This window comes from Pedobacter sp. (assembly GCF_039594775.1).
GTDB lineage: Bacteria > Bacteroidota > Bacteroidia > Sphingobacteriales > Sphingobacteriaceae > Pedobacter.
In genome coordinates this window covers 1-57,671 of record NZ_JBCNMT010000007.1, presented here as the reverse complement: position 1 = coordinate 57,671, position 57,671 = coordinate 1, and the positions used below count along the sequence as shown (strand labels likewise).

Below are 57,671 nucleotides of genomic sequence, written 5' to 3'. Positions count from 1 at the left end.
TTCTTCTACTTTTTGCTTTTGTTCATCAGTCAACACTTCCATCATTTGCACTTTGCTTTTGTCGATAAGTTTACGTTGTTCCAGCTTTTTATCGCGGTCCGAAAGTGAAACATCTTCATTAACTTTTTTACGCTCATCCATCACTGCCTTCCTGATTTCCGTAATCTTCTTGATTTGCTCGGCACTGCAACCAATTTCTTTTAGGCTTTGGGCGTTAAACGGGAATGAACTGTATTTACGAGGCGTATCTTGTGCTTGCAAGCCTATATTGAGCAATAGTATGCAAGCGATGCTTAAAATGAGTTTCTTCATCATGGTTTAAGGAGTAATATTTAGGGTAATTTCTTTTTTGATTTGTTTGGAGCCTTCGGTATTGGCATTAGCGGCTATAAAAGTTGCTTTATAAGTTCCTGGTTGCTGATAGATATGCGTATAGTTTTGCACACTTTGACTACCGATACTCTTAATTGGTTTAGACTTGTCAGGTAAATAAGTGATAAATCCATCAAAAAGAATGGGATACGTAATGATCCAACCTTCGGTATCAACAGAAGTATTGGTAGCATTGCCCATAAATTCCAAGTAAGCGCTGGTGATACGTACCCTATTGGTTTCGTAATTGCTGCTAGTGACTACGTTCCAACCAGCACTTCCGCTAAGGGCTTTTTCTTCCGAAGAAATGGCTGAAGCTATGAGGAACGAAAAATTGGTTACTCGCCAACGGGCACCTAATAAATTTCCTGCATTTTGCTTTGCTTTGGTTTTGTATCGGAACCCGATGTAAACAGCTTTTCCTTTGGCTAATGCATCATTTACACTTACTATTCCCGAGTTAACTTCGGTATTAGCCGTAGCTAAAGTTAATCGGCTATTTAAAGGTACCCAAGTTGCGGCTTGTACATTTTCCAGCGTGTAAATGCCATTAAAATCAGAAGAGGCCAATACTTCAAATTGATTTGACTGTCCAGCGGCAAGCACGCGGGTGGTAAATGATAATGCACTGGTAGCTGGCATTACTCTACCTTGCACGTAATTATAATCGTTACCTACTTCTCCAGAATAAAAGCTTACAATATCAGGATCTCCACTTAAGTTGAATTGCACTCTTTCGCCCACTTTGTAAGTGGCGGCAGAGGCCTTTACATCAAAAACTGGCTCACTAATTGTTTTTTCTTTATCGCAAGAGGCCAAACATAAGCCTAATAAAACTGCGTATAGTTTCGTATTTTTCATCATCCTAAATTTTACCATCCATAGTTTTGAACCAACAATCTGTTTAAGGACATTTCATATGCAGGAATAGGAAACACCACATCTCTGGCCGAAGCACTTTTGAAAGTTTTAGCACCATGTTTGAGGTTGTCAGGAACGATGTCCTTTCCAAAATCAGCTTCTACCGTCTTCATTTTATTTACCAATAATCCCCATCGAACTAAATCACCTTTTCGGACAGATTCGAAAGCTAACTCACGACTTCTTTCATCTTGCAAGGCGCTTAAAAAACTAGCTTTTCCCATTCCTGAAAAATCAATGGTCGCATCGGGGGTATTGATATCTTTTCCATAACCTCTTCTTCGTACTTGGTTAACGGCGTTGTAGGCGGCTATGGTTGGTATTCCATTTACTTCTGTTTCGGCTTCTGCATACATGAGCAACACATCGCTGTACCTCAACAGCGGATAGTTTTGTGGGGTAGAAATGATTGACTTAGGAGAAACTACTTCATATTCGCGACGCCATTTACCAGCGTTACGTTGGTAAATTTGTGTAGCACTATAATTAATTTTTGTAGGTGGCGTGCCACTGTATCTGAAAGGGCCGATGGTCCAATCGCGACGTAAATCGGCGTCTTCATATCTTCGGTATAAGGTAGCTGTGGTATTAATATACCCTAACACCCTACCTACTACAGGATCATCGGTAGAATTAGCGATTCCCAATACACTGCCTACCCTGCCCGATTCGGTATAGGCCTCGGCATCGTTGCCCCAAAACTCCACTTCCCAAATGCTTTCTTTAATATCGTACTTATCTTGGGCATAGTTGATGAAAATCTGTTGGTACGATGGGTTTAAAGCATGTTCTCCTGATGTGATTATTTTTAAAGACCATTTTCTGGCTTCTTCATATTTGGTTTGGTCTCTTAAAGGATAACCTGCCCAGTACAGGTATACTTTGGCCAATATTCCCCATACGGCCGATTTATTGATTTTACCTCCAAAACCTACTTCAGTAGCACTTTTCACTAATGGCTCGGCGGCTAACATGTCTTTTTCTATTTGCTCGTAAACTTGTTTGGATGGTGTACGGGCAATTTGTGTATTGCCAATAGATTTGGTTGCCATGGTAATTAAAGGTACATCGCCAAAGTTGGCCACTAAAAGGAAATAATAATAACCTCTTAGGAAAAGTACTTGTCCTTTGATTTCATTTCTTTTGGCTTCATCCATTTGCGGACGATGAATATTTTCCAATAAAAAATTGGCCCTATTAATGCCGTCGTACAAAGAGGCCCAAAAGTTTTGAACAGTTAAGTCGGCGGCTTCCACATCATAAGTGATGGGTCCTGTTACCAAGGTAGAACTACGTTGAAAGCCTTCATCTGCATCTAGGCCCATGCGACCATGCATATAATTACCATAAAGTGCCGAACTGCCCAGTACATCGTAAACACCTATAAGTGCTTTGTTCAGCTGTACTTCTGTTTCGAAGTATTCTTCGGGCAGTATCGAATCCTTAGGTTTAACATCCAGAAATTTGGAACAGGAGCTGACCAATACTATTGTTAACAGTGTTATAATGATTTGATATTTTCTTTTCATAAAACCTCCTAAAATGATGCCTGTAAACCAAATACAATTGTTTTGGGTAGTGGGTACGCCGAGTAATCGAACCCTGGAGTAAGTATGGTATTGCGTACCGAAACCTCGGGATCCATCCCCGAATATTTGGTCCACGTAGCCAGATTTTGTCCTGATGCGGTGACCTGCAACTTACTTAGTCCAATTTTTGCCGACCATTTAGCTGGTATGAGATAGGCAAGAGCTACTGTTTTTAACCGTAGGTATGAACCGTCTTCGATGGTTCGCGAAGAGTAAGCTCCTAGTGGTCCTGAACCACCCGCCCTAAACATGGTATTACTTGGGTTGGTTGGCGTCCATCTGTTTTGGTAAGCCGCAAATTGGTTTACATTGTTGCGGTTAATTTCATTGCCTTCAAATACTACCCTATTAGCATTAAAGATGTTATTACCGTAGCTCCATTGCAACAGCGTACTTAGGGTAAATGATTTGTATTGAAAAACGTTAGCAAAACCACCTGTATGCTTCGGCAAGGTTCTACCAATGACCACCATATCTTGGTCGTTGATGACCATGTCGCCATTCATATCCTTATATTTAACATCACCTGGCTGAATGCTTTCTCTATCAGTGCCGTTGTCTGTAATTCCTGATTTTAGTTTGTAGCTCCCATCTGCCATTTGATTAAAATCGGCATATTGATATACACCATCAAAAGCATAACCGTAGAACTGCGAAACTGGCTGGCCTACCTTGGTGAGATATAAAGGAGTAGCGTTAAAGGTGCTGGTCCACGATACGCGACTTAAGAAAACCTCCTGGTTGTCGGCCAATTCCAACACCTTATTTTTATTGAAGGAGATGTTGAAATTACTGGACCACGAAAAGTTCGCATTTTTGATATTAATGGTAGATAAGGTAAACTCCCAGCCTTTGTTTTGTACCTTTCCAATGTTCCTGTACACTTTTGAATAGCCAGTAGTGGTAGGAATATCGGCATTGAGCAACAGGTCTTTGGTGTCTTTATTATAATAGTCTACGGTTAGGTTAATCCTATCTTTTAGTAGTGAGATGTCGGCTCCTAAATCTAATTGTGCGGTGGTTTCCCAAGTTAATGCTGGGTTTCCCAAATTACTCAACCAACTGCCCAACTGCGGGGTTTGATTTTGGAAAGAATAGGCATTTGCCATAGGATAGCCAATGGTTGACAGATAAGAGAAATCGCCCACACGATTATTCCCCGAAAGACCATAGCTCACTCTGAACTTGGCATTACTAATAGCTTTGATATTCTTAATGAATTTTTCGCGACTTGCCAACCATGCCAAACTTGCTGCCGGGAAATAGCCCCAACGGTTCTCCGGTCTAAATTTAGAGGAACCATCAGCACGCATGCTAAATTCTACCGTGTATTTGGATTTATAGTTATAGTTAACCCTTCCCAATGCCGAAAGCAAAGTGTTTCTGGATTCCATAGCTCCTACCTGATAAGGTGTACCCAATGCCAAACTTGGCATACCTAAACTTTCATCGGCAATGCGACGAGTGGCAAAACCGTAGGAAGAGGTCTTTACTTCTTGCATGGTGAAGCCTATAACCGAATTGATTCGATGCACTTTGTTAAACTGCTTGGTATAGCTCAGCGTATTTTCGTTGGTCCAGCTAAATCTCGAAGGAAAATCAATAGCTCCATTAATTCCCCTGGCCGTATTACCATAAATATTGATATTACCTCTGGAAGTTTTGCTATTATAAAATTCTTCAACCCGCGAATTTCTATTGTTAATGCCTCCAGAAATCTTAAAATCTAATCCTTCTATGATATTGAAATTGACGAAAGCATTGGCATTAAGGTTTTGTATTTTATTGCTATTATATTCATTGTTAGCCGACATCACTGGGTTTATTCTCGAATCGGTAGAGAGCTGGATGGTTGGATCCAGTAGGTCGTCTTCTAAATTTTCGTCAACATTTCCGGTAACCGGCCTATAGCCCCAAGTACCAAATAGTAAATAACTGGTTGCTTGCGCTCCGTTGCTATCAGCATTGGATGCGGCTACTCGTTGCCCGTAAGCTTCTTGACTACTATAATCGGCCCGCAGCCTAAAAGTAACTCGCTTAGAAAAACTTTGGTCTAGGGCCAAACGACCTTGATAACGTTTAAATCCTGTATTGATGATCATTCCCTGCTGATCCAGAATGGCTGCCGAAATCATGTATTTAGACTGTCTGGTACCGCCGGTTACACTAATATTGTGCTGCTGGTAGGCGCCTGTTCTAAATACCGCTTCTTGCCAGTCAATTCCTTTGATATCCTTATAACTATCTAAGGTGCGACCATTAATGAGGTAAGTGCTGTTTGCTCGGGTTGGGTTAAATTCCAACTGGTATTTTACAAACTCGTAAGGGTTCATCAAATCCATGCGTTTGTCTGTATGTTGCAAACCATAGTTAAGCTGATAGCTAAACGAAGGTTTACCTTCTTGCCCCCTTTTGGTTTCAATTACGATTACCCCATTAGCTCCTCTAGCTCCATAAACTGCAGTAGAAGCTGCATCTTTTAAAATGGTAATGGAGGCTATATCATCTGGGTTAAGGGAACTTAAAGATGGATCTTCTACCGGAAAACCATCAATGACATATAAAGGGGCATTGCTCTGGGTAAGCGAATTCCCTCCTCTGATCACTACGTTCATTTCGTCACCGGGTTGACCATCGTTCGCAGATATTTGTAGTCCCGCTATTCGCCCTTGCAGGGCTTGTTCGAAAGAGGTTACAGGTGCCTTTTTCATTTCTTCAATATCTACTTTGGCTACCGAGCCCGCTATTTCATCCTTTTTAGCGGTACCGTAACCAATAATGATGACGTCTTCCAACTGGGTGGCTATTGATTTTAGGGCGATGGTATTTCCACTGATTTTTCTTACGGCAATGCGCTGACGTTGATAGCCCATGTGGGAAATCACCAAAGTATCTGCTTCTGAAAGTATGATAGTGAAAATACCTTCTTCATTGGTTAAGGCCGTTTTCTTTTTATCCAAAACGGAGCCGACTACTACTCCTCCCAAAGGCTCATTTCTATCGGCATCTATGACCTTAAGGGTAATTGCTTTAGGTACTTGCTGGGCTTTCACAGGTGTAAAAAGACAGCTCAACAACAGAAACAAAAGACCTATTGATGTTAATTTTTGCTGCATATCATTAATGATAAATGTAATTTTTAGGCACAAAACCTCTAATTCATTTTTAAAAGACAAAAAACAAACTGACGCTTTTCTCTACTTGATTAACTTGGCCGTTTGGCTGATATTGGCCGATTTGAGGCTGACCAGATATAATTTACCTTTAGTCAGTGTGACATTGTCTATCTCTAATTGGTTGGTTCCTTTGTTTAATAGCAGTTGTCGTTCAACAATTTTGTTTCCGCTGATATCTATAATAGAAACATTGGCCTTTTCGCTTAAGTTAGCCTCCACACGAATGGAAATACCTGCTGCGCTAGGTGCTACGCTAAACAATGAAGAGGTTAAACTAATTTTTACAGGAATAGCATCATAAAGCTTGCTAACTCCGTCTTCATCGTACTGTTTTAGAGCATAATAACTTGTTCCATTTACAGGTTGTTTATCCACAAAGCTATAGGTCTGCTTAATTTGTGTAGTGCCATGTCCTTCTTTTCTTCCAATCACATCAAAACTACTTCCATCTGCCGAACGTAGGATTTCGAAGTGCGAATTGCGCTGTTCTGATGCCGTTTGCCAATTTAACTGTACAGCGTTGGCTTGTGGTTTGGCGGTAAAAGAAGTTAACTCCACAGGAAGTGTAGATAATAAGGAGCCTTCGACTGCGAGAACATTTGCCGTCACACCCGATGTATTTCTACCTATGCCTATATCTGAGGCCGCAGAGCTACCAGCTCCCCAAGCTAACAGGCGTAAGGTTACGGTTGTAGTAGCAGGTAAATTTTGCAAGTTGGTGATAGCAGATAAATCAATGTCTGGTTGAAGCTGACCAACGTTATCGGTACTGGTAAAGGACACATCAGATGTACCAATTTCAAAAAAATCAGTACCATTGATGCTATAGCTCCATCGGTATGTATTTGGTGAATTTCCGGCTGTTGTTGACCCTCTTAATTTAAAGGCTATTTTACTTAAAGATAATTTATATCCTGTAGCTGCCTTAAGATTAACCAAGAAATAATCCTTCTTTGCTAATCCGTCTGCTTTGGTATTACCGGTAGTAGATTTTGCTTTTGCTCTAATAAAATAGCCATATGAGATATCAACGTAACTAGTGTTGTCGCCCCTAGACAGTGAATAGGTTTCTAAATTTGAATGGTTTGTTGTTGCATTAATACTCGATGATTTATCTTGGTTCGAGTTAAAGTCCCAACCTGCGATAACTTGTGCTTTTAAGGTATTGACCGTTAGCAGAGCCAATACCATTAAGGTAATGTAAATTCTTTTCATATAGTTTGTTTTATATTGGTTTATTTAATTCTAAAATGATGAAAAAGCTTTATACTGTTTAACATCAGAACATTTTTATTTTACAAATTTTGTTTGCCAGATTTCTCCCGATTGTGTTTTAACTTTCAATATATACATACCTCTATTTAAATGAACCGGAACTAAAATTTCATTAATACCGCTATTGAAGTTAGTTTGACCTTGATAAAGTGCGTTGCCAGAAACATTATAAACCGAAACATTTGCTTGGTCTGCCCTATCAGTAGTCAATAAGGCTCTAACCGTTGCCTGATCTTCTTGTTGCACCACTGTTAAAGAGGCTTTGGAGAAATTAAATTGTAGGTACTGTACCTCTCCTACTTCTTTAGAATCACCATTGATATCTGTTTGTATAAGTTTATAGTAGTTTTCTCCTAATGGCCTGTAGTCCGTTAACACATATTCTTTAGCTGTGTTGGTAGTACCACTTCCATTGATTTTACCAATGCTTACGAATTTTTGATCATGACCTGCCCTTAACACGTTAAAGTGACTATTGCTGTTTTCGGAAGAGGTAGACCAATTTAAACGTACCGAATTGATTTGTTTAGTTACTTTGAACGAGGTTAAAGTTATGGGCAGCGTTGTGCTTACATTACCTCTGATATATAAACTGCTAAAATCTGTTGTATTATGGGTAAATCGGCCAAAACCAAAAGCGGCTGCCGCAGAAGCATTGCCCCATATATAAATTTTCAAGGTAATGCTTTTTTCAGATGGTATATTCTTCAAAGCGTTAACGCCCTGTAGATCCAAATACATATCCACACCATCAGCCCCAGCAGCAGGTGCAGGAAAAGTTCCACTGGCACCTATATTTACTTCCGGTTCCCCGTCGATACTATATTTCCATTGATATGTTGTAGGTCCCGCAGCTGTCCTTCTCACTCTATAAAGCAAAGAAGATAAGGTCTTATAATATCCAGAATTAGAATTTAATGTTATTTGATAGTATTCATTTGCGGCTTCCGCATCTGCTAAACTGGTTGAAGTTGCCGCCAGGGTAGAAGCAAATGCTCTTTGGTATGCTGCTGCTGTTAACCCTGCTCCTCTCGATAGTGTATAGGAACTTAGGTTTGCATCGTGGTTGGTAGCAGAAACCGGATCAGCAATTGGATTAGTAGTTGATGCCCCTAAAGTAGCCCATTGCCATGAAACTATTTGTTTATCTGTAGACAATGTTAACGGTAATGTAGTTGAAAAACCTCTCAGCATTAAAGAAATAGATCCTTGCGTAGATGAAGACTTACCAATAGCAGAAGTATTATTACCTGTTGTGCCTAGCCCTCCCCATCCGTATAACCTGAATATTACTTCCGTATTTGCTGGTATTCCTTGTAAAGCACTTACAGAACTTAATTCTAAAGTAGATTGTGGTATACCGGTATCATTTGAGGAATCGTAAGCTGGAAAATTTCCATCCGCAGTACCCAAAAGAATGAAATCGGCATCCTCTGGCCTTTTATAGGCCCAGCGATATTTTGTGGCCCCTAATGAATGTGATCTTAGCTTCACATCTATTCCCTCTAACGATAAATATGCCGTGGTACTTTTAACCTTGAATTCTACATAAGCATTATTAGCTTTTGCATTTTCGTAACTATTGGCACTTTCTACAAATCGAATAGAGAAACCGTATGAATATCCTCCACCGGCTCCTGCGCCAGCTCCCCTAGTTAAAACGGAGGCGTCGACATCAGGATTGTTATATGTTGAATTGTAGGAAGCTGCAGTAGAAGTGTTGTTAAAAAAATCCCAAGCAAGTATTTGTCCGCGGGCAAAAACTGTGTTAAAAATTAAACATGCAATGAGTAAAAGTTTCTTCATACGCTTTATATTTAGTTAGTTTGGTTATTTATTTCTTGCTGACGGTACCTTCGAGCATTAATGCGTTACTGCCCTTTGCATCTGATTTCCCAAAACCAAAAGCTATGGCCTTTCCCTGGTTGGTTAAACCACCCCAAGCGTATAGGCGTAGGGTAATGGTTTTATTTACATTTTGAAGTTCTTTGATTTTAGAGAGGTCGATGGGTGCTTGGGCAGCTCCATTATTATGGATCGATATGACGTCGGCACTTTCTCCTATTTTGATAAAGTTCTTACCGTCGAGGCTATAGGTCCACTGGTAAATATATGCGGATTGCTCCTGTCTTCTTAAGGTTGCCTTTAAACTGCTTAAAGAAGCTTGATATCCTTTTTTAGGTTTCACCTCAAACTGGAAATAGGATTCTGATTTTTGGGCTTCGTCAAAGTTTTCATCAACTCCAAAATTACCACTAAAGCCTCTGCTGTTACCTTGTTTGGGGAGCACGCCTTTGCCCCTGGTAAGCAATGAAGTTTCTAAAAACTCATGGGTAGTGGTTGAATTAATACTAGGCTCAACTCCTTTTGTGGGCGCTGGCAAAGCAAATTGCCATGCTAAAATCTGCGCTTGCGCAATGTTTCCAAACAGCCATAAAATGGTCAGCAAAAAAAACTTCCTAGCAAAAAAATACTTGCAGCATATTGCCACCAAAGACGGTTTCCTTTTCATACAGTATCGCGGGAGTTATATTCAGTTATTTAAAGTTACTGCACTGCGACACTGTTATTTTGCCTATTATTCGCTAATGTTTATAGGATATTGTCATTTACAATCTGTTTGTTTTTTATTAGTCATTTCGAGAAGTTAAAATGCTTCAACTATGTAAGCCGTTTATTCTATTTTCCCATTCCAGTTTTGGTCATTGGCTTCCTTCAACTCATAAGCACTTACGGTATTGAGCACGGCGGTTCCACCTTCCGCAAATGCACTAATCCTATCATTTTCTTTGTTAGCATAAAAAACCCTAACTTCTGCTATTTTTCCATTACCAGCAAATACCTCTATAACCCCCTTATCAATAAAAATGTGGAATTTAATTTTTCCATTAATCGGTTGTAAGGGAATTGTTTCTGCTTTCGTTCCGGGCAATAACAGTTGGCCATTTTGGTATTTAATTTCAAAGCCATGATTACCCTGGTTGTCGCAGCGTAGTTTTAATCCAAATGCCTTGGCGTTACCTATTTCAAATTCAGCTTCAAGTTCTAATACATCTCCATTGATTGATTCTAAAATCTTATCGACTGAATTCAAGGTCAAATTGTTCAATTGTCTTTTATTTTTTCTTAACGATTGTAGTGCTGGTAAAGGATTCAGTAACGGATTTCCATCTTTGTCCAAGGTCAATACCCGAGGCAATGCTAAACAATCTTTCCAACCCTTACCATTTTTAAATCCTTTTACCAGTCCGAACAAAATTTGATTCCCCTTTGGATCCGTTAAGCCCTGAGTGGCATAAAGCTGATTATTCCCATTCAATAAGCCTGTTTTTTCTATTTGGAAGACTGCTTTATTTGCATCAAAAGTCCCTATCGCATATTCAACTGGGTTTTGGGGCGAAACGATGAGCATCCACTTATTTCCAAAGCGATAAAAATTGGGACATTCTGGTTCTCCTTTGGTTTTATATATTACATTTCGAAATACCCAATCATCCAATTTTTTGTTGGTGGCCTCGTACACACTCACACCTTGATCGGTAGTCAACAATACAAAGGTTCTTCCTTCGGTCTCAAATAAAAACGGATCACGCCACATCTTTCCCGGATTTTCACCTCCTTTGGGATAAAAACTAATCATAGGTTTGGGCGAATAATTTTTCCATTGTAAAAAATTATTATCTATAGCCTCTCTTGCCCATTGCTGTCTTGCTTCGCCTGGTGCTGGCACTCCGGTATAAAACAATAATGTTTTTCCATTTGCCATTTTAAAAGCATCGCCTGAGTAGCATTGCAATTCTCCCAATTCCCAGTTTGGCCACAACGCAATAGGTAATTGTTCCCAGGTAACCATGTCTTTACTACGGGCATGTCCCCATAACATATATCCTCCACCAGTAAAATCAGCTAATGGATTATGTTGATAAAATAAGTGGTAGTAACCATTGGCATAAAATGTGCCGTTGGGATCATTCATTCGTTGAGAAGGTGGTCTGAAATGATAAACTGGCCGATTCTCGTCTTTAGCTGCCTTTGTTAAATTATCGGTAATATGTTTGATTGCAAAAGCTTTGGCATTTTCAACTTCCGATGAAATCGTCCCTGTAGTTGGTATCTTCGCTTCATCTGTTTGGATAATATTGGTTACACGTACAGTTTTTTCTGGCTTTGAGTTCGCATCTACAATTTGAAGATGTACTTTTTGGTTTTGATAAGCTGATACATCCCATGTAACCGTGTTTCTTACCTCTTTTCCTTTACCACTTTGGGACCTAATAATTTTTCCATCCAGCCATAGATTTAATGAAGCTCTAAAAGGGTCGTTATCGGCTTCAATATCAAATTGAAGATATTTCTTTTGAATGGTAAATTCATTTGACCTGCCGCTGTAAGAAGGCTTATCACTATTCAATAACAACATAAATTGCTTTCCCAGAGCTTTTTCATCTAAAGGTGAAATTTCGGAAAAACCTGAATTGAATGCTGAAAATACTAGCAACGAAATCCCTAAAATGAAATATAATTTTCTCATTTTACTTGTTGTGTTAGGTTGATATGTAAAATATTAAGATAACTAAGGCCACAGCCAATAAAGCTGATATACCTTAATGGTTAAAACTAAAATGTTCTAAAATGGCAAAGCCTACCAACTCAAATCTTTCCTATCGTAGAACATAAATACGCCCGTTTCTATACCCACCACTAAGTTCATAGGATTGCTACCTGGGCCAATAGCGGCCACACAACCTCCTATTTCATGCCCGCCCAAAGAAATGTTCTGGCCTTTAAACTTCAGTACTTTCGGAAATTCGTAGTTAGGTTTCACATCGGTACCTACATTTTTTAGGAAAAGAATAGTTGATCCGCGTTTTGGTTTCATATTAACAGGAAGTCCAGTTAAGGTATCGGGAATGGATTGTTTGCCATAAGTACCCACCAAAAGATCCTTTACGCCATCACCATCCCAATCTATAATTTCAAATTTCGCACGACCTACGGTACCACCACCCAACTTATTTCCTCTGATATTTTTGTCGCCCATTTTCAGTTTGCCACCATCTTCCAAATTGTATTTGTCCAGCTGCCAATAGAGATGAAATTCATCCTCCTTATCTAGAGTGATATAAGCCATTCTTCCTCCTAATTTCGCCGCACCAGGGCGAGTACGCCAAGTACCATACATATCCATTCCATCGAGGTAAAGCGTATGTTCACGATCCAATTTTGGATTGGTTTTGGTACCAATATTAAGATATACCATAAACTTACCACGGCTATCGCCCGTTAAAATATCCAATAAACCATCACCGTCCCAGTCAATTACATTTGGCGAGGTATATCCCCATCGCGCTTCACCTGGCCCTTGAATATCTTCGCGATAGCCTGGTTGCACATGAATCACTTTGCCGTCGGCCACTAAGGGTTCTGGATCGCCATAAACAGGATGTTGGTTACTGCCAGTATTTTTATAGAAGAATAAAAAACCCATGGAATTACCCGCAATAATGTCCAGTTTACCATCGCCATCCCAATCAGCCACTGATGGCTGCACCAGGGAACCTCCATATATCTTAGGATTTTGTTGTAGTACATGTACAGGCTCGCTCATGACCAAATTACCATTCTTGTCTATTTTCTTGGTGTTTTTATAATAATATACCCCACCTTCGCCAACAGTAATCAAACCTTGGTTTTGTTCATTGTCAAAAAAATAAGCTGGCGATGAATGTACCCCCGGATTACGCAACAAAATACCCTGCTGATCAACAGCATATTTACGTTTAGACAATGTCCCTGCGTTTTCATCAAGCTTGTAAACTAAGATATTGCCCAATCGGGTCCCCGAAAGAATATAGCTATCTTTTGCATTGTTAAACTTCACAAAACCATCAATGGTAAATATTGCCTGGTCAAGTTCAGTTAATTGTTTGATGTTGACTGTTGAAGTTTCCAAACCATCGGCTATGCCACCAAATATGCCCATTTTACGAAGCTCATACGGCCAAAAACCCTCCGCATTATAGGTAATCATTTTTGGAAAATCCTTACCATTGCTAAACACGCCATCCTGTCCAACAGAGAACAAAAACTGCAGTTTGCCATCCTTCAGCGGTACAATGCCAAAATTAGAAAAGCCTCTTGGTTGCCCTTTAATGTTAATGCGCTTTAGTTCAGAGAAGCTGTAATTATCCTTGTTAAATTCAGCGTAACGCAAAGTTTGGCCAAATGCCCAAACACCGTAAATCTTTCCATTTTGATCTTGTACAATCAATCCTCGATTATCGCCCTTATCTTCAAAAGGTACCATAATTTTAACGGGTTCGGCAAAAATAGGTGTACCCTCTGGCGACAGTGTTTTATAAACATACAGATAGGTTCCCCTACCATGTCCATCTGTTCCCTGTAGAAACAAGTCTTTTGGTTCCTTGCTTTTTACCGCGGCAAAGCCCATATTATGACCATTATAAAATGGCAGTGAAAGTCGGCCGTAACCACTTGGATTACCATTTTTAATAGGTTGACCGCTCGTTAAAGCCGGTGCTGCCAACTGTGCCTTTGCAAAATTTAGGGAAAAGCACAAAGCTATTCCCAATGCCAATTTTATTTTCATGATGATTGTTTTCAAAAAAAAGCTCCTACTTCACTTAGCAGGAGCCCAAACCAAAAATAATAATCCATTACAGACCATTTTCGTTTTACGCCAACACGCTGTCGATATTTACTCGCTCCTTTAAGCTGGCGTAGTCCTCAAAAAGTTGGTCAATTTTAGCTTTTACTTCTGCATTGAACTCTCCTATGCCGGTTCTGCGTGTAAAAGTTGAAATTTGTAAACCTCTTTTTTGAAGATAATATTTTGCAACCGTTGGATATACATCGTGCATCACATCCATTTGGTCAATAAAAAACTGTTGTACCAGGGCTACTTCATTTTGTAGGTTACTGCTATTATAATGATTACATAACCATACCAGCAGCTCTGGAAAATAATTTCCCTGTATACAAGATAGCCCTGCAGAACCTGCTTTTAGAGACGCTACCGCATGTACCATATAGGCATCGTAAAGTCCAAAATTTGCAGCGTTTTTGGTAAGCGCAAGCTTCTCTTCGATTTGTTTAATGTCTAAACAGGTATCTTTATGATAGGTTACCCTACCCGTGGCCACCAAATTTCCCAATTGTTTTGGGGTAATAACTCTTTTATAAGGTACTGGACATTCGTAAAAACCCAATGGTATACTTTCGGTTTGCTGTAATAGGCTATGTACATTGGCTTCAAACACTTCATCGCTATCTTTTTCTTCGGCAAGTAATCCAGTAATACCAATCACTGCATCTATCTGGGTATCGTAAATACGCTTCACAAAATCAGCCTGCTTTGCAATTTCTCCACCAAAAGTTCCCGTAGCTACTACCGGCACTTTTCCATCGGCCAATTTCACTATATGTTTTACGGTAGCAATGCGTTCCTCTTCCGAAAGTTCAAACATCTCGCTAGATAGGCAATTGGCAAATAGTCCAGCCGCACCAGCTTCGAGATAAAGTTCTGTCAACTTGGTCAACCCATCAAAATCTACTGCACCATTGTCCTTAAAGGGCGTAAGCATTACTGGGATAAATCCTTTTTTCGTGTTCATGTTATCTTCTTAAAGTCTTCTTAATTCTAAATCAATTAAATGCTATGCTTCTAAAGCTGTCTGTTTGTTGCCTTTTAGCTTGGTGATGATGATTCCAGCTAAGAAAATGGTAAGGGTACCCACCACAATGATCATGTTCTTATGGAATGGGCTTCTTAAAAATTCGTACTGTTCAGGGATAAAATTGGAGAACGTCATCCAAAGAATTACAGCAATACCAATTAAAGTAGCGGTAAAAGCTTCAGTGTTTTTGGCTTTCCTACTGATCATTCCTAGCAAGAACAGCCCCAGCATTCCCCCTGCAAATATGCCCGAAAGCTCCCACCAAATGTCCAGTAAGCTCTTTACCCCAATCATGGCCAAGCCTGTGCCCATACCCATTAAACCAAATATTACCGTAGTGATATGCAAAGTGCTCAAGTTTTGCTTGTCTGTTAAATTTGGTTTGAAGTACCTTTTAAAGATGTCGACCGTAAACACAGTTGCCGAAGCATTCATGCCCGAACTGATGGTACTCATGGCTGCCGACAGGATGGCCGAAACAATTAAGCCCACCAAGCCTACCGGAATTTTGTTCACCATAAAGTGTGGCATTACTTTATCCCCATAATCTGCTGGTTTTAAGGAAGCAGCCATTTCGCTAATTTGAGCTGATGTAGCCGAAGAGGGTAAACGTTCAGCCGCTACTTGGCTTTTGATAATTTCTGTAAACTCTGGGTGCACTTGATAATAAGCGTACAAACAAACGCCTATGATAAAGAACAGTAATGAAGCAGGTACATACAACCAAACACATAACCAAACCGATTTGGTAGCTTCTTTTTCTGTACTGGCCGTATGATAGCGCTGCACATAGTTTTGGTCCATACCAAAGTTATTCAGGTTGATGAAGAATCCGTAGAATAGCACTACCCAAAAGGTGGATTCGGTGAGGTTTGGCGAAAAGCTTCCCAAACTAAACTTATGATCGGTAGTGCCAATATCAATGATCTTAGAAATCCCACCTGGCATATCGGCCACAATAAGATAAATGATCAATAAAGCTCCCAAAGTTTTGATGATTCCTTGCACTACTTCTGTCCAAATTACCGCTTCCATGCCGCCCATTACGGTATAAATGATGATGCTAATTCCCATGACGACCATTACCGTTGACATACTGTAGCCTGTTAAGGCCTGTAGGCTTAAGGCAATACCGAAAAAAATAGAGCCCATACGTGCCAATTGCGTTAACAAAAAGCAGATCACGGCATAAGTTCTGGCCCAAGGTCCAAATCTGTGTTCTAGATGCGAGTAAGCTGATATCCCTCCTACACTGCGATAAAATGGCACAAAGTATTTTGAGGCTACCCAAGCTGCAAATGGCATAGAAATACTGAATACAAAAGCATTCCAATTACCGCCAAAAGCTTTTCCTGGAACTCCCAAAAAAGTATTGCTACTTAAAAAGGTTGCATAAATAGACAAGCCAATTGCCCATCCTGGTATTTTGCCCGAAGCCTTGGTAAATTGCTCGGCACTTTTATTTTTTCGTGCAAAATACACACCTACCAATACCATTGCCAGTAAATACAGCAGGATGATAGATATATCTAAAATGGGAAGGTTTTTCATGAATGTTTTTATATTTGGTTAGGTTTATAAATGTGCCCGATAACCTATCAAGCGAAAGCAAACTTAAACGATTTCATACTAGCTTATTTATAAAATCTTCACAAGCTTATATACGATATTGCCATCATATTTGATAAATCTTGGTATTTAGCCAAAAAGCACGCTATCATCTTAAAATTTTTCTCCTTTAAATGACTTCTATCGTCGCAATTAGGCAACTATAAAAAATTTCAAAATAAATACTACTAAAATAGTAGACTTTATTATATTTGCATCAATGTTCATACAATTTATATTTGGTTGAAAAAACGGCAGCTTGGATGAGTTGCCGTTTTTCTTTATAAAAAAAGCCATCCTCTTAGGGACAGCTTTCATTTTACAACCTACGTTGATATTGAAATAAGGTGTTTAAAGCACTAATGCTTCCATTAACTGATTTAGGGTAACTTCTGGATCAACACAAAAGCCTGGATGCACTTTTGAGCATTGTACTACTGTGCTTCTAGTGGCTGTTAACCATCTGAAACGACTGGCCAAATCTAACATCCCAATAGGTCCAGCAGTTTTACCTCCTTGGCCAATGTTTACAATAGCTTTTAAATTATCCTCGATAACGCTTGCTTCCAATTCGCAGTTTAATGCCTTTAGCCTGTCGGCCTCTACATGAAATGCGGCTTTTAGATATTTGAATTTGGCACAGTAAAGAATAATTCCAACATTGATAAACTCTTCGCGTTCTACCCTAGGCACAACTCGAATAACGGCATACTCAAATAAGTGTCTGTCTTGCATTTTCGGCTTCGTTTACAAAAACTGAAGAATTTTCAATTCGGGTATTTAAAAAGTAGGCATAAGCGTTGCGTTGGGCCTTGGCGCTCTCAAATAAGCGTTCATCCAACCATTCGTCTGGAATTAAAGCCAAAATATCAGCAATCAACTGCGGGGTTAATATCGCTTTCAGTTCCGCATCAACAGCGGCAACTTCACTAGCTTGCGGCAATAGTACATGGTCCTTTACCAATACAAATGGACGTTTGGCCTGTTCTTTCCAGTTTTGCCACGAATGATGAAAATACAGTGATGCACCATGATCAATCAACCAAAGTTCTTTATGCCAATACAACATGTTGGTGTTACGAGCAGTTCTGTCCATATTGGTCAACAAGCAATCCATCCATACTATTTTAGACGCCAAAATTGGATCTATTTTAGTGATGGTAGGATCATAGGTAATCGCACCCGATAAATAGTGTAATGCCAAATTTAAACCTACACTTGCTTTTAAAAGGTCCTGTATTTCTTCATCAGGCTCGGTGCGTCCAAAGGCTTCATCTAAATTAGCGAAAACCAATTCTGGCATTTTTAAGCCTAGGGCTCGTGCAATTTCACCACCTATAATTTCGGAGACTAGCGCTTTATGCCCTTGTCCGGCCCCCCTAAATTTGAGTACATATAAAAAACCGTCATCTGCCTCGGCTATTGCCGGCATAGATCCGCCCTCTCTTAGTGGGGTTACGTAACGGGTCACGTTTACCGTTCTAAGTTCTAAATTTTTGCTTGTTGCTGTATTTGTCATACTAGTTCAAAGGTATTTAAAGATTGCGTAACCGAAAAATTTTAATAGCATCAACAGTTTGTATACACAATCGTAATCTACACGAAGAAGATAGAATGGCTATTTACCTTTGCGTTTCTTTGCGAAAACTTATTAAACCTTCGCGGTAAGATTAAACACCAATAAAAATAATTACCGCAAAGAAAAAAGAGTGACGCTAAGAATGCAAAGAGCTAAACACAAAAAACTCTTATAAAAAGCTAAATTTTGCCGAAATTGCAGTTTAACCAATACTCGACAATGAACAATTCAGCTCGTTTACTTTATAGCATTTTACTCGTCATTAGCTTTGCATTATTGGCTTTTTTTGTAGGTCAACATCCCATTAACAGCTTTGATTTGGCTATTTCAAGATGGGTTCAGCAATCCCATCAACCTATTTTAGATCAGGTGATGATCATGATCAGCGCTTTTGGAAACGTAGCCATTGCTTTTTGCTGTATGGCCATTACGGCTATCTTGTTTTTCGTGTTCAAGTTTAAGCGAGAAGCATGGTTTACCATTGCCATTTCGTTTACGGGCCTGTTTACCTTTGTACTGAAACGCCTATTCAGCCGTCCGCGACCTACCGAAGAATATGTAACAATTATAGAAAATTACCGAAACAACAGCTTTCCTAGCGGACACACACTTTCCTATGTAGTTTTCTTTGGCTTTATGATTTTGTTGATGCGCAGGTTAACCACTGTTCCAAACTATATACGGCGCAGTGTAAGCATCTTTTCCTACCTGATGTTTATTGCCGGCCCCTTATCAAGAATTTACTTGGGAGCGCATTGGTTTACAGATATTTTGGGTGGTTTTTTGATAGGCGCTTTATACCTTTTGCACCTGTATTATTACTATAAAAAGTCCTGAAAAAAGAAATGGAGATAGAACCGAAGTCCTACCCCCATCATCTAAATTAACGCTCTCGAGGACAAATATACGGTAGGATTCCAATAAACCAAAAAAACATTCACTTTTTTTTAAAAAAAATCTTCAACGCCTTTATTCACCCCCTCCTTCCAACAAGCATAAAAAAGTATTTAGAACCATAAAAACAATCATAATTCATCATAAAAAGCATTACAAAAAGTAAAAAATACCATATTAAAAACATAAAACACCATTGTAAGCCCAATAGAATTATCTAATTTTGTTACATGAAATCTAACATTCCTGTTTACGATATACAAAATTTCTCGGCGTATAAAAACGACGGAATTTTGGTAAGCAGGTTTGGACATTACGCCAGGCAACATCAACATCTACACCATGCCCACCGACATAGTTTTTTTCATTTGGTTTTTTTCACCAAAGGCAGCGGCAAACAACAGATAGATTTTAAAACATTTGATGTTAGCCCAAACATGATTTATTTCATGGTTCCGGGGCAGGTACATAGTTGGGATTTTGAGAGTGAACCTGATGGTTATTTGATCAATTTCTCAACCTCTTATTTTAGTTCTTTGCTGCTCAAACAAGAATATTTGGACAAATTCAATTTCTTTAGCGGAAGACCCGAAGAACAGGTTTTGTTTTTGGACAATGCCACTAGCGAAAAGATTACTCTAATTTTTGAGGACATCTTAAAGGAAGGAGAAACGGCAAAAACGATTAATGATGATTTGGTAAGGGTTTTGCTACTTCGGGTTTTTATTGAAGTAGCTCGCACTACCTTCTCAGCTAATCATCAAGAGCTTAATCCCTACAACCATACCATCCTTAAAAATTTCCAACAGCTTATTGAACAAAATTTCACCAAATTGCGTTTGCCCAAACAATATGCTGAACTGCTTTATATTACACCTAATCACCTCAATGCCCTCTGCAATGATTTTCTAGCTACTTCGGCCGGAAAATTAATTAGGGACAGGATTTTATTAGAAGCTAAACGACTGTTGATCAACCTGGATTTGAGGGTATCTGAAATTGCAGAGAAGCTTAATTTCGAAGACCAGTCTTATTTCGTAAAATTCTTTAAAAAATATGAGGGCACTACGCCCGATAAATTTAGAAAACAATATATAACGATATCATAATGGAACACATCAAAAATCATCCTTATTATATTTCTCAATGGCATGCCTTTAGCAATGCCAAATGCCCTAGATGTAGGGTTGGCAATACTTTTACTGGAAGCACCTATGGCTTTAAAATCCAGAAAATGAATGAACATTGCCCTCATTGTGGCTTAAAATTTGAACGTGAGCCTGGTTATTTTTATGTGGCCATGTTTGTAAGCTATGCCATGAACGTAGCAGAAATGGTTACCGCAGGAGTGGCAGCTTATATTTTTGGTTTGGCATTAGAGTATGAAAACCTTTGGTACTTTATTGCAGTATTGTTTGTTACCACCTTGCTGTTTTCACCTTTTAACTATCGTTACTCGAGAATGGTATTGTTATACTGGTTATCTCCAGGCTTACATTACGAACCAGATCGTAGTGCTCCTAAGGAAATAGAAAATCGATAAATAAAAAGGGGAGTTCCACCTGTGCGGAACTCCCTTTTTTAATGACCACTATCAAACGGTCTGGTTATATTTTTGATGGTTGTTGTGTCTGTGTTAAGAAAGTTTCGTGTTTGAGGCACTTTTCTTTTCATCTCTTGCTTGTTTAGCAGCCTTTTCCCTACGCTGATTTACGTAATCTTTTGCTGCTGTTGAAGCATAGTTTCTATCGGTTGATGCTTTAACTGAACGATTGCTATCGTTAGTAGTTCGGTGTAAAAAAGAGTTCTCGGCCATTTCATTAAAGATTTTAGTGTACCAATACCGAGTAAACAACTGAACTACAGAATTGTTTTGTATTTTTTTTTATTTTTTTATAATTAGACTTACGAAGTTTTAAAAACTTCGTAAGTCTTTAAATTCTTAATTCTCTTCATTTCTTAATGTTTCAAAAACTAAACAAAACAAAAAAGGTTGCCTCCAAAAAAGACAACCTTTAAACTAATATGTAAAAAAAATTAATCGGCCAATGCCCTAAACATGGTAGCGCCAACGGTTAAATTGGTACGGCTATCAATTAATATCGCCGAGCCATTTGCTTTGCTGTCGCTATAAAAATCGAAAGGTAAATGATCTGCAGTTTTAAGCACTACCCTTCCAATATCATTTAATTTAAACTCATCTGCTGCATGTTTTTCCAAAGTATTAATATCCACTTTGTACACTACATCAGCTATTTTAACCTTGGTTACTTTGCTGTTGTGCTGCAATAAATAAGTAATCGAAGTATCCAAAGCCTTGGTATCCATCCAACATAAATCGGCTTCAATCAGCTTACTTTCTTGGGGCAGAGCTGACGAGTTCACAATTGTATCGCCTCGGCTAATATCTACATCAGTAGCCAAATGTATCGTCACCGATTGACCAGAAGAAGCTTCCGCCAATTCCTTATCAAAAAATTCGATTTTACTGATGGTAGAACTCGCACCAGATGGCAATACCGTAATCTTGTCGTTCACCTTAAAAGTACCACTTACTACACGACCAGCATAACCTCTGTAATCATGCAACTCATCTGTTTGCGGCCTAATTACCCATTGCACCGGCAATCTTGCTTTCTCCGATTTTTCCTGTACATCAGTATCTACTTGCTCCAAGAAATGCAATAAACTATCGCCACTGTACCAAGCCATACGCTCAGATTGATGTACAATATTATCACCTTTTAGCGCACTCACTGGAATATAAGCAACCTCCTGCAACTTCAGTTCCTCTGCCAAAGATTTATATTTCTGGGTAATGGCATCAAACACGGTTTCGCTGTAATCAACCATGTCCATTTTGTTCACGGCCACTACCACATGCTTAATTCCCAGCAACGACACCAAATAAGAATGCCGAATAGTTTGCTCTACTACACCGTTTCTAGCGTCCACCAAAATAATGGCCAAGTTTGCCGTAGAAGCGCCCGTTACCATGTTTCTAGTGTATTGGATATGTCCAGGCGTATCAGCTATAATAAATTTCCGTTGGTCGGTTTGAAAGTATTTGTAGGCCACATCAATGGTAATTCCCTGCTCACGCTCTGCCCTTAAACCATCCGTTAAAATGGCCAAATCTACCGTACCATCGTCGTTCTTTCTGTTGGCATTTTGGATAGCCTCTAGTTGGTCGGCCAAAATAGAATCGGTATCGTATAACAAACGTCCAATCAAAGTGCTCTTGCCGTCATCAACACTGCCCGCTGTAAAAAATTTTAGTATGTTCATTCTTTTAGTATTTAGATATCAGTAGTTAGTATTTAGATAATTTCATGGTGGACAATCAAATCCAATTACTCAGCCCTCAACTACTAAAAATCCTAGTGTGTTTATTATTGGTATTCAGCTATTAAATAGTCGACAAGTATGTCTAACTACTCTGTACTAACTACTAAATACTTATTAAAAATATCCTCCCTTTTTCCTGTCTTCCATGGCTGCTTCCGAAACCTTATCGTCCATACGGGCACCGCGTTCCGAAATTTTCGATTGGCTGATTTCCGCAATAATATCGTCAATCTGATCAGCCTCCGAAGCAATAGCTGCCGTACAAGAAATATCTCCAACAGTACGGAAACGTACTTTTTTACGCTCTACTACATCCTCCTCATCCATATTTACAAATGGTGAAGCCGCCATCAATTGTCCATTACGTGTAATTACATCACGGTCATGGGCAAAATAAATGCTTGGCAATTCAATATTTTCCCTGCGGATATAGTTCCAAACATCAAGTTCTGTCCAGTTACTAATAGGGAATACACGCACATTTTCGCCTTTATGGATTTTTCCGTTATAAATGTTCCACAACTCTGGACGCTGACGTTTAGGGTCCCACTGTCCAAACTCATCCCTTACCGAAAAAATACGCTCTTTAGCTCTGGCTTTTTCCTCATCTCTACGAGCACCGCCAATACAAGCATCAAACTGGTGCTTTTCAATCGTATCCAACAAGGTAACCGTCTGCAAAGCATTTCTACTAGCATTTTTACCCTTCTGCTCCACCACTTTTCCCTCGTCAATAGACTGCTGTACCGAGCCTACAATTAAACGTTCGCCCAAACGAGCCACCATTCTGTCGCGGTAATCAATCGTCTCCTCAAAGTTGTGTCCCGTATCAATATGCACCAAAGGAAAAGGAAATTTTCCTGGCCTAAAAGCTTTCTCTGCCAAACGAACCAAAGTAATGGAATCCTTACCTCCCGAAAATAGCAATGCAGGCTTTTCAAATTGCCCCGCTACTTCTCTCAAGATATGGATTGCCTCCGCCTCCAGCTCGTCCAAATAATCAAAATTATATTTACTCATTTTTTTGGTTGTGTCTTTTTTATTATTCGAAAAGCAGGTTGAATTGCCCTTCGCTTACTGTAGCCCCGCTATCCGTTTCAAGTTTGGCTTTCGGCAAGCTCAGCCTGGCAAACTTTCCACTACTATCGGGTTTATTTTTGTTGGGTTTGTGCTGGTATTTAACCCCTCTCTGCCTGCCGGCATCTCTCCCCTAAAAGGGAGAGAAAAATGCTTTGGAACGGAAGCAAAACTTTTCAACTTTACAACCTTCCAACTTTTCAACCATCACTAATTCCTGACCACTAGTACCTAATTCCTAACTAGCATGCAAACCGCATTCCTTCTTGCTTTGGTCTTCCCACCACCAACGGCCAGCCCTAAAATCCTCTCCTTCCCTAACGGCTCGGGTACAAGGAGCACAGCCAATGCTCGGGAAACCCTTATCATGCAAAGTATTGTACACAATGTTATGCTCTTTCACGTAAGCTTTCACGTCTTCCAGTGTCCAATCAAAAATCGGGTGAAACTTCAGCAACTGATTTCCCTCATCCCACTCAACATCCTCCATTCCCTCTCGGTTGACACTTTGGTCGGCTCTAATGCCTGTGATCCACAGCTCATTTCCAGCCAAGGCTCTTTTCAAAGGTTCAATTTTCCTAATATAACAACATTCTTTTCTGTTTTCTACAGATTCGTAAAAGCTATTAGGGCCTTTTGCTGCCACCATATCCTGTAACAAATCACTCTTCGGAAAATAGGCATGAATAGGCTGCTGATAAATTTCAAGCGTTCTGTTCCACACGTAATACGTTTCTGGAAAAAGCCTCCCTGTTTCCAAAGTGAATACCTTAATCGGAATTTTATTGGAAAATATCAGGTTTGTAATTACTTGGTCTTCCCAACCAAAGCTGGTAGAAAACACAATTTTATCTTTATATTTTTGGGACAGATATTCGAGTTTAGCAACAACATCCAAGCCCTCCAATTCTTTCTTCAATGTTCTAATCATCACTTACTTAATAATAAAAAAATGGTTCTTAAACTGGTAATGATGACGATAATGCCCACCATAATCATGATGGTTTTGGCATTTAAACGTTTGGTAAGTAATGCCCCAAATGGTGCCGCTATACAACCACCCAAAATTAAGCCCAAAATAATTTGCCAATGGGTTAAACCAATCATCATGATAAAGGTTAACGAACTGGCCAATGTCACAAAAAATTCGGTAAGGTTTACAGAACCAATGGTATAACGAGGGTGTCCACCTCTAGCAATTAAGGTTGAAGTTACAATGGGTCCCCAACCACCGCCACCTATCGAGTCCAAAAATGCACCAATAAAAGCCAAAGGACCAATTTTTTTCAACGGTTTGGTTTTCTTATGCTTGGCGATAGCTTTCAATAAAATCTTGATTCCCAAAAATAAGGTATAGGCAGATACAATAGGTTTGATAATATGGCCATAATTTTCTAAAGATGATAGAATATAGGCTCCTGCAATAGCGCCAATAATACCGGGCAACAATAGTTTCTTAAATAATTTGGTACGTACGTTACCGAAACGCAGGTGCATTAAACCAGAAACGCCACTGGTAAAAATCTCCGAGGCATGCACACTAGCGCTTGCCGCTGCAGGTGTTACCCCAAAAGAAAGCAGGAAAGTAGTAGCGCTTACGCCATAGGCCATTCCTAATGCCCCATCAACCAATTGCGCTAAAAAGCCACCTAAAATAAAATAAAGAATGGTACTATCCACTTGATCGGCCAAACCAACAGCCACGTCTCCCAATTTCGCAAATGGAATAAAGGACAAGAAGATATGTCCAACTACCATCAGCGCAATCACCGACAGCGACCAAATGATGATTTTTTTGGTATTGAATTTATTTTCCTTTTCTAAAAAAGTGGCTGTAATACCGTTCAACACTTTTACTTTGTGTTTAATGTCTCCATTAAGGTTATGCCTAATTTGATTAAGCTGCCCAATAGAATGGTCTATCTCCTGCGGAATAGCATTGTCCAATACTTCTTTCAACCTTTTGGCCATGGTTGGCGATTTACCATTGGTAGAAATAGCAATCTTCAAATCGCCTTTTTTTACAATGGAACCTAGGTAAAAGTCACATAGTTCGGGTTTATCTGCTACATTAATGAGCAAACCTTTTTCATGGGCCAAACTTCTTAGCTCAGTATTGAAAGTATTATCGTTGGTAGCGGCAAACACAATATCTACGTCCTCCAAATCATCAGCAGTAAAAGCCTTTTGCTTAATTTTTACGTTTGGCTTTTTCGCCGCAATTTCGAAAACAGCCGCATTAATCTCTTGCGCAATCACGGTCACCTTCGCTTCTTCACTATTGTTCACAATGGCGTTTAGCTTTTCCAGGCCCACCTCACCAGCACCAACCAATAAAGTACGCAGCTCATTCAGCTTAATAAATACCGGAAAAAGCTGATTACCGTTTTCGTTAGGCAATACTTCTGCTACTGTTTTTTGACTAGGAGATGGCTGCATATTGTTTGATTACATTTTTAAAGGACAGGTGTAAGGATACAACCTCTCCGAAAATCAACAAGGCAGGAGCCTCAATTTTCTCTTCATTAACTCTAGCTACAATATTTTGCACCGTACTGATAACCAGCTTTTCATTTTCGGCAGAACCATTTTGCACCACCGCAGCAGGCAATTGACTTTTTCCTGCGGCTTTAAAAATCTCAGCAATTTTTGGTAGTTGCTTCAAGCCCATTAAAATCACTACCGTAGCGTTGGATTGCGCTGCCTGATAAATATCTTCAGAAATTTGTCCACTGGTAGTAGTCCCTGTAATTACCCAAAAGCTTTCGCTCAAACCACGGTGAGTTACGGGTATTTGCTGCAATCCTGGTACGCCAATTGAACTAGAAATACCTGGAATAACTGATACGGGAATGCTATAAGAAGCTGCAAAATCTAGCTCTTCGTAACCACGGCCAAATACAAAAGGGTCACCACCTTTTAACCTCACAACGTGACCGTAGTTCAGTGCATAATCAATCATTAACCTGTTAATAGCGTCTTGCGAGTGAGAGTGTTCTCCCGAGCGTTTACCTACATATACCTTAATGGCGTCTTTCGGTGCATGCTCCAACAATGCTTCGTTGGTCAAGGCATCATATAATACTACATCAGCAGCCTGTAATGCTTTTACTCCCTTCAAAGTTAACAAATCTGGGTCGCCAGGACCGGCCCCTAATAAGGTTATCTTAGATTCTATATGTTTGTTCATTTTTTACAATTTTGAATGATTGAATTTTGAATTAGTGAATGGGCATTTAGAAAATTCCATCAGTTTAATTAGCTAATTCTGCGGTTCTCTTTGTTTTAATATCATTTAAAAACTGCGCAGCTTGTTCATGGTAAATCCTTGCAAATTCTTCTGAAGGCTCATTTTTGTTGATTTGTAAAACTAAATCCGAAAAGCTTTGTCCGAAATTGAACTCTCCAGTTTCTACATAATGATTATCAAATTCTCTAATTACCCCTGCTTGGGTGCTGCTATTTACGCTCTTATCAAGTAGTAGTGATTTTGCTGCACTCACCATCGAAGCATAAGTATGATAAATGGCATCGGCGTAAGCACCATTGTTTAATGAAGCAGTGGCCCAACCAAATTTCTCATCAGCCTCCAATAATAAAGTGGCTACCAGATCAATCACTACGCCAGCACATTCACCTACTCCAATTGCGGTAACAAAAGTTTCTTCATGTCCCCAATCCACAAACTCTTCTGTTTTTAGCGCTGTTAAATCTGCCAAAGGTTTCAATAGCTGATAGAAATAATCCTTTCCTTGTCTATCGTAATATTGATGGAAAGTTTCTCCTTCCTGGTTATTTTCTTTAAAATCGTTAAGCAAATAGTTCAACACACTTGTAGCACGTTTAGAAGGTACTTTAATCACGCGTTCTGCGACTCTACCATAGCCGTTTCCTACCGTACCACCACCCAGCATGACTTGCACGGCAGGTACCACTTTACCTTCGGCTTTTAAAGAACTTCCGTGGAAACCAATTTCGGCCAAACCATGCTGACCGCAAGAGTTCATACATCCACTGATTTTGATATTAATGTTCTTTTCGTAAATCAGCTCAGGGAAATCGTGGTAAATCACGTCTTCCAAAACTTCCGCTAAGGTCATGCTATTTGAAATGCCCAAATTACAGGTATCTGTTCCTGGACAAGTAGTAATATCGGCCAAGCTATCAAAACCTAGTGCTGTAAAACCAATTTGGTTTAACGCTACATATAGTGATGGCAAAGCCTCTTTTCTCACAAATTTCAGTAACAAGCCTTGGTTTTGCGTAATTCTAATTTCGTCAGCTACAAAAGGCTTAACAGCTTCTACAAAAGCCCTAGCTTTATCTGTTTTAATATCGCCGATGGTTACTTTAACGTATACACCATAAAAACCTTGTTGCTTTTGTTCAATCACGTTGGTAGCCAACCAGTGCTGGTAATGTTGCTCATTTTCAATCGCCACTGCTGCATAATCCTGTTGGGCTTGTGGTTCAGGTTGAGGAACCGCCGTAACATCTACCTTAAACGTTTTTACTTTATTGGCAATTTTCTCTTCCTCTACTAAACGTAATACCTCTTCCAAACCAAGTTTTTGAACTAAATATTTCAAACGGGCTTTGTTGCGGTTGTTACGTTCGCCATATCTGTCGAACACACGTAACACGGCTTCTGTATAAGGAATCAATTGGTCTTCATGTAAAAATTCATGAACTGGACTAGCTAAAAATGGCTGCGCACCCAAACCTCCTGCAAACATGACTTTAAAGCCACGCTCTCCTTTTTCATTGATTTTAGGGATAAAACCTAAATCGTGGATATAACTATAGGCAGTATCTTTATCGCTCGAAGAGAAAGAAATTTTAATCTTCCTACCCATTTCCTGGCAAATTGGATTACGCAGAAAATAGGAGAATACCGCATGAGCATATGGAGAAACATCGAAAGGTTCGTCTGGGTCAATTCCCGAATTGGGCGATGAAGTAACATTACGAACCGTATTTCCACAAGCTTCGCGCAAGGTAATGTCGTCCTGTTCTAGTTTAGCCCAAAGCTCTGGAGTTCTGTCTAAACTTACATAATGTATTTGGATATCCTGACGGGTAGTTAGATGTAAATTACCACTGCCATATTCATCGGCAATATCCGCAATGCGCAACAGTTGCTTAAAAGTTACCTTACCAAAGGGCAATTTGATACGTACCATTTGTACTCCCGGCTGGCGCTGACCGTAAACACCTCGAGCCAAACGAAGGCTTCTAAATTTTTCTTCGTGTATGGTACCATCACGGAAGGCTCTAATCTTACGTTCAAGATCAATAATATCCTGCTCTATGATTGGATTTTCAAGTTCTGTTCTAAAACTTTGCATTGGTTGTTTGTTGTGCTTTTATTCAAAAAATGCCTCTCTTGTAGGAGAAGCATCTATGTTTATATCTTTAAAATCATATATATAGTTCTCCCTTACCTTGCTCTATCGCAATAGTTCATGATTAATTTTGGCATGGAACAACATATAAATATCGATTTCATCTGGCAAATATATAAAGTATATAGAAATAGTAGTAATTATTTTTAAAGTTTTTTCAAATTCATAGAAATAGATGACAGTTTCTAAGGAATGATTATTGGATGGAAAAATGAGGAAAATCTATTGAAAAGAGTGGGCCTTATTATAAAATCTGCGGGGAAATCAGCGTAATCCGTGGTAAAGAAATAATAAAAAAAACCTCCCGCGGATTTTCGCAGACATACATAATCTACTAAACCTCTGATTTAAGAAGATAAGGACATCGTGTTCTAATAAAAATCTGCGAGGAAATCAGAGTAATCTGCGGGAAACATAAAGCAACCTTAAAAGATTTCTCCGCTACGGTCGAAATGACGTAATAGGAACGGTATTGGTTAAGAAACTAAACACCTAACAAACCAACCAACGAAACAACTATTACAATCTGCGGGAAAACAATTAACCAGTTAAACAAATAACCGATTAACCAAAATACAACAATTAGATTTCTAGCTTAAGCTTGTCTTCCCTACCGATAATGTCTGCGATGCTCGTTTCACCAAGGATTTTAAGGGTTGCATCTCTTACATCAATGAAAGCACTTCTAATGCCACAAGTTACCTCATCGGTACATTCATCGCATTTGTGATAAAAGTTCAAGCTGGCGCAAGGCAACATGGCCACTGGACCATCGGTTAAACGTAAGATTTGCACCAAGTAAATATCTTCTGGATTTTTATTGAGACTATAGCCACCACCAGCTCCTTTTTTACTGTAAAGAAAGCCCGCATTGCGCAAGTCCAACAAAATCTGCTCTAAAAATTTCTTTGGGATGTGCTCCTCCTCTGCAATTTTTGAAATTTGCATGGGAGGTTGGTTCATATTTTTACCTAGCGCAACGAGCGCTTTAATGGCATACTTAGTCTTTTTAGAAAGCATAGACAAATGTAGTAATTTTTTGCTTAGCTAGTAATTTGGTTAGTTTGTTGTTTGGCCGCTTAGGAATGGTGTGCTCCCCTACTTTTCGTAATTCTCTGGTATCCTTCCCTTTTTTGCGGCCTCAATATAGAGTTTTATTTGATTAATGCTTGCACCTAAATGTTGTTTAATTTCATGCTCCCAAAAACGCATCACCACATAGCCTAAAGATTGAAGCGCATAGTTTACAAATCTATCTCGCTGCATATTACGCTCTATTTTAGGCACCCAAAATTGTAGGTTAGTTTTAGGTTTTCGCTGCTGCCACTGATAGCCATGCCAAAAATCACCATCGATAAAAATGGCCAACTGATACTTCTCTATCACCAAATCCGGTCGACCCGGCAAATCCTTACGATGAATACGATAACGAATGTTCTCCTTCCAAAGTGCTTTCCTGAGCATTAATTCGGGCTTGCTATTGCTCCCTTTAATTTTGGCCATAGTTTTACTACGCTGCTTGGTGGTATAAAAACCAGCACTTTCCTCAAAGCGTGGCACTTTGATCGCATCCTCTTCAACGATATAAAACTTATGCTTTTTTTTCATGCAAGTACAAAAATAAGGTTTAATCAATTACCAGTTATCAAGCTAACACGACTGCTGAACTTCTATTTCATGCAACCCATCGCATTTCTGTATTGGAGTTGAGCTAGTCTGCGCATATTTACAACATATTCATCACTACTTTTTGTTTTGTTATTGTATTTTTACCTGTGTTCAAATGGCCTTAACGTTAAAGAAATTCTTCGAAAACAAACTTGTTAAACACAATATTAAATATACTGTTATAGGTATTATTGTGGGCGTATGCATTAGCCTTTTGATTGCGATGGTTAGCAAAAATGGCATATTTATCAGGCAAACTTTCTTTAATATTCTCTTTAGTGTATTTATTAGTCTAGCCATTTCAAACATCTTTTCTACCTTTCAAAAATATAGTCAAAAATTTACCCGGCGCTTTTGGCAGCTTATTCTACTTTATTATACCTGTAACCTATTAGGCATGTTGATAGGTATCGAAGTATGTTATCTGATCATTTCCATATTCTATAATTTTTCCTATGAACCTTTTAGTCATGTTCAAGATTACAAATCTATTTCGTTAATTGTTTTTATTGTAGGTACTATTATGTTGCTTTACCATTTACAGCAACGTAATGCGGAAAATGCACTAAAGGCGAAGGATGCAGACCTCATTAGGAGTAATCAGCTTAAAGCCCAAGCAGAATTGCAAGCCCTGCAGTCTAAAATCAATCCTCATTTTTTATATAATGCACTAAACGCCATTACCAGTTTAATTCATGAAGACCCCGACAAAGCAGAAGACATGACCATTAAACTTTCTAAGCTGTTTAGGTACAGTATTAACTCCCAACAACAGAATTATTGTACGTTAAAAGAGGAAATAGATATTTTGAACACTTATCTGTCCATTGAAAAGGTAAGGTTTGGGAGCAGAATTAATTTTAATATTGAAATTGATGAAAGTATTGCTTCTATAGACTTTCCCAGGTTTTTATTACAGCCATTAGTGGAAAATGCTCTGAAGCACGGCTTAAAAGACACCTTTGAAAATGGCTTACTTGAGGTTAAGGTAGCTCCCAAAAACAGTAAGCTACAAATCTTAGTGACAGATAACGGCATCCCCTTCCCTGATGAACTGGTTGCTGGATATGGGCTGCAAAGCACATTCGATAAATTAGCTTTGCTCTATCCCAACGAACATGAAATCGAATTAATTAACCAACCTCAAAAACAAATCAAAATCTCCATCCCTTTAAGCGCATGAATTGGAAAACCATTATTATTGAAGATGAACAACTGGCCAGACAAAGACTGAAAAGGCTGCTAGGCAATTATCAAGAAGTTGAAATTATTGCCGAGGCCGAAAATGGATCAGAAGGGCTTGAATTGATTAATCAACATGAACCTGACTTAATATTTTTGGATATAGAGATGCCGGTTTTGAATGGTTTTGAAATGTTGGCAAAACTTGGTGAACATCAGCCTAAAGTGGTTTTTACAACTGCTTATGATCAATATGCGATTAAGGCATTTGATGAGGGTTCAATTGATTACCTGCTTAAACCCATTGAGCTGGAACGATTAGACAAAACCATCCATAAGCTAAAACAGACCAATTTGGCCAAACCTGTGTTGGCACTTGAGGACCTTTTACAGCAAATTAAAGGCAAAACCGTTCAAAAAACGCTTACCGTAAAACTTGGGGATAGAATTCTGCTTATCAAAATAGACGATATTATCCATATACAGGCGGAGGAAAAATACGTATTCCTATATACGATTGACGGTAAAAAACACCTCACAGACTATACGCTTTCGACCTTGGAAGCTAAATTACCAGAAGATTTTATCCGTATTCACCGCAGCGACATCATCAACACCAATTACATTAACGAAATCAGAAGAGGATTTAATGGCGCCTTAATTTTTGTGATGAATAACCAATCGAAAGTTAGTTCCAGCAGGTCAAACAGCGAAAGTTTGCGTACCCGCTTCGGGATCTAAGTGTATTTACCTGTTTTCACATTTTTGTTTCACAATAAGTAAAAGCTTTGTTACTTTTGTTTAACCAGACAAATAACTTGCTACACTTTTTAACATACCGAACACCTTCTAAATTTTTAAAAGCTTTTGATGAATACGCTGCAGATAGCAATCTGAATTTTGTAAAGATCATTAGCTCGATCATCTTAATTCTCGGTACAATTTCCCGAACATTAGCCATTGTTTTCCATCAAGATGCTATGGAAATACAGGGCTATGATGACCTTTCACTAAACAACTGGTTTCAGTTGACTTTCTCTGTTATATTTTTGTGTATTAGCATTTATGCAAAAAACAAACAGCTACCTCTTCTTTATAAAAAAATAATCGTACTTGCTTTTGTAGCATTTTTCCTTACCTCTGCTTTTAACATCAGCTATATCATTTCATTGCACAATACTAAGAATACACTATTTGTATTTCTAGTGGGGATTGTAGCAGCCAGCCTTTTTTTCGCCATTGAATATAAGTATATGAAGCTTTTGGTGATTTATATTGTCGCCTTATATTTCGCTGCCACACAGTTTTCACATCTCGCCAATCAGCAAAAGATTGTGAATTTTATGGCGGGCATTATACTTGGAATGGTATTGCTGAGTTTTTCGAGATATAGTTATTACTTTAAATCATCGCATTTCGTACAGATTAAAGAATTGGAAGAAAAGAACATCGAAATAGCCCATTTAAATAATCAGAAAGGTGAAATCCTCTCCTTTGTGGCCCATGATTTAAGGGCTCCATTAAATAATATTGAAGCACTTAGCCAAATGATGCTATTTGAAAAAGGGGACCAAGGGGAAACCAAAATGATTTACAACTCAGCTTTACAGGCCAAAAATATTATCAACGATTTAATAGAAGCAGTAAGAACCAGTCAGCCCGAACTGCAAAAAGAAACCTTTGAACTAAATCCCTATCTGCAAAAAATCGTTAGCAAATGGGAAACCAACACCGACAGAAAGATTGTTTTCAGCAAAGGAAACGAGCATTTGAGATTGAGTGCCAATGCCTCAAAGTTGGAACGAGTAATTGATAATCTTATTAGTAATGCACTTAAGTTCTCGAGCGTCGACAAGGAAATTAATGTACTAGCTAGCAACGTGAAAAACAAAGCCTTTATAAAGGTGAAAGACAATGGCATCGGCATACCTTCCGAGCTACAGTCACATATTTTCGAACAATTCTCCAAAGCAGGTAGAAAAGGCCTTCAAGGGGAAAAATCTATCGGACTGGGGCTACATATCTCGCACAAAATTATTGAGCAACATCAGGGTGAGCTTTTGGTAAACAGCGTTGAAAACGAAGGAACGACCTTTACTATTCAACTGCCACTGGTTTAGTAGTCTTCATCTTCTACTTTGCCTGCAAACAAATCTTTGCCAAAGTTCACCAAGAAAAGTTCTCGTTTTGCTCTTGTAACCGCCGTGTATAACCAGCGCATAAAATCAAGATCAATCATGTCTTCCGTTAAAAAACCTTGATCTACAAAAACCGCATCCCATTGCCCGCCCTGTGCCTTGTGGCAAGTAACCGCATAAGCAAATTTGATTTGTAACGCATTATAATAAGGGTCTTGTTTAATGGCCTGCAAGCGTTCTTTTTTATTGGTAATGTGTTCGTAATCCAACAACAATCCTTCGTACAGCTTCTTGCTCGCTTCGTAAGGTAAGTTCGCACTTTCAATCTGCAGGGTATCCAACAACACTTTACAGGTAATTGCACCCATGTCAGGAAAATCTACCAACTCCAATTGTACCTCCGCAAAGCGAAACCCATATCTTTCCTCTTCCCTACGTACCCTGATCACCTTGGCCATATCGCCATTGGCAATAAAGGCAGTTTCATTATCATCAGGCAACCAAAAGTAATTGTTTCGCACCACCATGATATAGTCCCCCCCACTCAATTCATCGTCCCTATAGAGCAAACGTGATCTAATTTGGTTGTTATAGATATTGGCCGATTTATTTGACCTGCATACCACCAAAGCATTTTCAAGACCATATTTACTGTAAGCATATTCCAAGCCTTCCACAAATTTTAGGCCTGTCATCCTAAAAATATCCTTATAACCTTTGGTAATGAATTTTGGCCATTTGGGTTGGTCATCGTAAGTGTTCACCAATTTCCTGAGCATGGTGGCATTGGCCAAAATACCCGATTTCTTTTCCTGCCTAACTACTTCTGTTAGTTCAACAGCGGTTACCTCGAGATGAAAGTTGCTACTGATGTATGCTGGATTTAAAGCTGGACTGTCTATGCTACCTACTGGAGGAAGCTGGGCGGTATCACCAACAAACAACAAGAAACAGTTTTTAGACTTGCCTTCTGGTGATGGCTGAAAAACAAACTCTAACAAATCGCCTAAAAATGACGAACCTCGCTGTGCATTCCATTCATCGGCAATCATGGAGGCTTCATCTACAATGAAAACCGTATTTTGTGCTAAATTAGGAGCCAGTTGGAAAACCAAATCCATATCCATTGCCGCTTTTTTACGGTAGATTTTTTTATGGATGGTCAATGCTTTCTGTCCCGTATAGTTGCTCATCACCTTAGCGGCCCTACCTGTTGGTGCCAGCAGTATAGACCTTAAGCCAAACTTTGGCAATGCCTTTACCAGCGCAGCAACCGAAGTGGTTTTACCTGTTCCTGCATAGCCTTTTAGCACAAAGCAAGCTTCTGCATTGGACCGGCTTAAAAAGCTAGCCGCATGCTCGCAAAATAGCAATTGTTCTTTTGTAGGTGCAAATGGATAGGATTGTGCAATCAGCTGGGCTTTGTCCATTTGGCAAAGATGCGAAATATGCCACAGATGCACAGATATTATTCATTAGCAAAGCGCTATTATATCCCGCCGCCGGACTTCCTTATAAAAGAGGAGAATTTCGATATCGGAGAGAAAAACATCTGTGCATCTGTGGCAATAAAAATCCATTTTTAAAAAAAAGAACTATTTTTGTTGATACATGAGCAATAACAGCATTTTATTAATTGACCCCAACTTTGAACCTGCAAACAGTACCAATTTAAGCTTGTTGGTAAAAATAGGTGCCGACACCTTCTCATACGCCATTATTGACAACGAGAAAAACTTTGTTCATGCGGTTTATGATGAGCAGGAATGCGAAAATGGATACGAAAAACTGAATGAACGGTTAAAAAGTGACAGCTATTTGCAACTTGCTTACAAGCAGGTAACTGTTGCCACACACACCAACAATATTGTTTTTGTACCTCAAGAGCTGTTTGATGAGCATAATGTAGCCGTTTATACGAAATACTTTGAGGAAACAGATTCAAATACGGTATACGTACAACCTTCTTTACAACAAACCATTCGCACGGTATTCTCTTTGCCCCTATTTGCCGAAAAAACAATCAATGAACGTTGGCAAACTGCCACAAGATTGTACCATAACGCTGGATTGGTAGAATTAGCGACCAATCTTCAGCAAGACACCATACTGATTGACTTTACAGTAGGTTCGTTCCAATTCATCTACCTTAAACATCAAAAAGTAGCTTTCATGCAGAGCTACCAGTTTGAAGACCTTGAAGAGCTTACCTATTATCTATTGCTCATCATCAACCAGTTAAACATCAGTACTGAAGCTACCGAAATTAAAGTTTGTGGTATTATCCATGAAGGTGATGACAAATGGAAACTCCTTAGTCAATATTTCAACCAAGTTGATTTGCTAATACTAAAGGCCAATTTGGACACCAATATCCTAGATGATATGCCTTCACATTATTACACTGGCTTACTTTCTTTACAACAATGCGTATAGTTGGTGGTAAATTAAAGGGTTTGCAATTTCATGCGCCTGCAAAACTTCCGGTAAGGCCAACCACTGATATGGCCAAAGAAGCATTGTTCAATATCTTGTTAAACAGCTATGATTTCGACGAATGTAAAGTACTCGACCTTTTTACGGGCACTGGTAATATCAGCATCGAATTTGCTTCCCGTGAGGCAGGTAATATCACCTCTGTAGATAAACATCCTGGTTGTATAGCTTGGCTTAAAACCGTGAAGGATAAGCACCAATTAGCTATTGATATCAGAAAGGCAGATGCTTTTAAATTTTTGGAACAGACCTCTGAGAAGTACGACATCATTTTTGCCGACCCTCCTTATGATTTGCCCAACATTCCTTTATTACCTCAATTGGTGGCGAAACATCAGTTATTGAAAGAAAATGGCGTGTTGGTTGTAGAACATCCATCGATGCTAAAACTAGACCAACAGCCAGGGTATGTGGAAACCCGCAAATATGGTTATTCTTCGTTTAGCTTCTTTAAATAGATAAAAGAACAAGGATAAAAGAGCAAAGACTTATATAAAACGTTAGTTTTCTTGCAATTTATCTTTATTCCTTATTCTTTGTTCCTTTATCCTTTTCAACTATCTTTGAACATGAAAATTGCTCTATTTCCTGGCTCATTTGACCCTATCACCATTGCACACGTTGATATTTTAAAACGGTCGTTACCCCTATTTGATAAAATTGTGGTTGGCATTGGTTTGAATAGTTCTAAGCAAAGCTTCCTTTCTGCCCAAAAAAGGGAAGAGATTGTAAAAAGCATTTTCGTTAACGACAGTAATGTTGAAGTTCAACTATACCAAGGATTGACGATTGATTTTTGTAAGAAGATTAACGCTACCTACATGGTAAGGGGTATCCGTTCCGCCTCAGATTTTGAATATGAGCGTGCCATTGCACAAATCAACAAAAGTATGATGCCCGAAGTAGAGACCATTATTTTATTAAGTCGTCCAGAATACTCGGCCATTAGCTCTACTATCGTCAGAGATATTCTAAGAAACAATGGCGATGTAAGTCAGTTTGTTCCTACAGAAGCGCTAGCATTTCTGTAGAAGTTATTCCAAAATAACTAAAGCATAAGAATAACCTGTATTGAAAGGCAACGGAGCCTTGTATTTAAATTGTGTTTTGGTGAGCTCCAGTACTATAGATTTAACACCGTCTATTGATATTTCTTTGGTGTCTCTATTATAACTATAAGTTGATTGTTTGATATCCTGCTCTCCATCTATACATTTGATTTTTCCAGTATGTAACAAAAGCGTACCATCTTTTTTAAACTCAAATATATTATCTCGAAAGCACTCGGCAACAACATAAGAAATAGTGTTAGCATCTGTCCCCCCAGAAGAAGGATTTTTATCAACAAGACTAAACTTCCACGTTTTAGAAGTTAAAATGTCTATTGGATCTTGTTCCTTGTCCTTCTCTTTTTTACAACCAAAGCATAAAAACATCAAACTTAAACCAAGCAACAACTTTAGGAAATGATTTTTCATTTATTAATTTAGATTTCAATAAAAGTATTAAAAACGACAAAAATATAGGTAATAGAATTAAAAAAGATATTCTATTTCTTAAAACCGTTAGGAAAACAAACTCAAAGAAAGTTCTGAATAGTCATTAAAATAAAATATTAAAAATCAACAACTTAAAAAAATCTCATCTTTTTTATATTTTTTATTGTAACGTTTTCCCACAACGCCTACTAATGGTTTAAATTAAAATCTTAAACACCATGAAATCATTAGTAAAAAACGTAATAGCCAAAACTGTAAAGTTAGCCGTATTATCTGCCATAGCTGTTGCACCTATTAACAGCGCCTTTAGTCAAAAAGCAAAAACCACTTCCCTACTTTGGAAAATTGAAGGCAATGGTCTACAAAAACCTTCCTACTTGTTCGGTACTCACCACACGCTTTGTGAAGGTGACTATAACATGCCTCAAAAAGTAAAAGATGCGATGAACAGTACTGAGCAAAGCTATTTAGAAATTAATTTAGCTGCCCCAAATCTGGCTGAGGAAACGAAAAAATACATCGCCAATGCCCAACCATTAAGCACCATGGTAAGTAAAGAAGATGCACATTATGTCGATTCTCTATTACAAGTAAAACTTAAAACAAATTTAAAGAAGGTAGAAAATTTAAAACCATTAGTGATCTTAAATGCATTATTGCAGTCCTCCCTGCCTTGTAAAATCGCTAGTATTGAAAGTGAAGTTATTAAAGCTGCCAAAGCTTCCGATAAAGAAATAAAAGGCTTGTCAAGTATAGAAGAGCAATATTCATTTTTAGACAAGATTTTTAGACCAAAGGATTTTGTACCATATTTGAAAATGTGGTCTGACGAAGAGCTAAAAAAATTAATGGCCAAACTCAAAGCAGCTTACTTAACTGAAGACGTGGAAAAAATAGACGAATTGATGGAAACTTTTTATACTGCAGACCCTGAAGCCTATCGTAACCTGCTGCCAATACGCAATCATCTATGGGCTGATAGAATGCCAGCAATAGCTAAAGAAAAACCAACATTTTTTGCTGTAGGCTCTGGCCACTTACAAGGTAAAGAAGGATTAGTGGAATTATTGCAAGCCAAAGGATTTAAAGTAACTCCAGTATTTAACTAAATATCTGCTCCCTTAAAAGAACGCCAATCCATGCACGATACCCAGAAAATATTCCTGCAGCAAATCAACGAGAACAAAGGCATTATCCATAAAGTTGCTAAAATGTATATGGATAATCCTTTGGATCAGGAAGATCTGTTTCAAGAAATTGTCATGCAGCTTTGGAAAGCCTATCCTTCCTTTAAGGGTACCAGTAAATTCTCTACCTGGATGTATCGAGTAGCTTTAAATACGGCCATTGTATTCTTTAAAAAAGATAACCGAAAAGTAGATAAGGCTTCATTAAATGAACATCTAGAAGTAGCTGATTTTAGCGACAGCCACGAAAAGGAAGAGAAACTGGCCTATCTCTACAAAGCCGTACAGGAACTTAATCAGATTGAAAAAGCTTTGATATTCCTATTTCTCGAAAACCAGTCGCATAGGGAAATTGCACAAAACTTAGGTATTACAGAAGTGAATGCCCGAGTAAAACTAAACAGAACGAAAGAAAAATTACAACAGATTATTAAAAAGAACGGTTATGAATTTTGAACAATTAAAAGACGAGTGGAACAACAATAACACTCAGCATCAAGAGATATCCGAAAGCATGCTTAAACTTAAAGAAGCACGTACGCCTATTGATAAAATAAGGAAACAGATGAAACACGAATTTATAGTACAACTGCTTTCACTGGCACTAGGTGTATTTATTCCCGCAATATTCTCTTTTTCAACACCTTTAAAATCTACCTATTTTATATTTTATGGTATTATAGTGGCTTTTTGCACCTACTATTTCTATAAGTTCTATCGTTTCTACAAGCACTCTTATGATTTAAGTATAGACAGCAGAAAGAACTTATTATGGTTTTACTACGAAATGAAACTTAACGTTGAGCTATACAAAGCATTAACTTACATTATAGGTTTCATCATGATTTCTTTCTGTGCAACTGCGCTTTTCTTAACCAAAAATGATTTACTGGCAAGAATTTTAGAAAAACTGTCGCTAACCTATATTGTACTGAACGCGTTTATCACTATCCTGATCATCGGTGTTCTTACAGAGCTTTGGGCCCGCTTTTATTACGGCAAACACATTAAACAAATCAAAGAGATTATTGATAGCCTTGATGAAGAATAGGTTTTACCCTCTCTGCCCTTTGGGCATCTCTCCCAGAGGGAGAGAGTTGCAAATAATCGTATTCTCAATAGATGGAATAGCCTAAAGAGGGAAACAATCTATATAAGCTTTAAAGCAATTTTTCGCTTTTTAAAACATCTATAATTAAAGGATAGGTGTTTTTTATTTTGGCCTTGATTTCATAAGGAGCAATCCAAGCCGCTTCGGTAATGCCTTCTTCTACTTGTGGTATCAGTTTTGGACTTCCCTTTACCGTCATATGATACCAATTGGTTCTTTTTAAGATCAGGTCGTTACCTATTTCGTAAACGTGATAGGTTTTACAAACTCTTTCATTTCTCTGCTCTATTTTAACTCCACATTCTTCTTCAACCTCCCTCACTGCAGCAACTTTCATTTTCTCTCCCTTTTCTACCTTCCCTTTAGGTAAATCCCATTTTTTATTTCTAAATATGAATAGGAATTCGCCCTTGGCGTTAGTTACCAAACCTCCGGCCGCCTTTATGATTGTTAAATCGTTTTTGATTTTCTTAAATACAGATTGGGGGCTCTTGGTCAGTAGAAGGTAATGTTTTTGTTTACTGTTCTTAAGGTTTTTGTAGAAAGACCTAAAATCAAACCCCTCTGCTTCAATCTGTTGTATTTTACCAATTTCGGCAGGAAGCTCATGAGTTATAAACAAAGTGTTGTCGTTAATATAAATTCTGTATTTTTGCGCCATGTACAATAAAAGTGATATTGAATTAAAGGTAGCTGAATTTTTGTTACAAATTAAAGCAATTAAATTACAACCTACTAATCCATTTACTTGGGCTTCGGGCTGGAAATCGCCAATCTACTGTGATAACCGCATAACTTTATCTCATCCGGCGGTAAGAACTTACATCCGCCAAAAACTTGCTCAATTGATCCAAGAAGAGTATGGTGCTGTTGATGTGATTGCAGGTGTAGCTACGGCAGGTATTCCGCAAGGGGTTTTGGTTGCACAAGAGCTAGGTTTACCTTTTATCTATGTTAGATCAAAGGCTAAGGAACATGGCACCGGTAGTTTAATAGAGGGCGAAATTGTAGAAGGACAACGTGTAGTAGTGATTGAAGACTTAGTTTCGACTGGAAAAAGCAGCTTACAGGCTGTAGAGGCCTTACGCAATGCAGGACTTTCTGTAGCAGGTTTGGTCGCCATTTTCACCTATGGTTTACAACAAGCCGACGATAACTTTGCAGCTGCGAAATGTAGATACTCTACCCTTTCTAACTACAAAGCACTGATTGACTATGCTGCCGAACATGGTTTTATTCCAAAATCGGAAATTGAGTTTTTGAACAAATGGCGTGAAAACCCAGCGGAATGGGGAAAAAGCGAGACCGCTTAAGACTTGTCGGACACAAAACCTATATATAAATGACAATCATTGAAAGTAACGCTGAAATTAATTTACCTGTAGCACAGGTTTATCAGTTTCTTGCTGATTTGAACAATCATCAGCAATTAATGCCAGAAAATATATACAACTGGTCTTCTACTGCCGACACGGCAAGTTTCACCATCCAGAATATGGCTAAATTGGCCATTCATATTTCTGAAAGGGTAGAAAACGAGAAGTTGGTAGCTATACCTACCGAAAAACCACCATTTGATCTATCGTTACAGTGGACGGTAACCGATAATGGAAACGGTACTACTTCTGCAAAACACATCATCTCTGCAGATTTGAACATGATGATGAAGATGTTGGCTTCTGGACCTCTACAAAAACTGGCAGATTATCAGACAAAAAAGCTAAAAGATATTTTAGGATAATACATAAAGGAAGTTCAAAAGACTTCCTTTTTTTATTTTCAGATATTTTGAAAATCAATAACAGCATTTCATCGGATTTTCAATCCCGCTATCTGCTTTACTTCAGGGCAAACACACAGGTTTGCCCCTACTTGCTCGCTCCTATCGGGTTTATTTAACAAATGCTGTGCTTGTGGGTTAAATTCTTTCCTGCAAAATGCTTATCCGTCGGTTAAAACCGACGGCAATGAATATCAAAAAGGCAACTCTCCATGCTGAAAAATCCTTTGTGTCCTTCATGCCTTAGTGGTTAATTCTCCCCCTTCAACCTCATTCGCTTCATCAACACATAAAAACCAATACCAGTAAGCAACATTAAAACCCCGGTACCAGCCCACAGCACATTAAAACCATGTTTTGCTGCAATCTGCGTTCCTAAATAAGGTGCAAAGATTAATCCTGCAGATAATGATAGCGAGTTTAAGCCCATATACGCTCCCCTATTTTTAATGTTAGAACGCTGTAACGTTACCGTAGCCATAAAGGGCATAGCTAACATTTCAGATACGCAAAGAAAAAACATCGACACATACAACAACCACAAACCTTGCGTAATTAACAGAGATGCAAAAGCCAATCCGCAGAATAGCGCACCAGCAATAATGGCATTTGCGGCCGTACTTCTTCGCTCTGCAAAATGAACAATCAGCATTTCTAAGCTAAAAACCACTACACCACTGTAAGCCAAAATTACACCAATGCTTTTTTCAGACAGATGATAAACTTGCCTATAATATAGCGGTAATGAACTCAACAATTGGAAAAAGCAAATCGCATATAAGATACTCAGTAGTGTAAAAACTAAAAAAGGAACGTCTTTATATGGAGATTGATAGGGTACAACAATTTCTTCTGCATCTTCCTTCTCCTTCACATTGCCTTTCTTATTCCTAAAATAAACGAAGAAAATAATAGCTGCTAAAGTAGCTGCAACGGCATTACCATAAAACAAAAAGTCGTAAGAAATAGCAGCTAAAAAACCTCCCAGCGCAGGTCCGATGGAAAAACCTAAGTTTAAAGCCATCCTATTTAGTGTAAAACTTCGCACCACATTTTCTGGTTTTGAATAATAAGCCAAAGAAACCGAATTAGCTGGACGAAGAATATCACTCACCATACTTAGTGCCAATATTCCAGCACCTAATGATGGCATTGTAGTTAACCTAGGCAACAGCAAAAACAATGGTACTATACCCGATAAACTGAACAGTTGCACTTTAAAATGACCAAATTTATCAGTCAACCAACCACCTAAAGAAGAACCCACAACAGAGCCAATACCAAAACAGCTCAATAAAATTCCGGCATTTTCTAAAGAAAAGCCTAAATGCTTTACCATGTAAACCCCAAGAAAAGGCACTACCATGGCGCCACTTCTATTCACTAACATTACCAAAGCCAACATCCATGCTGGGGTAGACAAGCCTTGGTAAACCTTAAAGTAATTTTTGATGTAAGTGGTCATTGAAATTGATGAAACGCAAAGGTAGAATTACCGCATTCCATTTCAGATATTTTAACAGAAATTATTTATCAAAATTTAAATTCGCATCTAGCTAATAGTTAAAATTTCACTATCATCGTATTTATAAAATGAAATTATGGGTTTTTTATATGTAATAATCGGGCTCGCTATCTTTTCAATAATCTTTGCCCTCGTATTTTCTATCCTCACTATTTGGTTTAGGAATACTGCAATGCGGATAATTTCATTTATATTAACCCTCTTGGCGTTCGCTATATACCTCATTTCAGTATTTACCATTGGCAGCGCCGATGAAATATTTGGTATCTCTGCAGACAAGTTATTGTTTTTGCCAATCGCCATTCCGCTTTATCTGCAGTGCTACTTCGCAATGAAAAGCGCTTCGACAACAATTGCAAAAAAAATCTTTTTCGGCTTGGCATGTTTAGTAGTTATACGCCTGCTGGGCGTTGTTGTAGGTGCAGCTAACGATGTACTCTACAAAAATTCACTTGAAGAAATTGCACAAGCAGTATGGAAAGTTAATTCTTACGTGCTTTTCCCTCTGTTTTTCGCAGGTATAAGCTATCTTTTTGCAAAATTATTTCATCCGCATATAAGCATATTCAAAGAGCTTTTCGCAAAAACACTAATTATTTTAGCTGCTATAACATTAATAGACGAATTTTTGAATATTTTAGTAATCTATACAAAATACAAAAATTTCATTGTTTACGATGGATACACCTATCTGATAATATTTGTGGTTTCAGTAATTCAAATTATAGTGGGCTGTCTGTTGGGCTTGTATATATTTAGAAACAAACGCGACAATTTTTCAGCATAACCCTCTTAATTATAGACAATTAGTCTTAAAAACCAAATTCAACACGACAAAACTTCCGATTTTAAAATCATTTATTCAATGGCATTTGTTTTGACCTTAGGCTATTAACCAAAAAGATAAAAGAGCAAAATACCGAGCGTTCTTTACTTCTTAGCGATTAAATAAAAGGAAAGACAACATTATGAATTTTAATAATTTTACAATCAAAGCCCAAGAGGCTGTACAAAAAGCCTCTGAAATTGCACAAGGCAACCAGCAACAGGCAATAGAAACAGCACATTTACTTAAAGGCTTGTTAACGGTTGACGAAAATGTAATTTCCTACGTTTTAAAAAAATTAAACGTAAATCTTAATACACTTAACCAAAAACTTGATGATGATATAGCTAAATTCCCTAAAGTTAGCGGTAGCAATATCTATTTATCATCTAGTGCAAATTCTGCTTTGCAAAAAGCACAAAGCTTTTTAAAAGAATTTAAGGATGAGTTTGTATCTGTAGAGCATATACTTTTAGGAATTTTAACTGCAAACGATGCGACCTCTAAGTTGCTAAAAGACCAAGGCGTAAACGAAAAAGACCTTAAAAAAGCAATTACCGAACTACGTGGCGATAATAGAGTAACCGATCAAAATGCTGAAGCAACTTATCAGGCGCTAAATAAATACGCCCGTAACCTAAATGAATATGCAGAAAGTGGTAAACTAGACCCGGTTATTGGTCGTGACGAAGAAATCAGACGTGTGATCCAAATCCTTTCCCGCAGGACCAAAAACAATCCAATTTTAATAGGCGAGCCTGGTGTAGGTAAAACAGCTATTGCCGAAGGTATTGCCTTTAGGATCATTAAAGGCGACGTCCCGGAAAACTTAAAATCTAAAGTGGTTTATTCTTTAGATATGGGTGCTCTTATTGCAGGTGCTAAATATAAAGGAGAGTTTGAAGAGCGTTTAAAAGCCGTGGTTAAAGAGGTTACCCAAAGCGATGGAGATATCATCCTTTTTATTGACGAGATCCATACCCTAGTGGGTGCTGGTGGTGGCGAAGGTGCCATGGATGCCGCAAACATCCTGAAACCAGCCCTAGCTCGTGGCGAACTGAGAGCCATTGGTGCAACTACTTTAGATGAATATCAAAAATATTTAGAAAAGGATAAGGCTTTGGAACGCCGTTTCCAAAAAGTAATGGTCGATGAGCCTGATACGCAAGATGCCATTTCTATTTTACGTGGTTTGAAAGAACGTTACGAAACGCATCATAAAGTGCGTATTAAAGACGAAGCGATCATTGCTGCCGTTGAAATGAGCCAACGTTACATTTCAGATCGCTTTTTACCAGATAAAGCTATCGACTTAATGGACGAGGCCGCGTCAAAGCTCCGTATGGAAATGGACAGTGTACCTGAAAATGTTGATGCTTTAGAGCGTGAAATTATGCGCTTAGAAATTGAACGCGAAGCTATTAAACGTGAAAAAGATGATAAAAAGGTTAAAGAACTAAGTGAAGAGATTGCCAATTTATCTGCAGAACGTGATGAGTTTAAGGCGAAATGGCAAGGTGAAAAAGATTTGGTAGATGCGATTAATACCGAAATTGAACAGATTGAAGCATATAAATTAGAAGCAGAGCAAGCGGAACGCGCTGGAGATTATGGTAAAGTGGCCGAATTACGCTATGGCAAAATCAAGGAGGCACAGGATAAGGTAGAGAAGTTGAAAGCAGACTTAGCCAGTCGCCAAGATCAGAGCCGTATGTTGAAAGAAGAAGTGACTGCAGATGATATTGCAGGTGTAGTAGGTCGTTGGACAGGCATTCCGGTAACTAAACTGGTATCGAGCGAACGCGAAAAATTACTGCACTTGGAAGAAGAACTTCATAAACGTGTAGCTGGGCAGGACGAAGCCATTGAAGCCATTTCTGATGCCATACGACGTTCACGTGCGGGTTTACAGGATAAACGCAAACCTATTGGTTCTTTCATTTTCTTAGGTACAACGGGTGTGGGTAAAACCGAGTTGGCCAAGGCATTAGCAGAGTTCTTGTTTAACGATGAGAATGCCATGACCAGAATAGACATGAGCGAATACCAGGAACGTCATGCGGTAAGCCGATTGATCGGAGCGCCTCCGGGATATGTAGGTTATGATGAAGGTGGGCAATTAACAGAGGCCGTACGTAGAAAACCTTATTCGGTAGTGTTGTTGGACGAAATTGAAAAAGCGCATCCAGATGTTTTTAATATCCTGCTACAGGTGTTGGATGATGGTCGATTAACCGACAATAAGGGCCGCGTGGTGAACTTTAAAAATACTATCATTATCATGACTTCTAATATAGGCTCTCATTTAATTCAAGACAATTTTAAAAACTTAGATGATGAAAACAGGGATAGTGTGATTGCAAAAACGAAAAGTGAACTGTTTGAACTATTGAAACAAACCATTCGTCCCGAGTTTTTAAACAGGATTGATGAGCTGATCATGTTTACGCCATTGAACAGAAACGAGATCAGAGATATTGTAACCCTTCAATTTAAGCAGGTACAGGATACTCTGGCCGAGATGGGTATTACCATGGAAGCTAGCACTGAGGCCCTCGATTGGCTTGCCGAGCTAGGCTATGACCCTCAGTTTGGTGCACGTCCACTTAAACGTGTGATTCAAAAACGAATCCTGAACGAGTTATCTAAAGAGATATTGGCAGGCAAAGTAGACAAGGATAGTAAAATCAAATTAGATATGTTTGACCACAAATTTGTATTCCTTAACGAGGACAAATAATATTCGTAACTCCATCATATATCAGAAAAGACAGGCTTGGCCTGTCTTTTTTTGTGACACTTATCTGCCAAAAAATGTCAAATCGACAAATCTAAAATCACTTAAAATATCACTCAATTGTCAGTAAAGGGCACTTTTGTCAATAAAATCTAATATCGAATTTTCCCTATATCTACCCAAAATATTATTAATCAATCGATTAATTAAATAGGGTAATTTTGGCATAGCTGACATTTTTTCAAAGAGGAACGGTAGTTGAAAAGAGTGTGTCAGATGGTCATAAGATCATCGTAAACATAACACATATAAAAATGAAAAAAGTTCTATTATCGTTATTGGCTGTAGCAGCTTTAACATTTGGTGCAAAAGCACAAACTGAAAAAGGTAAAATCATTCTTGGTGGTAACGTAGGATTTAACAGTACTAAAGTTGATGGTGCAGCTAAAGCTGATATTAACTTTAGCGTAGTTCCAAGTATTGGATATTTTGTAGGCAACAACTTTGCAGTAGGTACTGGTGTTGGATATGAGTATGATAAATCTGTAAGCAGAACCAACCAACGTGAAGCTTTTGTAGTGGCTCCTTTTGGCCGTTACTATGTAAACTTAACTGACCAATTCAAATTTTTTGGACATCTATCAGTTCCTATGGCTTTTGGTACCCAAAAAGATGTAAATGCTAATGGTGATACTGGTGCTAAAGAAGCTACCACTACTGCTATTGGTGTAAACTTGGCCCCAGGTTTTGCTTTCTTCCCTACTAAGAAAATTGGAATTGAATTTTCGGTAAATGGTTTAGGTTATAATAATTTGTCTGTTAAATCAGAAGCTACCGGTACTAAGGTTAAAACCAACAGCTTTGGTTTAGACGGAAATACTTTTGCCCCTAAATTGGGTGTACAGTTCCACTTTTAATTTGAGCTAGTTACTTATAAAAGGCCGCCCATTGGGTGGCCTTTTTTTGTTTTTATGGCTATTTGCTATCGCAAAAAAAATGCTAACTTGCTTGATATACAGACATTAATCTCCACTCATTCCTCTCTCCCACTAGTTTTTTGAACGAATGTGCGAAAAATGGAGGCGAAGTTGAAAATAAACCATAGCAAATGAAATGTTCCACTTACATTTTAAGAATCCTTATTTTTTGCATACTATGTTGCGGACATATTGCTCAAGCGCAAAAAGGTACTACCCCAAAAAAACAAACATTGCTGTGGACTACCGCTTGGAGTAAGGACAATAAATTGATAGCGGTGGGTGGCGATGATCGTGTATTGCGGATTTATGATTCCAAGTTTCTTAAGACTATCATGAGTTTTCCTCTCCATAGCATGATTAGACAAGTGAGTTGGCATCCTACAAGAAATATCTTGGCCATAGCCACCAGTGATGATAACGTCAGTATTTTGGATATCGCTACTAAAAAAATGGCTAAACTTAATGGCATTACTAGTGGTGCCAGAGGAATTGGATGGAATTTTAATGGAGAGTTGCTTGCTACTGCAGATAATGATGGCCTGGTAAAAATATGGAATGCTAACGCTAAGCTATTGAGAACTATCAAAAAGGAAAGTGATGATAATAGCTACTTTTCTTTGGACTGGCATCCACATAAAAATTTGATTGCTGCTGGTGGCGATGATTTACGGATCATAGATACATCCGGGGCAACGTTAAAAATTATTAAGCACAGAAAAGAAAATACCGGAATACTGGCGGTTCGTTGGCATCCTTCTGGAGATTTTTTGGCCTTAGGTGATTACGGCCAGGATAAGGAAGGCATTCCATCTATTGTTCAGTTTTGGAACCCAGATGGCACGCTGATCAAAGTTTTACGTGGTAGCAAGGCCGAATATCGAAACATCCAATGGAATAAAGAAGGAACGCTTTTAGCAACCAGTAGCGATGCACTGCGTATTTGGAATAAAAACGGCGATCTGCTGTTCACTGGAAAATCTAAAGATTTATTGTGGGGTTTGGATTGGAATAGTAATTCTAGCCAAATCATTACCACGAGTATTAATGGGCATATCAAACTTTGGACAGCAAAGGCTACATTGATCAAACGAATTACGAAATAAGATTTTGTTGTAAATTTAATTAGTATGATGTTAGAAATAGGCAATTAACGCTAATAGCATATCGTTAGATCTCTCCTAACGTCGAGATGACGAAGAATTCAATGGTCGCTGCCCATAAACCTAAGTTAGTGGAGCTAAATTGTCTGTCATTTCAAGGGCAACGAGAAATCTAGCTACATGTTTAAACCTAGCCATGATGTAGCCATTTTTATACTTATACTAGTTGTAAATAATCAATCCTTATATTAGTTTTAGACCGTCAACATTATTAACTCATCTTAGATTTATACAACCAGCTAAAGAGAACGACCCTCATCATGAAACAATTAGCTATCGTTTTTATATTTTTTAGTTTTTTAACTGCTTGTGGGCAAACAAAAAGTAGTGACTACTGGAGCAATTTGCCTCAACCTACTGGATGGGTAAACGACTTTGACCATCTTTATACCAAAGTGCAAAAAAAGACCCTGGACAGTTTAATTGCCAACTATGAACAAAAAACAAGTGTCGAGATTTCTCTTGTAACTATTCCGGTTACTGCCACAGACAAAGAACGTTTTGAAGATCTTACTCTTCATATGGCTAACACTTGGGCTGTTGGCAAAAAGGATAAAAGCAATGGTATTTTTATCGGTATTTCAAAAGAATACAGAGTCATCAGAATACAAAATGGTTTAGGAATTGAAAAGCTAATATCTGATAACCAAACCAAAGAGATTATCGATAGTTATTTCATTCCCTATTTTAAAAAAGGAGATTTTTTTAAAGGATCTTATGAAGGCATCGTGGCTATAACTAAAACTTTAGATAAAGCAAATCACTAGTTCTTCTCTAAGCCACTGAAATCAAATTCTTGTAACAACTCGCTTTAAATACGTCCAATTAAAGAACCTGATGGGCAGGTCATTTTAATTTAGACATATGAAAAGAACGATATACCTTTTTGTTTTTCTGCTTTTGGCCCAAACAGCTTCTGCTCAAAATGATGAAGCGAAAAGAGATTTGGCCTTTTTACAAGGTACTAAAAGTTGGTTTGCTGCTTGGCAGCTCGTTAGTAGCGAAGTTTTTAAAATCAATAAGGTTAAACCTGTCGAGTTTGTCTTTTTTGATGATCAATATGTTTATTCCACTTCAGCGGTCACTATACCGAAGGGGCTTGCTGTTAAAGGCAACAACCTAATGAACTTAAAGTTAACGTGGAGAAAAAGCCTACATCATGACACGCTTACCCTACCCGATAGAACAAAAGTACCCGTAGGGTTGATATCTTTTGCAAGTGAGGTAAACGGAAATGCCTTTTTTGTAATGCCTCTTTTAAGCTTTTGGCAGCATAAAGAAATTAAAAGCAAAGAGCTAGGTACCGAAAAATTGGTGACAGGTGTTTTTCTTCATGAATTTTCGCATTCGCAACAAATGGAAAATTTTGGAAAGAAAATAAGTTCGTACGAAAACACTACTCATTTTGAAGCGCCATTTTCTGATGACATTGTACAACATCTTTTTGGTAAAAATGAGGCTTACGCGAGTCTATACAAGCAGGAGGTTTCATTTTTATACTCATCTGTGAAGGATGAAAAATTGGATCAGACATTAGTGAATAAGGCTTTAGAAACCATGCAAAATAGACAGCAAACTTTTTTTAAAGACAAATTTGTAGCATTAAAAGAAATTGATCGCTTCTTTTTAACCATGGAAGGCTTGGGGCAGTATACTATGTATCTATGGCTAATTCATCCAAAAGGAGGAAATATTCCGGTAACAGATGCGATTGCTGGAGTAAGAAGAGGCAGTAAGTGGTGGTCGCAGGATGAAGGTTTTGGACTGTTTTTGGTATTAGACCGCTTAACTATACCCTCCGCATGGGCTACAGGCTTATTTGGTGACAGTACAGAGGACGTTATTTCCCTAATCAAAAGACTTGGCAAATAAATATTAATTTCAACTAAAACCCTATTGTTTATTGGTTGTTATGTAAATAGTACAACAATGTTATATTTGCGTTTATGAAAAGAATTATTGTAGTTGACGATGATGAAGAAGTACTAGATACTATTGAGCTCGTTTTGGAAATTGGGGGTTATGAAGTAGAACCTCTTAGTGATGCTGAGGGTTTACACGATGTGATTAACGGGTTTAATCCAGACTTGATTATATTGGATATTGTACTAGGCAAGATAGATGGCCGCACTTTATGCAATGAAATCAAGGTTAACCCAAAGACCAAACATATCCCTATTTTAATGATGTCTGGTCTTTATAAAGCAGAAGAAATCAATCTTTTAGCAACTCCACCTGATGATTTTATGCCTAAACCTTTTAAAATGGATGTGCTTTTGGAGAAAATTGAAACCCTGATCAATAAAAAAGCCATTAGGCAAAATATCAATTAACTATTTCTTTTCTTCTCTGGGACCACGTTTATAAATTACCAATCCGTTTAGGAAGTTTCTTAAAATCTGGTCACCACATTTTTTAAAGTTGGGATGATCTTCTTTTCTAAAGATATCACCCAATTCGCTTTTTGTAACTGTAAAGTTCACCAATTTACAGATAGCAATAATATCATCGGTAGTGAGTGATAGGGCCACTCTTAATTTTTTCATTACTTCGTTGTTGCTCATATATCTTTTTAGTTTACTAGGAACTAGGAATCAGCGGCTAGGACCTAGTAATTAGTAAAATAGCCTATTTCCTTCCTAACCACTAGCTACTAGTCCCTAACTCCTATCTAGCTATTTCTACTTTTATTTTCTTGCCTTTTATTTTTTCGGCAGAGAGTTTCTTTACTAATTTTTGCGCTAAGTTACGCTTTACGGCTGCATAAGTGCTCAAATCTTTCACTTCTATTAGACCTATCTCTTCTTTGCTTAGTCCACCTATTTTAATCAGAAAACCCACAATATCTATTTTATTGATTTTCTGTTTTTTACCTGCCGCAAAATAAATAGTTTGCCATTGGCTATCTGGTGGGATTGGATAATTTCCCTTGAGCTCTTCTTTTTCAATATCATTATCTAGATAGGGAAATTCTTCGTCGTTAGCAAAAATTAGATAAGCTGTTCCTTTGGCCTTCATTCGGGCTGTACGTCCATTACGATGTACAAAAGCTTCTTTGGTAAGGGGCAGTTGGTAATGGATAATATATTCTACTTCTGGAATATCTAGTCCACGGGCGGCCAAGTCGGTAGTGATTAAAATTTTCACACTGCCATTTCTGAATTTAAGCAGTGCTCGCTCTCTATCCTCCTGTTCCATTCCACCATGGAAAATGTCGTGTACCAAATCTTCGTCAATTAGCAAATCACTGATTCTGTCTACTGTTTCTCGGTGATTACAGAAAATGAGCATAGATTGGTCACCAATTTTACAGATCAGCTTAAATAGTGTTTCAAGCTTGTCCTCTGCAAGCGTATCAATTCTTTTCAAGGTTAAGTCTGGCACAACTTCTTGCTGACCCAAATAGTTAATGGTCTGGTGTTCCTTGATGCCTGTAAACTCAGGCAATTCGTTCATTTTTGTAGCAGAAGTTAGGATACGTTGTTTTAGCGCACGTAAACAATCGATGATGAAAGACATATCTTGGGTGAAACCAAATTCCAATGATTTATCAAATTCATCCAATACCAAAGTACTAATGGTACTTTCGTCGAAATTGCTTTCACGTAAGTGAAAGGCTATACGCCCTGGGGTGCCAATTAATACTGCTGGGGCTTCGATCAGGTTATTGCGCTCTATTTTTACCGAGTGGCCACCGTAGCAACAAATTACTTTAAAGCCCGTAGCCATTTGCTTAAAAACCTGCTCTATTTGCAAGCCCAACTCTCTTGAAGGTACCATGATCAAACATTGAATACCTTTTTGCCCTTGGCTCAAATTTTTAAGTACTGGGATAAGAAAAGCCAATGTCTTTCCCGAACCAGTAGGTGCCAAAACTACCAAATCATCACCTGTATTGGCTTTTGCCGTTACTTCTTCTTGCAATGGATTGAGTTTTTCGATATTGAGATTGGTGAGTAGCTTTTGCAGATTCATGATGCAAAGGTAGGGATTTAATGAGGAGTTATATGTTACGAGTGACTTGTTATAGGCGGCTATTAACTTCACAACTCACAACCAGCAACACAAAAACAAATATAACTTGTTGATAAACAATAAAATGTTAGCAAATAAACAACATACAATTAAAGAAACTTTAACAATAAGCTCTTAATTTTAGGAAACCTGATTTTAGGTTGCTTTATCTTATTACAATAACTTATGACCTGGAAGAAATTTAGTGGCGAAGTTATTCATTCGTCAATCTTAGCAGAAGTAGAAAAAGCAATTCTTCGAGAAACCGAAAATGGCTTCAAATTAAAAGTCTGCATCGGCACCGACTCCCAAGTAAAGGGTAGCTACACCGATTTCGCTACGGTAATTGTACTGTTAAGGGAACATCACGGCGGCTTTATGTATATCGCCCAAGAAAAAACCACCCAAAAAATGGGCATTAAGGAAAGAATGTTGCTGGAAGTACAAAAATCTATTGAAACAGCTTATTCCATCTGTGATCTATTGGACATTTACGATGTGGATTTAGAAGTGCATGCGGACATTAACACTAATCCATCGTTCAAATCTAATAAAGCTCTAAATGAAGCTATGGGCTATATTTTAAGCATGGGTTTTATTTTTAAAGCTAAACCAGAAGCCTTTGCGAGTTCGACTTGTGCGGATAAGATGGTGCATTAGCTTTTAGGTACTAGGGGTTAGGAACTAGTAGCTAGTGGTTAGTTTTTCAATGATGAATGGTTAATTGTTAGTGGTTAACGATTGGGTCAGCCGATTTTTTACTAATTCCTAGCCACTAACTACTAGTCACTAGCCACTAACACCTAGTACCTATTCCCATGTTTTAGAAATTACTTTCTTTTCAGCAGACTGGGGCGCTTGCACTGTTTTATGAAGCAAATGATCTTTTAAGCGGGCCGCAAATTCGGTAGCATATTTTGAAGTTTGCAGTCGATAATCTTCCCATTGATCTACATTCCATTTTTTGGGTTCTGTTTCCAGTGGAATACCCACCATTGTACTTGGGACAAAGTTGCCATATCTGTCTTTTTGATAAGGAAAAAATTCAAAATTGCTTAACCAAAAACGATACTTTCCATTATTTGCTTCAAAATAGAGTCGATAAGCAATTTCACCAGAAGGGTGTGAAAGCATAGCCATACTTTTACGGATGATCAGCTTACCATTGGCTACTAACTCTTTAGTATTGCCAACAGTTGCTGGTCTTAATTCTTTCTTCTGCTTTTGAATAAAGCTTAGTAACCTGACACTAAGCGTATCTTGCGAAACCGTGGTGTTTACTACCTCATAATAGGTGTACTTACCTGTTTCGTCCTTTGGCAATTGAACTATTTCTTGTGCACGCAACAGTACTGAAAACCCTAGCAACAACACTAACAACGGAAATTTTTTCATAAAATATACTTTAAAAAATGAAGCGCCCCGAAATTGGGGCGCTTTCGGTTGTGATTAGCTTATCGTAAAGGCTAAAAACTGTAGACTGCTGCTAAAGAAAATTGCGCTGCAGATTTATTTAATGTGGTTCCATCGCTTTTAACAAAGCTTTGGCTAAAATCCTTATCGTTATCAAAACGAACTTCTGGAATAAAGGTTAAGCCTCCAGATTTAATATTACCCGACAAGGTGAACGAAGTTACACTTGCACTTGGCCCACCTGAAATTCCTTTATAATTAAAGTATTCGGCCCTTAAACCTAAAGCTACTGATGGGGTAAATGCATATTGCGGATAAAGCGCTACACCTGAGTAGCCAAACTTGTCATCTCCGGCACTTAAATCGGCAGCATTTAAACCAATTTTCACCTTATCGGTAATTTGATAAGCAGTGGTCAAATCTATTACGGTGCTGTAATTTCCGTAACCATCCAAGCCATGCAAACCATTGATGTAGGCTGTCCAGCCTTTCACTGGCGAAATCATTAACTGACCTCCTAAACTAGATACTCCGCGGGAAGCACGATATTGGTTCCACTCGTTAAATAAACCTACCATCAGGCTCACTTTATCTGAAAAGGCATAAGTTCCTTTAATCCCTGCATTTTGGAATGGACCAGAACCAAATAAATAAGAAGTTGAATAGTTAAAGTTAGCGGCGGGCGAAATCACTTCATAACCAACAAATGTACCCATGTAACCTGCAGTCATACTGAATTTATCGGTGAAAGCATAGTTTACATACAAATTTTGAATATTGAAGCCGTTAGCTGTTGGAGCATATCCACCAGCAGCATCTGGTATCGATTCATATTGACCTCTAGGACCAAAAGAAAGCTCCCCTACAAAAGAGGCCTTACCTGTTGTTTTTTTAAGGGCTAGATCAATCATTCCTAGGGAAACAGAATTTTGTTCGCCCGCGAAATAGGTTTTAATATTGCCCGTTTTATTGAAATCGTATTTATAATAGGTATCTACCGAACCTGATATTTCAAGTGGAGAAGCTTTTTCTTGTGCAACGGCTGCGGTTGCAGTGCTTAATAACAAAAAGGATAGTGCGGCTATATTATTTTTCATCTTGTTTATCATTTTTATTTGAAAAGCGAGGATACTATCAGATTTTCCACTGTCTGAAAAAACATGACGGTTTCCATCTTTTCAAAGGATTAAAAAATTAAATAATTGATTATCTCTTCTATAGGTAGAAGATCATCATATAGCATAGCGCAAAATTTAATCAAAGCAATCTCACCCGACTCCAAACATGGAGCCGTATTCAAAAAATTGTTCTGCTCAAGAAATGCTCATCCAAACATTTCCGACATCTCTAATCGCCCCAGCCTGTGTTTATCGCAGACCGGGGAGACAGAAATTATATATCAAAAACAATTTAACATCATGATTTTTAACTTAGCCTAAGCGGGGGAAAATTAGTTTTAGTTATTCGGGATTTCCTGTCCAGATACGATTAGGGTACCTTGAGTGTATTTCTCATTGTGCTGAGAAGCATCCAACCCTTCTTCTTCTTCGTCGGCACTTACGCGGATTGGAAGAATTAAGTTGATTACCTTAAAGATGGCAAAAGATACCACAAAGCTAAATACTACTACCAAAATCATTCCTTTTAATTGGATAAAGAAAAATTCAGGATTACCATAAAGTAGGCCGTCAACACCAGCACCATTTACCGTTTTGGTAGCAAATACACCTGTTAAAAGCATCCCTACAATACCGCCAACACCATGGCAAGGGAATACATCCAAAGTATCATCTAATGCTGTTTTTTGTTTCCAAGAAACTACTAAGTTAGACACGATAGCGGCAAATACACCGATGAATATACTAGATGGAATACTCACAAAACCGGCGCCCGGAGTAATGGCCACTAAACCAACTACGGCACCAATACAAAAGCCCAATACTGACGGCTTTTTACCTCTAGCAGCATCAAAGAACATCCAAGATAAACCTGCGGATCCGGCAGCAACATTAGTCGTTACAAAAGCGGATACTGCCAACGCATTAGCGCCTAAGGCCGAACCTGCATTGAAACCGAACCAACCGAACCAAAGCAAGCCAGTACCAATTAGCACATAAGGAATATTTGCCGGCGGTACTTCTTTGTGCTCCAAATGTGATCTTCTGCGCTTTAATACCAAAGCACCTGCCAAAGCAGCCATACCTGCAGAGATGTGCACCACAGTACCGCCTGCAAAGTCAAGTACGCCCATTTTAAATAGGATGCCATCTGAATGCCAAGTCCAGTGTGCCAATGGCGAGTAAACGAAAATGGCGAACAATACAATAAATAAGATATAAGAGGTAAAGCGGATACGCTCTGCTACTGCTCCTACTACCAATCCAGGGGTAATAATGGCAAACATACACTGGAAAATAGCAAATAGCGACAATGGAATAGTGCCCCAAGCTGGACCCGAGTTTACACCCTGGAAAAAGAAAAAGGTTTTAGGGTTACCAATTAAACCACCAATGGAATCACCAAAAGCTAAGCTAAAGCCTACGATTACCCAAAGTACGGAAATGATGCCTGCGGCCACCACACTTTTGATCATGGTTGATAATACATTTTTGCGATGTACCATTCCGCCATAGAAAAATGCCAAACCTGGGGTCATTAAAAATACCAATGCCGAGGCGATCAAAACAAAAGCAATGTCTGGCGCACTGTACTTGCCGTCATCAAAGTTTGTTAATGGCTTAATAAATAATGCGGCAACTGCAACTAACATTAAAATTGCGAAGGGTGCCCACTGTTTAAATAAAACTTTACTCATAATTTAAATTTTAGTGTTTGATTTCAAACCTAAATTATAAATAAGATTCCAATTTTCATCACAATTTTTACATTTTTTTAATAAATTTTTAATTTTTATTTAAATAAAACAACAAAAAAGCAATAAAATATCATACAAAATCAAAAAACAAACAAAACAAAACACAAAACAAATAAACAAACCTCAATGAAGCAGAAAA

General features: G+C 38.4%; 52 protein-coding genes and 1 pseudogene (1 of these 53 running past the window's edge). 22 read left to right on the top strand and 31 right to left on the bottom strand.

Translation table 11 applies throughout. From position 1 onward, the window contains the following. From ABDV71_RS15840 to ABDV71_RS15780, 13 genes are all read right to left on the bottom strand, one after another. Positions 1–315, bottom strand: partial view of a hypothetical protein gene (locus ABDV71_RS15840; RefSeq protein ID WP_343534257.1) — the 5' portion only. 39 nt of this gene lie to the left of the window's left edge; the window shows 315 of its 354 coding nt (coding positions 1–315); it begins with the start codon at positions 313–315; its stop codon lies off the left edge, out of view. 3 nt (positions 316–318) lie between these two features. Continuing rightward, positions 319–1,233: a DUF5017 domain-containing protein gene (locus ABDV71_RS15835; RefSeq protein ID WP_343534255.1), complete on the bottom strand. Its 915-nt coding sequence runs from the start codon at positions 1,231–1,233 to the stop codon at positions 319–321. Positions 1,234–1,244: 11 nt separating this feature from the next. After that, on the bottom strand, positions 1,245–2,822 hold the full coding sequence (locus ABDV71_RS15830; RefSeq protein ID WP_343534253.1) for a RagB/SusD family nutrient uptake outer membrane protein: 1,578 nt from the start codon (positions 2,820–2,822) through the stop codon (positions 1,245–1,247). 8 nt (positions 2,823–2,830) lie between these two features. Next, the gene (locus ABDV71_RS15825) at positions 2,831–5,998 is read right to left on the bottom strand and encodes a TonB-dependent receptor (protein WP_343534251.1); all 3,168 of its coding nucleotides are present in this window, start codon (positions 5,996–5,998) and stop codon (positions 2,831–2,833) included. 81 nt (positions 5,999–6,079) lie between these two features. After that, a complete protein-coding gene (locus ABDV71_RS15820; protein ID WP_343534249.1) occupies positions 6,080–7,273 on the bottom strand; it encodes a T9SS type A sorting domain-containing protein in 1,194 nt (397 codons plus the stop codon). A 75-nt stretch (positions 7,274–7,348) separates the two neighbouring features. After that, a complete protein-coding gene (locus ABDV71_RS15815; RefSeq protein WP_343534247.1) occupies positions 7,349–9,139 on the bottom strand; it encodes a T9SS type A sorting domain-containing protein in 1,791 nt (596 codons plus the stop codon). A 28-nt stretch (positions 9,140–9,167) separates the two neighbouring features. After that, the gene (locus ABDV71_RS15810) at positions 9,168–9,845 is read right to left on the bottom strand and encodes a hypothetical protein (RefSeq protein WP_343534245.1); all 678 of its coding nucleotides are present in this window, start codon (positions 9,843–9,845) and stop codon (positions 9,168–9,170) included. A gap of 162 nt (positions 9,846–10,007) precedes the next feature. Beyond that, the gene (locus ABDV71_RS15805; RefSeq protein ID WP_343534243.1) at positions 10,008–11,864 is read right to left on the bottom strand and encodes a glycoside hydrolase family 32 protein; all 1,857 of its coding nucleotides are present in this window, start codon (positions 11,862–11,864) and stop codon (positions 10,008–10,010) included. A 111-nt stretch (positions 11,865–11,975) separates the two neighbouring features. After that, positions 11,976–13,943, bottom strand: coding sequence for a VCBS repeat-containing protein (locus tag ABDV71_RS15800; protein WP_343534241.1), 1,968 nt, complete (start codon positions 13,941–13,943; stop codon positions 11,976–11,978). Positions 13,944–14,028: 85 nt separating this feature from the next. Then, positions 14,029–14,967, bottom strand: a complete 939-nt coding sequence (locus ABDV71_RS15795; RefSeq protein WP_343534239.1) for a dihydrodipicolinate synthase family protein — start codon at positions 14,965–14,967, stop codon at positions 14,029–14,031. 42 nt (positions 14,968–15,009) lie between these two features. After that, positions 15,010–16,581: a sodium:solute symporter gene (locus ABDV71_RS15790; protein ID WP_343534237.1), complete on the bottom strand. Its 1,572-nt coding sequence runs from the start codon at positions 16,579–16,581 to the stop codon at positions 15,010–15,012. Positions 16,582–16,989: 408 nt separating this feature from the next. Beyond that, the gene (locus ABDV71_RS15785) at positions 16,990–17,373 is read right to left on the bottom strand and encodes a DUF3037 domain-containing protein (RefSeq protein ID WP_343534235.1); all 384 of its coding nucleotides are present in this window, start codon (positions 17,371–17,373) and stop codon (positions 16,990–16,992) included. Beyond that, the gene (locus ABDV71_RS15780; RefSeq protein WP_343534233.1) at positions 17,351–18,157 is read right to left on the bottom strand and encodes a HipA family kinase; all 807 of its coding nucleotides are present in this window, start codon (positions 18,155–18,157) and stop codon (positions 17,351–17,353) included. The genes ABDV71_RS15785 and ABDV71_RS15780 overlap by 23 nt, the downstream gene beginning before the upstream one ends. 279 nt (positions 18,158–18,436) lie before the next feature. On the opposite strand from ABDV71_RS15780, the gene ABDV71_RS15775 reads away from it, so the two are divergent. The 3 genes from ABDV71_RS15775 to ABDV71_RS15765 all read left to right on the top strand — a co-directional run bounded on the left by ABDV71_RS15775 (position 18,437) and on the right by ABDV71_RS15765 (position 20,654). Further along, the gene (locus ABDV71_RS15775; protein ID WP_343534231.1) at positions 18,437–19,054 is read left to right on the top strand and encodes a phosphatase PAP2 family protein; all 618 of its coding nucleotides are present in this window, start codon (positions 18,437–18,439) and stop codon (positions 19,052–19,054) included. 287 nt (positions 19,055–19,341) lie between these two features. After that, positions 19,342–20,220, top strand: coding sequence for a helix-turn-helix transcriptional regulator (locus ABDV71_RS15770; protein ID WP_343534229.1), 879 nt, complete (start codon positions 19,342–19,344; stop codon positions 20,218–20,220). Next, complete coding sequence (locus ABDV71_RS15765; protein WP_343534227.1) at positions 20,220–20,654, top strand: DUF983 domain-containing protein; 435 nt, start codon at positions 20,220–20,222, stop codon at positions 20,652–20,654. Before ABDV71_RS15770 ends, ABDV71_RS15765 begins: the two co-directional genes overlap by 1 nt. 93 nt (positions 20,655–20,747) lie before the next feature. On the opposite strand, the gene ABDV71_RS15760 is transcribed toward ABDV71_RS15765, so the two are convergent. From ABDV71_RS15760 to ABDV71_RS15720, 9 genes and pseudogenes are all read right to left on the bottom strand, one after another. Further along, positions 20,748–20,927, bottom strand: coding sequence for a hypothetical protein (locus ABDV71_RS15760; protein ID WP_343534225.1), 180 nt, complete (start codon positions 20,925–20,927; stop codon positions 20,748–20,750). A 221-nt stretch (positions 20,928–21,148) separates the two neighbouring features. After that, a complete protein-coding gene (locus tag ABDV71_RS15755; RefSeq protein ID WP_343534223.1) occupies positions 21,149–22,399 on the bottom strand; it encodes a GTP-binding protein in 1,251 nt (416 codons plus the stop codon). 174 nt (positions 22,400–22,573) lie between these two features. Further along, positions 22,574–23,494: pseudogene (cysD, locus tag ABDV71_RS15750) on the bottom strand (sulfate adenylyltransferase subunit CysD); the annotation flags it as partial. Positions 23,495–23,774: 280 nt separating this feature from the next. Continuing rightward, positions 23,775–24,467 carry a phosphoadenylyl-sulfate reductase gene (locus tag ABDV71_RS15745; RefSeq protein WP_343534221.1) on the bottom strand — a complete coding sequence of 231 codons (693 nt, stop codon included), beginning with the start codon at positions 24,465–24,467 and terminating at the stop codon, positions 23,775–23,777. Then, complete coding sequence (locus ABDV71_RS15740) at positions 24,467–25,975, bottom strand: TSUP family transporter (RefSeq protein ID WP_343534219.1); 1,509 nt, start codon at positions 25,973–25,975, stop codon at positions 24,467–24,469. The genes ABDV71_RS15745 and ABDV71_RS15740 overlap by 1 nt, the downstream gene beginning before the upstream one ends. Continuing rightward, positions 25,959–26,726, bottom strand: a complete 768-nt coding sequence (gene cobA, locus ABDV71_RS15735) for a uroporphyrinogen-III C-methyltransferase (protein ID WP_343534216.1) — start codon at positions 26,724–26,726, stop codon at positions 25,959–25,961. The genes ABDV71_RS15740 and cobA overlap by 17 nt, the downstream gene beginning before the upstream one ends. 64 nt (positions 26,727–26,790) lie before the next feature. Further along, on the bottom strand, positions 26,791–28,884 hold the full coding sequence (locus ABDV71_RS15730; RefSeq protein WP_343534214.1) for a nitrite reductase: 2,094 nt from the start codon (positions 28,882–28,884) through the stop codon (positions 26,791–26,793). 639 nt (positions 28,885–29,523) lie between these two features. Further along, positions 29,524–29,961 carry an Rrf2 family transcriptional regulator gene (locus ABDV71_RS15725; protein ID WP_343534212.1) on the bottom strand — a complete coding sequence of 146 codons (438 nt, stop codon included), beginning with the start codon at positions 29,959–29,961 and terminating at the stop codon, positions 29,524–29,526. Positions 29,962–30,039: 78 nt separating this feature from the next. After that, complete coding sequence (locus tag ABDV71_RS15720; RefSeq protein ID WP_343534210.1) at positions 30,040–30,549, bottom strand: very short patch repair endonuclease; 510 nt, start codon at positions 30,547–30,549, stop codon at positions 30,040–30,042. Positions 30,550–30,724: 175 nt separating this feature from the next. Here ABDV71_RS15720 and ABDV71_RS15715 point away from each other — a divergent pair, with 175 nt between their 5' ends. The 3 genes from ABDV71_RS15715 (at position 30,725) to ABDV71_RS15705 (ending at position 33,911) form a co-directional block, all read left to right on the top strand. Further along, positions 30,725–31,792 carry a histidine kinase gene (locus ABDV71_RS15715; RefSeq protein ID WP_343534208.1) on the top strand — a complete coding sequence of 356 codons (1,068 nt, stop codon included), beginning with the start codon at positions 30,725–30,727 and terminating at the stop codon, positions 31,790–31,792. Next, complete coding sequence (locus tag ABDV71_RS15710; protein ID WP_343534206.1) at positions 31,789–32,532, top strand: LytTR family transcriptional regulator DNA-binding domain-containing protein; 744 nt, start codon at positions 31,789–31,791, stop codon at positions 32,530–32,532. Before ABDV71_RS15715 ends, ABDV71_RS15710 begins: the two co-directional genes overlap by 4 nt. A 77-nt stretch (positions 32,533–32,609) precedes the next feature. Next, positions 32,610–33,911, top strand: a complete 1,302-nt coding sequence (locus tag ABDV71_RS15705; protein ID WP_343534205.1) for a HAMP domain-containing sensor histidine kinase — start codon at positions 32,610–32,612, stop codon at positions 33,909–33,911. On the opposite strand, the gene ABDV71_RS15700 is transcribed toward ABDV71_RS15705, so the two are convergent. Next, positions 33,908–35,359 (bottom strand): AAA family ATPase, encoded by a 1,452-nt coding sequence (locus ABDV71_RS15700; RefSeq protein WP_343534204.1) that lies wholly within the window; start codon positions 35,357–35,359, stop codon positions 33,908–33,910. The genes ABDV71_RS15705 and ABDV71_RS15700 overlap by 4 nt on opposite strands. Positions 35,360–35,540: 181 nt before the next feature. On the opposite strand from ABDV71_RS15700, the gene ABDV71_RS15695 reads away from it, so the two are divergent. The 3 genes from ABDV71_RS15695 (at position 35,541) to coaD (ending at position 37,456) form a co-directional block, all read left to right on the top strand. Next, a complete protein-coding gene (locus ABDV71_RS15695; RefSeq protein ID WP_343534203.1) occupies positions 35,541–36,365 on the top strand; it encodes a DUF3822 family protein in 825 nt (274 codons plus the stop codon). Then, positions 36,356–36,883, top strand: coding sequence for an RsmD family RNA methyltransferase (locus tag ABDV71_RS15690; protein ID WP_343534201.1), 528 nt, complete (start codon positions 36,356–36,358; stop codon positions 36,881–36,883). The genes ABDV71_RS15695 and ABDV71_RS15690 overlap by 10 nt, the downstream gene beginning before the upstream one ends. 111 nt (positions 36,884–36,994) lie before the next feature. Further along, positions 36,995–37,456, top strand: a complete 462-nt coding sequence (gene coaD / locus ABDV71_RS15685) for a pantetheine-phosphate adenylyltransferase (protein WP_343534199.1) — start codon at positions 36,995–36,997, stop codon at positions 37,454–37,456. A 3-nt stretch (positions 37,457–37,459) separates the two neighbouring features. Here coaD and ABDV71_RS15680 read toward each other — a convergent pair whose 3' ends face one another. Further along, positions 37,460–37,903, bottom strand: coding sequence for a hypothetical protein (locus ABDV71_RS15680; RefSeq protein WP_343534197.1), 444 nt, complete (start codon positions 37,901–37,903; stop codon positions 37,460–37,462). A gap of 239 nt (positions 37,904–38,142) precedes the next feature. On the opposite strand from ABDV71_RS15680, the gene ABDV71_RS15675 reads away from it, so the two are divergent. The 3 genes from ABDV71_RS15675 to ABDV71_RS15665 are packed head-to-tail and all read left to right on the top strand — an operon-like array spanning position 38,143 to position 40,162. Beyond that, the gene (locus tag ABDV71_RS15675) at positions 38,143–39,033 is read left to right on the top strand and encodes a TraB/GumN family protein (protein WP_343534195.1); all 891 of its coding nucleotides are present in this window, start codon (positions 38,143–38,145) and stop codon (positions 39,031–39,033) included. Between the two features lie 30 nt (positions 39,034–39,063). Further along, positions 39,064–39,567: a sigma-70 family RNA polymerase sigma factor gene (locus tag ABDV71_RS15670; protein WP_343534193.1), complete on the top strand. Its 504-nt coding sequence runs from the start codon at positions 39,064–39,066 to the stop codon at positions 39,565–39,567. Then, positions 39,557–40,162, top strand: coding sequence for a hypothetical protein (locus ABDV71_RS15665; protein WP_343534191.1), 606 nt, complete (start codon positions 39,557–39,559; stop codon positions 40,160–40,162). Before ABDV71_RS15670 ends, ABDV71_RS15665 begins: the two co-directional genes overlap by 11 nt. A 109-nt stretch (positions 40,163–40,271) precedes the next feature. Here the strand turns inward: ABDV71_RS15665 and ABDV71_RS15660 are convergent, their stop codons facing one another. Continuing rightward, positions 40,272–40,883, bottom strand: a complete 612-nt coding sequence (locus tag ABDV71_RS15660; RefSeq protein ID WP_343534189.1) for an NUDIX domain-containing protein — start codon at positions 40,881–40,883, stop codon at positions 40,272–40,274. Between ABDV71_RS15660 and pyrE the strand changes: the two genes are divergently transcribed. Both pyrE and ABDV71_RS15650 read left to right on the top strand, forming a co-directional pair. Next, positions 40,882–41,535 carry an orotate phosphoribosyltransferase gene (gene pyrE, locus ABDV71_RS15655; RefSeq protein ID WP_343534187.1) on the top strand — a complete coding sequence of 218 codons (654 nt, stop codon included), beginning with the start codon at positions 40,882–40,884 and terminating at the stop codon, positions 41,533–41,535. The two genes, ABDV71_RS15660 and pyrE, sit on opposite strands and share 2 nt — an antisense overlap. Positions 41,536–41,564: 29 nt before the next feature. Beyond that, positions 41,565–41,963, top strand: coding sequence for an SRPBCC family protein (locus tag ABDV71_RS15650; RefSeq protein WP_343534185.1), 399 nt, complete (start codon positions 41,565–41,567; stop codon positions 41,961–41,963). 289 nt (positions 41,964–42,252) lie between these two features. Here the strand turns inward: ABDV71_RS15650 and ABDV71_RS15645 are convergent, their stop codons facing one another. After that, positions 42,253–43,467 (bottom strand): MFS transporter, encoded by a 1,215-nt coding sequence (locus tag ABDV71_RS15645; protein ID WP_343534183.1) that lies wholly within the window; start codon positions 43,465–43,467, stop codon positions 42,253–42,255. A 136-nt stretch (positions 43,468–43,603) separates the two neighbouring features. On the opposite strand from ABDV71_RS15645, the gene ABDV71_RS15640 reads away from it, so the two are divergent. The 7 genes from ABDV71_RS15640 (at position 43,604) to ABDV71_RS15610 (ending at position 51,563) form a co-directional block, all read left to right on the top strand. Further along, the gene (locus ABDV71_RS15640; protein ID WP_343534181.1) at positions 43,604–44,314 is read left to right on the top strand and encodes a hypothetical protein; all 711 of its coding nucleotides are present in this window, start codon (positions 43,604–43,606) and stop codon (positions 44,312–44,314) included. Between the two features lie 181 nt (positions 44,315–44,495). After that, complete coding sequence (clpB, locus tag ABDV71_RS15635) at positions 44,496–47,093, top strand: ATP-dependent chaperone ClpB (protein WP_343534179.1); 2,598 nt, start codon at positions 44,496–44,498, stop codon at positions 47,091–47,093. 311 nt (positions 47,094–47,404) lie between these two features. Further along, positions 47,405–48,007 (top strand): outer membrane beta-barrel protein, encoded by a 603-nt coding sequence (locus ABDV71_RS15630; protein ID WP_343534177.1) that lies wholly within the window; start codon positions 47,405–47,407, stop codon positions 48,005–48,007. Between the two features lie 191 nt (positions 48,008–48,198). Beyond that, a complete protein-coding gene (locus ABDV71_RS15625; protein WP_343534175.1) occupies positions 48,199–49,173 on the top strand; it encodes a hypothetical protein in 975 nt (324 codons plus the stop codon). A 317-nt stretch (positions 49,174–49,490) separates the two neighbouring features. Then, positions 49,491–49,997, top strand: coding sequence for a TPM domain-containing protein (locus tag ABDV71_RS15620; protein WP_343534173.1), 507 nt, complete (start codon positions 49,491–49,493; stop codon positions 49,995–49,997). 97 nt (positions 49,998–50,094) lie between these two features. Continuing rightward, positions 50,095–51,102, top strand: a complete 1,008-nt coding sequence (locus tag ABDV71_RS15615) for a hypothetical protein (RefSeq protein ID WP_343534171.1) — start codon at positions 50,095–50,097, stop codon at positions 51,100–51,102. Positions 51,103–51,176: 74 nt separating this feature from the next. Beyond that, positions 51,177–51,563, top strand: a complete 387-nt coding sequence (locus tag ABDV71_RS15610; protein WP_343534169.1) for a response regulator — start codon at positions 51,177–51,179, stop codon at positions 51,561–51,563. Here the strand turns inward: ABDV71_RS15610 and ABDV71_RS15605 are convergent, their stop codons facing one another. Continuing rightward, positions 51,564–51,794, bottom strand: a complete 231-nt coding sequence (locus ABDV71_RS15605) for a DUF1456 family protein (RefSeq protein WP_343534167.1) — start codon at positions 51,792–51,794, stop codon at positions 51,564–51,566. Positions 51,795–51,897: 103 nt separating this feature from the next. Beyond that, entirely contained in the window at positions 51,898–53,205 is a 1,308-nt protein-coding gene (locus ABDV71_RS15600) for a DEAD/DEAH box helicase (RefSeq protein WP_343534165.1), read from the bottom strand. A gap of 225 nt (positions 53,206–53,430) precedes the next feature. Here ABDV71_RS15600 and ABDV71_RS15595 point away from each other — a divergent pair, with 225 nt between their 5' ends. Further along, on the top strand, positions 53,431–53,904 hold the full coding sequence (locus ABDV71_RS15595) for a ribonuclease H-like YkuK family protein (protein ID WP_343534163.1): 474 nt from the start codon (positions 53,431–53,433) through the stop codon (positions 53,902–53,904). Positions 53,905–54,054: 150 nt separating this feature from the next. Here ABDV71_RS15595 and ABDV71_RS15590 read toward each other — a convergent pair whose 3' ends face one another. From ABDV71_RS15590 to ABDV71_RS15580, 3 genes are all read right to left on the bottom strand, one after another. Then, positions 54,055–54,639: a DUF4468 domain-containing protein gene (locus ABDV71_RS15590; protein WP_343534161.1), complete on the bottom strand. Its 585-nt coding sequence runs from the start codon at positions 54,637–54,639 to the stop codon at positions 54,055–54,057. A gap of 71 nt (positions 54,640–54,710) precedes the next feature. Beyond that, complete coding sequence (locus ABDV71_RS15585) at positions 54,711–55,754, bottom strand: porin (RefSeq protein ID WP_343534159.1); 1,044 nt, start codon at positions 55,752–55,754, stop codon at positions 54,711–54,713. A 359-nt stretch (positions 55,755–56,113) separates the two neighbouring features. Continuing rightward, complete coding sequence (locus tag ABDV71_RS15580) at positions 56,114–57,472, bottom strand: ammonium transporter (RefSeq protein WP_343534157.1); 1,359 nt, start codon at positions 57,470–57,472, stop codon at positions 56,114–56,116. Positions 57,473–57,671: the final 199 nt, after the last annotated feature.

Bases quoted from the DNA above. Each gene is read 5' to 3' on its own strand.
- ABDV71_RS15785 (WP_343534235.1), bottom strand. From the start codon at position 17,373: ATGCAAGACAGACACTTATTTGAGTATGCCGTTATTCGAGTTGTGCCT.
- ABDV71_RS15670 (WP_343534193.1), top strand. From the start codon at position 39,064: ATGCACGATACCCAGAAAATATTCCTGCAGCAAATCAACGAGAACAAA.
- ABDV71_RS15665 (WP_343534191.1), top strand. From the start codon at position 39,557: ATGAATTTTGAACAATTAAAAGACGAGTGGAACAACAATAACACTCAG.
- ABDV71_RS15775 (WP_343534231.1), top strand. From the start codon at position 18,437: ATGAACAATTCAGCTCGTTTACTTTATAGCATTTTACTCGTCATTAGC.
- ABDV71_RS15600 (WP_343534165.1), bottom strand. From the start codon at position 53,205: ATGAATCTGCAAAAGCTACTCACCAATCTCAATATCGAAAAACTCAAT.
- clpB (WP_343534179.1), top strand. From the start codon at position 44,496: ATGAATTTTAATAATTTTACAATCAAAGCCCAAGAGGCTGTACAAAAA.
- ABDV71_RS15690 (WP_343534201.1), top strand. From the start codon at position 36,356: ATGCGTATAGTTGGTGGTAAATTAAAGGGTTTGCAATTTCATGCGCCT.
- ABDV71_RS15660 (WP_343534189.1), bottom strand. From the start codon at position 40,883: ATGGCGCAAAAATACAGAATTTATATTAACGACAACACTTTGTTTATA.
- ABDV71_RS15760 (WP_343534225.1), bottom strand. From the start codon at position 20,927: ATGGCCGAGAACTCTTTTTTACACCGAACTACTAACGATAGCAATCGT.
- ABDV71_RS15710 (WP_343534206.1), top strand. From the start codon at position 31,789: ATGAATTGGAAAACCATTATTATTGAAGATGAACAACTGGCCAGACAA.
- ABDV71_RS15830 (WP_343534253.1), bottom strand. From the start codon at position 2,822: ATGAAAAGAAAATATCAAATCATTATAACACTGTTAACAATAGTATTG.
- ABDV71_RS15725 (WP_343534212.1), bottom strand. From the start codon at position 29,961: ATGCTTTCTAAAAAGACTAAGTATGCCATTAAAGCGCTCGTTGCGCTA.
- ABDV71_RS15680 (WP_343534197.1), bottom strand. From the start codon at position 37,903: ATGAAAAATCATTTCCTAAAGTTGTTGCTTGGTTTAAGTTTGATGTTT.
- ABDV71_RS15715 (WP_343534208.1), top strand. From the start codon at position 30,725: ATGGCCTTAACGTTAAAGAAATTCTTCGAAAACAAACTTGTTAAACAC.
- ABDV71_RS15835 (WP_343534255.1), bottom strand. From the start codon at position 1,233: ATGAAAAATACGAAACTATACGCAGTTTTATTAGGCTTATGTTTGGCC.
- ABDV71_RS15825 (WP_343534251.1), bottom strand. From the start codon at position 5,998: ATGCAGCAAAAATTAACATCAATAGGTCTTTTGTTTCTGTTGTTGAGC.
- ABDV71_RS15615 (WP_343534171.1), top strand. From the start codon at position 50,095: ATGAAAAGAACGATATACCTTTTTGTTTTTCTGCTTTTGGCCCAAACA.
- ABDV71_RS15815 (WP_343534247.1), bottom strand. From the start codon at position 9,139: ATGAAGAAACTTTTACTCATTGCATGTTTAATTTTTAACACAGTTTTT.
- ABDV71_RS15820 (WP_343534249.1), bottom strand. From the start codon at position 7,273: ATGAAAAGAATTTACATTACCTTAATGGTATTGGCTCTGCTAACGGTC.
- ABDV71_RS15695 (WP_343534203.1), top strand. From the start codon at position 35,541: ATGAGCAATAACAGCATTTTATTAATTGACCCCAACTTTGAACCTGCA.
- ABDV71_RS15585 (WP_343534159.1), bottom strand. From the start codon at position 55,754: ATGAAAAATAATATAGCCGCACTATCCTTTTTGTTATTAAGCACTGCA.
- ABDV71_RS15650 (WP_343534185.1), top strand. From the start codon at position 41,565: ATGACAATCATTGAAAGTAACGCTGAAATTAATTTACCTGTAGCACAG.
- ABDV71_RS15790 (WP_343534237.1), bottom strand. From the start codon at position 16,581: ATGAAAAACCTTCCCATTTTAGATATATCTATCATCCTGCTGTATTTA.
- ABDV71_RS15795 (WP_343534239.1), bottom strand. From the start codon at position 14,967: ATGAACACGAAAAAAGGATTTATCCCAGTAATGCTTACGCCCTTTAAG.
- ABDV71_RS15780 (WP_343534233.1), bottom strand. From the start codon at position 18,157: ATGACAAATACAGCAACAAGCAAAAATTTAGAACTTAGAACGGTAAAC.
- ABDV71_RS15755 (WP_343534223.1), bottom strand. From the start codon at position 22,399: ATGAACATACTAAAATTTTTTACAGCGGGCAGTGTTGATGACGGCAAG.
- ABDV71_RS15745 (WP_343534221.1), bottom strand. From the start codon at position 24,467: ATGATTAGAACATTGAAGAAAGAATTGGAGGGCTTGGATGTTGTTGCT.
- ABDV71_RS15765 (WP_343534227.1), top strand. From the start codon at position 20,220: ATGGAACACATCAAAAATCATCCTTATTATATTTCTCAATGGCATGCC.
- ABDV71_RS15800 (WP_343534241.1), bottom strand. From the start codon at position 13,943: ATGAAAATAAAATTGGCATTGGGAATAGCTTTGTGCTTTTCCCTAAAT.
- ABDV71_RS15645 (WP_343534183.1), bottom strand. From the start codon at position 43,467: ATGACCACTTACATCAAAAATTACTTTAAGGTTTACCAAGGCTTGTCT.
- ABDV71_RS15770 (WP_343534229.1), top strand. From the start codon at position 19,342: ATGAAATCTAACATTCCTGTTTACGATATACAAAATTTCTCGGCGTAT.
- cobA (WP_343534216.1), bottom strand. From the start codon at position 26,726: ATGAACAAACATATAGAATCTAAGATAACCTTATTAGGGGCCGGTCCT.
- ABDV71_RS15700 (WP_343534204.1), bottom strand. From the start codon at position 35,359: ATGGACAAAGCCCAGCTGATTGCACAATCCTATCCATTTGCACCTACA.
- ABDV71_RS15675 (WP_343534195.1), top strand. From the start codon at position 38,143: ATGAAATCATTAGTAAAAAACGTAATAGCCAAAACTGTAAAGTTAGCC.
- ABDV71_RS15740 (WP_343534219.1), bottom strand. From the start codon at position 25,975: ATGCAGCCATCTCCTAGTCAAAAAACAGTAGCAGAAGTATTGCCTAAC.
- ABDV71_RS15605 (WP_343534167.1), bottom strand. From the start codon at position 51,794: ATGAGCAACAACGAAGTAATGAAAAAATTAAGAGTGGCCCTATCACTC.
- ABDV71_RS15580 (WP_343534157.1), bottom strand. From the start codon at position 57,472: ATGAGTAAAGTTTTATTTAAACAGTGGGCACCCTTCGCAATTTTAATG.
- ABDV71_RS15805 (WP_343534243.1), bottom strand. From the start codon at position 11,864: ATGAGAAAATTATATTTCATTTTAGGGATTTCGTTGCTAGTATTTTCA.
- ABDV71_RS15630 (WP_343534177.1), top strand. From the start codon at position 47,405: ATGAAAAAAGTTCTATTATCGTTATTGGCTGTAGCAGCTTTAACATTT.
- pyrE (WP_343534187.1), top strand. From the start codon at position 40,882: ATGTACAATAAAAGTGATATTGAATTAAAGGTAGCTGAATTTTTGTTA.
- ABDV71_RS15610 (WP_343534169.1), top strand. From the start codon at position 51,177: ATGAAAAGAATTATTGTAGTTGACGATGATGAAGAAGTACTAGATACT.
- ABDV71_RS15590 (WP_343534161.1), bottom strand. From the start codon at position 54,639: ATGAAAAAATTTCCGTTGTTAGTGTTGTTGCTAGGGTTTTCAGTACTG.
- ABDV71_RS15810 (WP_343534245.1), bottom strand. From the start codon at position 9,845: ATGAAAAGGAAACCGTCTTTGGTGGCAATATGCTGCAAGTATTTTTTT.
- ABDV71_RS15730 (WP_343534214.1), bottom strand. From the start codon at position 28,884: ATGCAAAGTTTTAGAACAGAACTTGAAAATCCAATCATAGAGCAGGAT.
- ABDV71_RS15640 (WP_343534181.1), top strand. From the start codon at position 43,604: ATGGGTTTTTTATATGTAATAATCGGGCTCGCTATCTTTTCAATAATC.
- coaD (WP_343534199.1), top strand. From the start codon at position 36,995: ATGAAAATTGCTCTATTTCCTGGCTCATTTGACCCTATCACCATTGCA.
- ABDV71_RS15720 (WP_343534210.1), bottom strand. From the start codon at position 30,549: ATGAAAAAAAAGCATAAGTTTTATATCGTTGAAGAGGATGCGATCAAA.
- ABDV71_RS15620 (WP_343534173.1), top strand. From the start codon at position 49,491: ATGAAACAATTAGCTATCGTTTTTATATTTTTTAGTTTTTTAACTGCT.
- ABDV71_RS15595 (WP_343534163.1), top strand. From the start codon at position 53,431: ATGACCTGGAAGAAATTTAGTGGCGAAGTTATTCATTCGTCAATCTTA.
- ABDV71_RS15625 (WP_343534175.1), top strand. From the start codon at position 48,199: ATGAAATGTTCCACTTACATTTTAAGAATCCTTATTTTTTGCATACTA.